57 protein-coding genes (2 of these 57 only partly in view) are annotated in these 55,999 nt (G+C 67.8%); 32 read left to right on the forward strand and 25 right to left on the reverse strand.

The annotated features are described in order from the left end of the window. On the forward strand, positions 1-753 hold the 3' portion of the coding sequence (locus ABIB25_RS14415; protein ID WP_354529152.1) for a sensor histidine kinase. 486 nt of this gene lie to the left of the window's left edge; the window shows 753 of its 1,239 coding nt (coding positions 487-1,239); its start codon lies off the left edge, out of view; its stop codon occupies positions 751-753. An 8-nt stretch (positions 754-761) separates the two neighbouring features. Here the strand turns inward: ABIB25_RS14415 and ABIB25_RS14420 are convergent, their stop codons facing one another. The 6 genes from ABIB25_RS14420 to ABIB25_RS14445 all read right to left on the reverse strand — a co-directional run bounded on the left by ABIB25_RS14420 (position 762) and on the right by ABIB25_RS14445 (position 5,764). Beyond that, positions 762-2,291, reverse strand: a complete 1,530-nt coding sequence (locus ABIB25_RS14420; RefSeq protein ID WP_354529153.1) for a flavin-containing monooxygenase — start codon at positions 2,289-2,291, stop codon at positions 762-764. Positions 2,292-2,324: 33 nt separating this feature from the next. Further along, positions 2,325-2,900, reverse strand: coding sequence for a TerD family protein (locus ABIB25_RS14425; RefSeq protein WP_354529154.1), 576 nt, complete (start codon positions 2,898-2,900; stop codon positions 2,325-2,327). A gap of 77 nt (positions 2,901-2,977) precedes the next feature. After that, entirely contained in the window at positions 2,978-3,133 is a 156-nt protein-coding gene (locus tag ABIB25_RS14430; RefSeq protein ID WP_354529155.1) for a hypothetical protein, read from the reverse strand. Between the two features lie 147 nt (positions 3,134-3,280). Further along, on the reverse strand, positions 3,281-4,444 hold the full coding sequence (locus ABIB25_RS14435; RefSeq protein ID WP_354529156.1) for a LamG-like jellyroll fold domain-containing protein: 1,164 nt from the start codon (positions 4,442-4,444) through the stop codon (positions 3,281-3,283). After that, entirely contained in the window at positions 4,437-5,015 is a 579-nt protein-coding gene (locus ABIB25_RS14440; protein WP_354529157.1) for a signal peptidase I, read from the reverse strand. Before ABIB25_RS14440 ends, ABIB25_RS14435 begins: the two co-directional genes overlap by 8 nt. A 26-nt stretch (positions 5,016-5,041) precedes the next feature. Next, positions 5,042-5,764: a hypothetical protein gene (locus ABIB25_RS14445; protein ID WP_354529158.1), complete on the reverse strand. Its 723-nt coding sequence runs from the start codon at positions 5,762-5,764 to the stop codon at positions 5,042-5,044. A 361-nt stretch (positions 5,765-6,125) separates the two neighbouring features. On the opposite strand from ABIB25_RS14445, the gene ABIB25_RS14450 reads away from it, so the two are divergent. After that, complete coding sequence (locus ABIB25_RS14450; RefSeq protein ID WP_354529159.1) at positions 6,126-6,419, forward strand: YrdB family protein; 294 nt, start codon at positions 6,126-6,128, stop codon at positions 6,417-6,419. Here the strand turns inward: ABIB25_RS14450 and ABIB25_RS14455 are convergent. After that, on the reverse strand, positions 6,409-7,437 hold the full coding sequence (locus ABIB25_RS14455; RefSeq protein ID WP_354529160.1) for an NADPH:quinone reductase: 1,029 nt from the start codon (positions 7,435-7,437) through the stop codon (positions 6,409-6,411). The genes ABIB25_RS14450 and ABIB25_RS14455 overlap by 11 nt on opposite strands. Before the next feature lie 32 nt (positions 7,438-7,469). Next, complete coding sequence (locus ABIB25_RS14460) at positions 7,470-9,518, reverse strand: ATP-dependent helicase (RefSeq protein ID WP_354529161.1); 2,049 nt, start codon at positions 9,516-9,518, stop codon at positions 7,470-7,472. A gap of 109 nt (positions 9,519-9,627) precedes the next feature. Between ABIB25_RS14460 and ABIB25_RS14465 the strand changes: the two genes are divergently transcribed. The 9 genes from ABIB25_RS14465 to ABIB25_RS14505 all read left to right on the forward strand — a co-directional run bounded on the left by ABIB25_RS14465 (position 9,628) and on the right by ABIB25_RS14505 (position 18,856). Next, positions 9,628-11,004, forward strand: a complete 1,377-nt coding sequence (locus tag ABIB25_RS14465; RefSeq protein WP_354529162.1) for an aspartate aminotransferase family protein — start codon at positions 9,628-9,630, stop codon at positions 11,002-11,004. A gap of 116 nt (positions 11,005-11,120) precedes the next feature. Then, positions 11,121-11,969 carry a nitrilase-related carbon-nitrogen hydrolase gene (locus ABIB25_RS14470; protein WP_354529163.1) on the forward strand — a complete coding sequence of 283 codons (849 nt, stop codon included), beginning with the start codon at positions 11,121-11,123 and terminating at the stop codon, positions 11,967-11,969. Between the two features lie 31 nt (positions 11,970-12,000). Beyond that, positions 12,001-13,419 (forward strand): dihydropyrimidinase, encoded by a 1,419-nt coding sequence (gene hydA / locus ABIB25_RS14475; protein WP_354529164.1) that lies wholly within the window; start codon positions 12,001-12,003, stop codon positions 13,417-13,419. A 15-nt stretch (positions 13,420-13,434) separates the two neighbouring features. Further along, positions 13,435-14,469 (forward strand): TIGR03842 family LLM class F420-dependent oxidoreductase, encoded by a 1,035-nt coding sequence (locus ABIB25_RS14480; protein WP_354529165.1) that lies wholly within the window; start codon positions 13,435-13,437, stop codon positions 14,467-14,469. Continuing rightward, positions 14,466-15,332, forward strand: coding sequence for an ABC transporter permease (locus ABIB25_RS14485; RefSeq protein WP_354529166.1), 867 nt, complete (start codon positions 14,466-14,468; stop codon positions 15,330-15,332). The genes ABIB25_RS14480 and ABIB25_RS14485 overlap by 4 nt, the downstream gene beginning before the upstream one ends. Continuing rightward, positions 15,329-16,120 carry an ABC transporter ATP-binding protein gene (locus ABIB25_RS14490; protein ID WP_354529167.1) on the forward strand — a complete coding sequence of 264 codons (792 nt, stop codon included), beginning with the start codon at positions 15,329-15,331 and terminating at the stop codon, positions 16,118-16,120. The genes ABIB25_RS14485 and ABIB25_RS14490 overlap by 4 nt, the downstream gene beginning before the upstream one ends. Beyond that, a complete protein-coding gene (locus ABIB25_RS14495) occupies positions 16,117-16,941 on the forward strand; it encodes an ABC transporter permease (RefSeq protein ID WP_354529168.1) in 825 nt (274 codons plus the stop codon). Before ABIB25_RS14490 ends, ABIB25_RS14495 begins: the two co-directional genes overlap by 4 nt. A 73-nt stretch (positions 16,942-17,014) precedes the next feature. Further along, a complete protein-coding gene (locus tag ABIB25_RS14500) occupies positions 17,015-18,244 on the forward strand; it encodes an ABC transporter substrate-binding protein (RefSeq protein ID WP_354529169.1) in 1,230 nt (409 codons plus the stop codon). 48 nt (positions 18,245-18,292) lie between these two features. Next, positions 18,293-18,856, forward strand: a complete 564-nt coding sequence (locus tag ABIB25_RS14505) for a DUF998 domain-containing protein (protein WP_354529170.1) — start codon at positions 18,293-18,295, stop codon at positions 18,854-18,856. Here ABIB25_RS14505 and ABIB25_RS14510 read toward each other — a convergent pair. Together ABIB25_RS14510 and ABIB25_RS14515 are read right to left on the reverse strand one after the other, a co-directional pair. Beyond that, on the reverse strand, positions 18,840-20,561 hold the full coding sequence (locus tag ABIB25_RS14510; RefSeq protein WP_354529171.1) for a dihydroxy-acid dehydratase: 1,722 nt from the start codon (positions 20,559-20,561) through the stop codon (positions 18,840-18,842). The two genes, ABIB25_RS14505 and ABIB25_RS14510, sit on opposite strands and share 17 nt — an antisense overlap. After that, positions 20,558-22,000 (reverse strand): hypothetical protein, encoded by a 1,443-nt coding sequence (locus tag ABIB25_RS14515; RefSeq protein WP_354529172.1) that lies wholly within the window; start codon positions 21,998-22,000, stop codon positions 20,558-20,560. The genes ABIB25_RS14510 and ABIB25_RS14515 overlap by 4 nt, the downstream gene beginning before the upstream one ends. A 137-nt stretch (positions 22,001-22,137) precedes the next feature. On the opposite strand from ABIB25_RS14515, the gene ABIB25_RS14520 reads away from it, so the two are divergent. Genes ABIB25_RS14520 through ABIB25_RS14555 form a run of 8 tightly spaced genes read left to right on the forward strand, consistent with a single transcriptional unit; the run spans position 22,138 to position 29,588 of the window. After that, positions 22,138-22,668: a GNAT family N-acetyltransferase gene (locus tag ABIB25_RS14520; protein ID WP_354529173.1), complete on the forward strand. Its 531-nt coding sequence runs from the start codon at positions 22,138-22,140 to the stop codon at positions 22,666-22,668. Then, positions 22,665-23,807 carry a Gfo/Idh/MocA family protein gene (locus ABIB25_RS14525; RefSeq protein WP_354529174.1) on the forward strand — a complete coding sequence of 381 codons (1,143 nt, stop codon included), beginning with the start codon at positions 22,665-22,667 and terminating at the stop codon, positions 23,805-23,807. Before ABIB25_RS14520 ends, ABIB25_RS14525 begins: the two co-directional genes overlap by 4 nt. A gap of 39 nt (positions 23,808-23,846) precedes the next feature. Beyond that, on the forward strand, positions 23,847-25,208 hold the full coding sequence (locus tag ABIB25_RS14530; RefSeq protein ID WP_354529175.1) for an ABC transporter substrate-binding protein: 1,362 nt from the start codon (positions 23,847-23,849) through the stop codon (positions 25,206-25,208). A gap of 26 nt (positions 25,209-25,234) precedes the next feature. Then, positions 25,235-26,206 carry a carbohydrate ABC transporter permease gene (locus ABIB25_RS14535; protein ID WP_354529176.1) on the forward strand — a complete coding sequence of 324 codons (972 nt, stop codon included), beginning with the start codon at positions 25,235-25,237 and terminating at the stop codon, positions 26,204-26,206. Beyond that, positions 26,199-27,065 carry a carbohydrate ABC transporter permease gene (locus tag ABIB25_RS14540; protein ID WP_354529177.1) on the forward strand — a complete coding sequence of 289 codons (867 nt, stop codon included), beginning with the start codon at positions 26,199-26,201 and terminating at the stop codon, positions 27,063-27,065. Before ABIB25_RS14535 ends, ABIB25_RS14540 begins: the two co-directional genes overlap by 8 nt. Continuing rightward, complete coding sequence (locus ABIB25_RS14545) at positions 27,062-27,850, forward strand: IclR family transcriptional regulator (RefSeq protein WP_354529178.1); 789 nt, start codon at positions 27,062-27,064, stop codon at positions 27,848-27,850. The genes ABIB25_RS14540 and ABIB25_RS14545 overlap by 4 nt, the downstream gene beginning before the upstream one ends. Beyond that, positions 27,847-28,686 carry an SDR family NAD(P)-dependent oxidoreductase gene (locus ABIB25_RS14550; RefSeq protein ID WP_354529179.1) on the forward strand — a complete coding sequence of 280 codons (840 nt, stop codon included), beginning with the start codon at positions 27,847-27,849 and terminating at the stop codon, positions 28,684-28,686. Before ABIB25_RS14545 ends, ABIB25_RS14550 begins: the two co-directional genes overlap by 4 nt. A 2-nt stretch (positions 28,687-28,688) precedes the next feature. Then, positions 28,689-29,588: a hypothetical protein gene (locus ABIB25_RS14555; protein ID WP_354529180.1), complete on the forward strand. Its 900-nt coding sequence runs from the start codon at positions 28,689-28,691 to the stop codon at positions 29,586-29,588. Here ABIB25_RS14555 and ABIB25_RS14560 read toward each other — a convergent pair. The 5 genes from ABIB25_RS14560 to ABIB25_RS14580 all read right to left on the reverse strand — a co-directional run bounded on the left by ABIB25_RS14560 (position 29,552) and on the right by ABIB25_RS14580 (position 33,100). Then, positions 29,552-30,724, reverse strand: coding sequence for an AI-2E family transporter (locus ABIB25_RS14560; protein WP_354529181.1), 1,173 nt, complete (start codon positions 30,722-30,724; stop codon positions 29,552-29,554). The genes ABIB25_RS14555 and ABIB25_RS14560 overlap by 37 nt on opposite strands. A 123-nt stretch (positions 30,725-30,847) precedes the next feature. Beyond that, entirely contained in the window at positions 30,848-31,345 is a 498-nt protein-coding gene (locus ABIB25_RS14565; protein WP_354529182.1) for a hypothetical protein, read from the reverse strand. After that, on the reverse strand, positions 31,342-31,563 hold the full coding sequence (locus ABIB25_RS14570) for a hypothetical protein (protein WP_354529183.1): 222 nt from the start codon (positions 31,561-31,563) through the stop codon (positions 31,342-31,344). The genes ABIB25_RS14565 and ABIB25_RS14570 overlap by 4 nt, the downstream gene beginning before the upstream one ends. A gap of 131 nt (positions 31,564-31,694) precedes the next feature. Continuing rightward, the gene (locus tag ABIB25_RS14575) at positions 31,695-32,336 is read right to left on the reverse strand and encodes a DedA family protein (protein ID WP_354529184.1); all 642 of its coding nucleotides are present in this window, start codon (positions 32,334-32,336) and stop codon (positions 31,695-31,697) included. Continuing rightward, positions 32,333-33,100, reverse strand: a complete 768-nt coding sequence (locus ABIB25_RS14580) for an MBL fold metallo-hydrolase (RefSeq protein WP_354529185.1) — start codon at positions 33,098-33,100, stop codon at positions 32,333-32,335. Before ABIB25_RS14580 ends, ABIB25_RS14575 begins: the two co-directional genes overlap by 4 nt. On the opposite strand from ABIB25_RS14580, the gene ABIB25_RS14585 reads away from it, so the two are divergent. From ABIB25_RS14585 to ABIB25_RS14600, 4 genes are read left to right on the forward strand one after another with little or no spacing between them, the layout of a single operon-like run. Then, positions 33,074-34,675: a phospholipase D-like domain-containing protein gene (locus tag ABIB25_RS14585; protein ID WP_354529186.1), complete on the forward strand. Its 1,602-nt coding sequence runs from the start codon at positions 33,074-33,076 to the stop codon at positions 34,673-34,675. The genes ABIB25_RS14580 and ABIB25_RS14585 overlap by 27 nt on opposite strands. Then, complete coding sequence (locus ABIB25_RS14590) at positions 34,672-35,442, forward strand: HAD family hydrolase (protein WP_354529187.1); 771 nt, start codon at positions 34,672-34,674, stop codon at positions 35,440-35,442. Before ABIB25_RS14585 ends, ABIB25_RS14590 begins: the two co-directional genes overlap by 4 nt. Before the next feature lie 25 nt (positions 35,443-35,467). Continuing rightward, a complete protein-coding gene (locus tag ABIB25_RS14595) occupies positions 35,468-36,406 on the forward strand; it encodes an aminoglycoside phosphotransferase family protein (RefSeq protein WP_354529188.1) in 939 nt (312 codons plus the stop codon). A gap of 11 nt (positions 36,407-36,417) precedes the next feature. Continuing rightward, the gene (locus ABIB25_RS14600) at positions 36,418-36,672 is read left to right on the forward strand and encodes a hypothetical protein (protein WP_354529189.1); all 255 of its coding nucleotides are present in this window, start codon (positions 36,418-36,420) and stop codon (positions 36,670-36,672) included. Here ABIB25_RS14600 and ABIB25_RS14605 read toward each other — a convergent pair. Beyond that, positions 36,633-37,154, reverse strand: coding sequence for a GNAT family N-acetyltransferase (locus ABIB25_RS14605; RefSeq protein ID WP_354529190.1), 522 nt, complete (start codon positions 37,152-37,154; stop codon positions 36,633-36,635). The genes ABIB25_RS14600 and ABIB25_RS14605 overlap by 40 nt on opposite strands. Before the next feature lie 70 nt (positions 37,155-37,224). Here ABIB25_RS14605 and ABIB25_RS14610 point away from each other — a divergent pair, with 70 nt between their 5' ends. Next, a complete protein-coding gene (locus ABIB25_RS14610) occupies positions 37,225-38,160 on the forward strand; it encodes a LysR substrate-binding domain-containing protein (RefSeq protein ID WP_354529191.1) in 936 nt (311 codons plus the stop codon). Here ABIB25_RS14610 and ABIB25_RS14615 read toward each other — a convergent pair. Next, entirely contained in the window at positions 38,111-41,095 is a 2,985-nt protein-coding gene (locus ABIB25_RS14615; RefSeq protein ID WP_354529192.1) for a glycoside hydrolase family 2 protein, read from the reverse strand. The two genes, ABIB25_RS14610 and ABIB25_RS14615, sit on opposite strands and share 50 nt — an antisense overlap. A gap of 131 nt (positions 41,096-41,226) precedes the next feature. Between ABIB25_RS14615 and ABIB25_RS14620 the strand changes: the two genes are divergently transcribed. Next, positions 41,227-42,318: a DNA polymerase IV gene (locus tag ABIB25_RS14620; protein ID WP_354529193.1), complete on the forward strand. Its 1,092-nt coding sequence runs from the start codon at positions 41,227-41,229 to the stop codon at positions 42,316-42,318. Between the two features lie 6 nt (positions 42,319-42,324). Here ABIB25_RS14620 and ABIB25_RS14625 read toward each other — a convergent pair whose 3' ends face one another. The 4 genes from ABIB25_RS14625 to ABIB25_RS14640 form a co-directional block, all read right to left on the reverse strand. Beyond that, complete coding sequence (locus ABIB25_RS14625) at positions 42,325-43,974, reverse strand: amidase (RefSeq protein ID WP_354529194.1); 1,650 nt, start codon at positions 43,972-43,974, stop codon at positions 42,325-42,327. Between the two features lie 141 nt (positions 43,975-44,115). Next, positions 44,116-45,186: a LacI family DNA-binding transcriptional regulator gene (locus ABIB25_RS14630; RefSeq protein ID WP_354529195.1), complete on the reverse strand. Its 1,071-nt coding sequence runs from the start codon at positions 45,184-45,186 to the stop codon at positions 44,116-44,118. Then, a complete protein-coding gene (locus ABIB25_RS14635; protein ID WP_354529196.1) occupies positions 45,137-46,363 on the reverse strand; it encodes a Gfo/Idh/MocA family protein in 1,227 nt (408 codons plus the stop codon). Before ABIB25_RS14635 ends, ABIB25_RS14630 begins: the two co-directional genes overlap by 50 nt. A gap of 135 nt (positions 46,364-46,498) precedes the next feature. Then, positions 46,499-47,821: a hypothetical protein gene (locus ABIB25_RS14640; RefSeq protein ID WP_354529197.1), complete on the reverse strand. Its 1,323-nt coding sequence runs from the start codon at positions 47,819-47,821 to the stop codon at positions 46,499-46,501. A gap of 88 nt (positions 47,822-47,909) precedes the next feature. Between ABIB25_RS14640 and ABIB25_RS14645 the strand changes: the two genes are divergently transcribed. After that, the gene (locus tag ABIB25_RS14645; RefSeq protein ID WP_354529198.1) at positions 47,910-48,719 is read left to right on the forward strand and encodes a hypothetical protein; all 810 of its coding nucleotides are present in this window, start codon (positions 47,910-47,912) and stop codon (positions 48,717-48,719) included. Positions 48,720-48,793: 74 nt separating this feature from the next. Here the strand turns inward: ABIB25_RS14645 and ABIB25_RS14650 are convergent, their stop codons facing one another. Then, on the reverse strand, positions 48,794-49,603 hold the full coding sequence (locus ABIB25_RS14650; RefSeq protein WP_354529199.1) for a trypsin-like serine peptidase: 810 nt from the start codon (positions 49,601-49,603) through the stop codon (positions 48,794-48,796). 91 nt (positions 49,604-49,694) lie between these two features. Between ABIB25_RS14650 and ABIB25_RS14655 the strand changes: the two genes are divergently transcribed. Then, the gene (locus tag ABIB25_RS14655) at positions 49,695-50,519 is read left to right on the forward strand and encodes a TMEM175 family protein (protein ID WP_354529200.1); all 825 of its coding nucleotides are present in this window, start codon (positions 49,695-49,697) and stop codon (positions 50,517-50,519) included. 31 nt (positions 50,520-50,550) lie between these two features. Here the strand turns inward: ABIB25_RS14655 and ABIB25_RS14660 are convergent, their stop codons facing one another. From ABIB25_RS14660 to ABIB25_RS14670, 3 genes are read right to left on the reverse strand one after another with little or no spacing between them, the layout of a single operon-like run. Then, positions 50,551-50,994, reverse strand: coding sequence for a DUF3817 domain-containing protein (locus tag ABIB25_RS14660; protein ID WP_354529201.1), 444 nt, complete (start codon positions 50,992-50,994; stop codon positions 50,551-50,553). A gap of 19 nt (positions 50,995-51,013) precedes the next feature. Next, the gene (locus ABIB25_RS14665) at positions 51,014-51,934 is read right to left on the reverse strand and encodes an aldo/keto reductase (RefSeq protein WP_354529248.1); all 921 of its coding nucleotides are present in this window, start codon (positions 51,932-51,934) and stop codon (positions 51,014-51,016) included. A 36-nt stretch (positions 51,935-51,970) separates the two neighbouring features. Next, complete coding sequence (locus ABIB25_RS14670; protein ID WP_354529202.1) at positions 51,971-52,336, reverse strand: putative quinol monooxygenase; 366 nt, start codon at positions 52,334-52,336, stop codon at positions 51,971-51,973. Between ABIB25_RS14670 and ABIB25_RS14675 the strand changes: the two genes are divergently transcribed. From ABIB25_RS14675 to ABIB25_RS14695, 5 genes are all read left to right on the forward strand, one after another. Then, a complete protein-coding gene (locus ABIB25_RS14675; protein WP_354529203.1) occupies positions 52,335-53,048 on the forward strand; it encodes a VOC family protein in 714 nt (237 codons plus the stop codon). The genes ABIB25_RS14670 and ABIB25_RS14675 overlap by 2 nt on opposite strands. A gap of 313 nt (positions 53,049-53,361) precedes the next feature. After that, positions 53,362-53,523, forward strand: coding sequence for a pyruvate ferredoxin oxidoreductase (locus ABIB25_RS14680; RefSeq protein ID WP_354529204.1), 162 nt, complete (start codon positions 53,362-53,364; stop codon positions 53,521-53,523). A 137-nt stretch (positions 53,524-53,660) separates the two neighbouring features. Continuing rightward, positions 53,661-54,068, forward strand: coding sequence for a YciI family protein (locus ABIB25_RS14685; protein WP_354529205.1), 408 nt, complete (start codon positions 53,661-53,663; stop codon positions 54,066-54,068). Positions 54,069-54,176: 108 nt separating this feature from the next. Next, on the forward strand, positions 54,177-55,469 hold the full coding sequence (locus tag ABIB25_RS14690; RefSeq protein WP_354529206.1) for an RNA polymerase sigma factor: 1,293 nt from the start codon (positions 54,177-54,179) through the stop codon (positions 55,467-55,469). Positions 55,470-55,659: 190 nt separating this feature from the next. Continuing rightward, positions 55,660-55,999, forward strand: partial view of a class I SAM-dependent methyltransferase gene (locus ABIB25_RS14695; protein WP_354529207.1) — the 5' portion only. The gene runs 317 nt beyond the window's last position; 340 of the gene's 657 nt are visible here — the first part of the coding sequence; its start codon is at positions 55,660-55,662; its stop codon lies off the right edge, out of view.

The raw sequence follows: 55,999 nt of genomic DNA on the forward strand, positions 1-55,999 counted from the left end.
GCCGAGACCGCGGAGCTGCTCGGTCGAGGCGACGTCGGCGCGCGGGTGCAGCCTGCCGGCCCGCCCGAGGTCGCCTCCGTCGGTGCGGCACTGAATCGGCTCGGCGGGCGCATCGGTGATCTGCTGATCAGCGAACGGGAGTCGGTGGCCGACCTCCGACATCGCCTCCGGACCCCGGTGACGGCTCTCCGTCTCGACGTCGAAGGTCTCACCGACGATGACGCCCGCGGTCGGCTCGCCGCCGATGTGGACGCACTCGACCGCGCCGTCGACGAGGTCATCCGCTCGGCCCGGCGTGCCACCGATCCGGACGCGGCCACCTGTGATGCAGCGGCGGTGGTTCGCGACCGCATGGTCTTCTGGTCGGTGCTCGCCACCCATCAGCACCGGCCGGTGACGACGTCGGTCACCGCTTCCCCGGTGCCGGTCCGCGCGGCGGCGAGCGACCTCGCCGCCGCTCTGGACTCGTTGGTGGGCAACGTCTTCGCCCACACCGGTGATGACGTGGCCTTCGAGGTGAGGTGCTCGTCCGCGTCCGGTGGAGGAGCGGTCGTCGCGGTGCTGGACGCGGGACCGGGATTCGCGCCGGGGGCCGGACGACGGGGCGAATCGGGCGGCGGATCGACCGGTCTCGGCCTCGACATCGCCCGTCAGATCGCGGAGTCTTCGGGCGGATCGCTGACGGTCGCCAGGTCCGCGGACGGCCGCACAGCGGTGACGATCGAGCTCGGCCCGATGGTGACGGGTGGATGACCCGTTCGTCAGGAGCGCCTCCGCGGCTCGCTGCCGGTGCCTCCGCTGACCCTGGATCCGACCCCGATCGGCGGCTGAACGGACCGGAACTCCATCTGCTCCGTGATCGACCCGAAGCGCAGCGCCGGCAGGTCACGCAGGTAGTTCATCGTCACCCGCCAGGGGGCGACGGTCCCCTGCTGCGGGAAGTCCTTGACCGACCTCCGGACGTAACCGGCTGCGAAGTCCAGGAACTGGACCCCCGGCACCGAAGGGTCGGCCACCGGAACTGCTGCAGCGTAGTGCTTCTCCCGCATCAGGTTCAGCAGCCGACAGACGTACTCCGAGGTCAGGTCGACCTTCAGCGTCCAGGACGCGTTCGTGTAGCCGATCGCGAAGGCGAAGTTCGGCACCCCGGCGAGCATCATGCTCTTGTAGGCCATGCTCGCCGGCAGGTCGACGTCCTGCCCGTCCACCGACAACTGCATCCCGCCGAACGCCAGCAGATTGAGACCGGTTGCGGTCACGACGATGTCGGCCTCCAGCACATCCCCCGAGGCCAGCCGCACCCCGGTCGGGACGAACTCGGCGATCTGGTCGGTCACCATCGTCGCGGTGCCGTCGGACAGCGAGCGGAACAGATCGCCGTCCGGCACGACGCACAGCCGCTGGTCCCATGGGTTGTACCGGGGCGTGAAGTGGGTGGCGACGTCGAATCCCGGCGGCAGCTGACGCCTCACCCCGCGGAGCAGGAACTTCTTCGCCGCCTTCGGCCAGCGGCGGGTGATCCGGTAGCTCGCCATCGTGGTCAAGACGTTCTTCCAGCGGGACATCAGGAAGGCCGGACCGGCCGGCAGGATCCGCCGTGCCCGGTCGTTGAAGGCGTCCTCGGCGGGAAGCGAGATGACATAGGTCGGCGACCGCTGCACCAGGGTCACCCCGTCGGCCGTGCGCGCCATCGCGGGTACCAGCGTCATCGCGGTCGCACCACTGCCGATCACCACCACCTTCTTGCCCGCATGGTCCAGGTCCGCCGGCCACTCCTGGGGGTGGACCAACTGCCCGGTGAAGGAATCGACGCCCGGCCAGTCCGGCTGAAAACCCTTGTCGTAGCGGTAGTACCCGCTGCAGCAGTAGAGGAAGCGGCACGTCATCCGGACCGCGTCCTCGCCCTGCTGGATCTGCAGCGTCCACCGGGAATCCACGGAGGACCATTCCGCCCGAACCACCCGCCGCCCGAATTGGATCCGGCGGTCGATGCCCTGCTCACGGGCGGTGTCGCGAACGTAGCGCAGGATCGAGGGTCCGTCGGCGATCGCTGCGCTCCCGGCCCACGGCCGCAGTCGGTACCCGAGCGTGAGCATGTCGGAGTCGGAGCGGACCCCCGGATACCGGAAGAGGTCCCAGGTCCCGCCGATGCTGTCGCGGCCTTCGAGGATCGTGTACGTGAGATCGGGGCACTTGGTCTGGAGATGGTGCGCCGCACCGATTCCGGACAGACCGGCACCCACGATCACCACATCGACGTGCTCGGTGATCGTGGGGCTCGGATCAGGCATTCCACCACGGTACGTGCAGACGGATCACACTGATCAGACCGTGACGCCGTAATCCCTGGCGATCCCGGTGAGGCCGGAGGCGTAGCCCTGGCCGACGGCCCGGAACTTCCACTCGGCTCCGTTGCGGTAGATCTCGCCGAAGACCATGGCCGTCTCGCTCGAGGCGTCCTCGGTGAGGTCGTAGCGGGTGATCTCGGTGCCGTTCGCCTGGTTGACGATGCGGATGAACGCATTGCGGACCTGGCCGAAGCCCTGCTGGCGGACCTCCGCGTCGTAGACGCTGACCGGGAAGACGATCTTGTCGATCTCGGCTGGAACGGCGGCCAGGTTGACCTTGATCGACTCGTCGTCGCCGTCGCCCTCACCGGTGAGGTTGTCACCGGTGTGCTCGACGGAGCCGTCCGGGGAGGTTTTGTTGTTGAAGAAGACGAAGTGACTGTCCGACAACACCTTTCCGTCCGCCTTCAGCATGATCGCGGAGGCGTCGAGGTCGAAATCCGTGCCGGTGGTGGTGCGGGCGTCCCAGCCGAGTCCGACGAGGACCGCGGTGAGGCCCGGGGCCTCCTTGCTCAGTGAAACGTTACCGCCCTTGGTGAGGCTGACTCCCATGACATGCCCTTCTGTTTGTCCTGCTCTGGTTGATGTTTCGGGTTCGGTACCGGTGGGTCGCCTGCCCTGTGGAACAACTAGCGCCTGGGGCCCTTGCCGCTGATCTTGGCCATCAGCGAGGTGAGCTTCTCCCGGTTCTCCGGCTTGGCCGCAGCGGCCTTGGCCTTGTCGGCCAGGCGCCGGCCCTGCGGACTCTGCAGGAGGCTGGTGAGTTTGCTGGCGAGGGATGCCACGGTGTTCTCCTTCTTTCTTGGGCCGACTGTCTGGGCCGATGACTCCACTGTGCGCTGCCCGAGTACGGCAATGACAGGTCAGTATTCGGCGACCAATCCGAGAATGAATTGCTGATGTTCGGCAGCGCAAATGATAGAGACGCCGCCCTAGGTGTGGCTTCCCATCGCGAAATGGCCCTGGATCGTGGCCGCCGACAGGACGGTGTTCGGCGAGGCCGCACTGCCGTAGTAGATGGCCACCGACGCAAGAGAGCCGACCAGCGAGTACGGCGCAGCGGTGGCACCCAGGAGGCCGAGGACGGGCGATCCGACGTTGATCGTGCTCGTGTTCGGCTGCACCTGGAAGCACTGGATCCGCCACTTCGACGGACTGGAGGTGTCGTTGGAGGCCGCCGTCGTGGTCGTGGTGACTGCGAGGACGCCGTCGACCCACAGTGTCAGCACCGCCGGATACGTCGCTCCCGCCGACGGTGGTGCCGGGTTCGGCTGCACGGTGGCGACCAGGTGGTGCCAGGCGGAGTTGTTCACGGCGGTCGGCCCGGTCAGGTAGGTGGTGGCCGCGGCCAGCGTGCCGGCCAGCGAGACATTGGCCCCGGACACCGACGTGACGTTGGGGGTGCTCACCGCCAGCACCGGTCGACCACCACTGTTGAGATACAGCAACCGATCCGGCAGGGTGCCGGCGGTCTCACTGCCCGGCGAATACCCGATGACGGGGCCGCCCGCCGTCGTACCCGTGTTCACCCACGCCTCCAGGGTGATCGCCGGGGTCGCCTGCGCATTCCACGCCGCCGCAGAGGAGATGCCGTTGTTGGCAGTTCCGGTGCTCGGCGGGAACAGGCAGGTACCCCCGAAGTTGACCTTGGCGGCCGTCGCTGACGGGTGGATGCCGGGCGGCCCTGCCGATTGGAAGGTCACTGCGGGCGGTTGGGTGATACCACCGAGCAACCCATTGCAGCCGAGAGGAAGCAGCCCTCCTCCGTTCAACGTGCAACCACCTGGCGCCGTGTACTGGTAGCTGTGCGCATTGCCGGAGGCGTCGGTCGCCGCGGCAGTGGTGGCCGAGGACCCGGAAGGGCCGGCGTCCGTCAGGGGGAGGTAGAGCACGGGGCTGTCGGCGAGCACGACCTCCTGGTAGCTGCCGAACCGGAACGTGTTGCCGGTGTTGACGTTGGTCGCGGTGAAGACCGCACCGGTCGGCGTCAGGAGCAGTGCGGGCAGCACGCCGACCACCACGATCAGCAGCGATGCCCACCAGACGCCATGCGCCAAGCGGCGGTACCGGCCGGACCGACGGCGACGCTCAGACACGAGCTGTTCGCGCCCTGGCGTGGCGTGGCTGGTGCGGGATCAGCTCCGGGTCGGACCGCCAGGCGGCCACCGCCCCGGCCACCGACAGCCAGAACAGCAGGAACGGTACCCAGTGGTGCTGCTGCAACCAGATCATCGGCAGCCCGATCCAGCCCACCTTGATGCGTCCGAGACCCACGATGTCCGAAGGGACGGACGTGCGCGGGTCGTCGCTGACATTCGCGTCGCCCTTCGTGGTCACCGAGTCCCCGTGGATCGAGACCAACCGATGGGTGGTCAGCGCGCCCTCGAGAGCCGGGTTGTGGAAGGTGACGACCTGGCCATCGGTGTAGTCGCTGCGCCGCTGCACGATCACCACGTCGCCGATCATGATCTTCGGTTCCATCGAGCCGGACTTCACCACGTAGGCCGACCAACCGGGCAGTGCCGCGGGAAGCGTCGCGATCAGGGTGCCGCCGATCACCAGCGTCAACCAGAACCGTCCGAGGACGGAGCCGACGAATCGCAGCCACCACAGGAATCCGGTCGGCGGCGAGGACGCACCCTCGTCAGGATCGTCCTCGCCGTCCATCGTCAGATCCGGCTGTCGCCGGCGGATCAGGTGCCGACCGTCTGGCTCCAGTTGAAGGCCGCGCCCGCGCCGCCACCCTGCAGGGTGTTTCCGAGGCCCGAGTTCAGCGTCCACTGGATCAGGAAGAGTCCCCACTCACCGGTCGCCGTACCGGCCGTGGTCCAGCCGGTCGAGACCCCTGTGGTCGACAACCCCGACAGCACACCGCTTGCCACCGCGACCACGCCCGTGGGAGTGGCGGGAGTGGTCGCGCTGGCCGGTGCCGACAGCGGGGCCACCGACTTGATCCAGTTGTCGCAGGCCAGATGCGCCGCGGCGTCCGAGGCCGCAGCCGTCGGACCGTACTGGACATTGACGGTCAGGCTCCCTGTCAGATCCGGCGCCGGGGTGGTGACCAGATTGCTGACGTTGAACAAGACAGGCCCGGGCACGTTGCCGGTGGCCTTCACGGTGATGCACTTGGTCCCCGTCTGCCCCGGGATCAGGAAGTTCGTCTTCTGCGGTACGGAGATGTTGGAAGTGCCACCGGTCGCGAAGATCGCCGTCGTGCCGGCCTGGAAGGTGCCGACGTCGCCGTCGTTCGTCAGGGTCAGACTGGCTGCCGACCAGGTGTTCCCGGTGTTGCCGGTGGTCGCGGTGAACGCCGCGGTGGAGCCCTGCCAGACCATCACGCCCAACATCAACAACGCTGCCGGGATCACGCCGGCCCGAAGGACGTTCCGGGATCGGGACCGATGATGAATGGACATGGGAGTCTCCCTACCTGCGGCGGACGACCGCGAACGCGGCCCCCGTCCGACAGTGTGCTGTCCACGTCGCTCATCGTCACCCCAGCAGGTTTGGCACTCCACCCTGAGAGTGAAAATCGATTGCAGACAGTGAGATCGAGTATCCACCAAGGCGTGCGATCGGGTCATCGGATGAGGAACTCCCGAAACTTCGGGCACCGATTGCTACTTCGATTCCGCCCGGATCCTCGGTTGGCTCAGCCCGCGGTGGCTCCTCGCCCTTTCGGATGATTCTCACGGTCGGCAGTCACGATCTTGCGCACGGGCGCAACTAATGAGAGCATCGCTCTTGTATCGGACTGTTGCTCACCGGAAGGTTCTGATGTCGACCCTCAACTTCACTGATGTGCTCTATTTCGTCGCCGAGATCCTGGTCTACGTGGCGGTGGCGTGGTGGGGCTTCACCCGCGACGTCCCTGGCCCGCTCCGGTGGTGCCTCGCGCTCGGCCTGCTGGTGCTGTTCGCCGTCACCTGGGGGTTGCTCGCCTCACCGAGGGCGACCTTTCCCCTGCACGGGGTCGCTGACGCCGCCTTCCGGATTGCCTGGTTCGGCCTCGGCGCCGCCGCGGCGATCGTCGTCATCGTCCAGCGGTCGACGGCGGCGGTCAGTCACTGACGTCGATCAGGACCTTGCCGACGGCCGACTCCTGCACGGCCACATGGGCTTTCGCTGCATGCGCGAGCGAGAAGTGGTGCTGCGGCAGGCAGAGGCGGACGGCGTCGTCGGCCAGCGCGGCACTGACGGAGACCACCCCGCGTTCCTTCGCGTCGTGCGGTGCCCGGTAGATCAGGACGAATTGCCAGCGGGCATTCACCACCATGGACGGGCGCACCGGCAGCGACATCTCCGAGCCACCGTCCTCGGAGTACAGGGAGATTGCCCCGTTGTCCGCGATCACGGCCGCATCGATCGCCGCGTTCACCGCCGCGGACACCTCGACGATGGTCTCGACGCCCTTCGGCACGATCCGGCGGACCTGCGCTGCGACGTCGGTGTCGCGATAGTGGATGACGTGATCGGCGCCCGCCGCAGCGGCCAGCTGCGCCTTGTCGGGGGTGCTCACCGTGGTGATGACGGTCGCGCCGGCCCAGTGGGCGAGCTGGATCGCCGCGTTGCCGACGGCGCCGGCACCACCGGCCACGAGCACGTGACGGCCGGTCAGGGACCCTGGCGTCAGCAGGTTCGGGCCGTCCTCGTTGACGGTCAGGCAGCGGTGCGCCGTCAGGAACGGGATGCCGAGCCCGGCTCCCAGGTCGAAGGACGCGGTCGGGGGCAGTTCGACCGCCTGGGCCTCCGGTATCAGGGCGAAGTCCTGGGTGGTGCCCTCGCTCCGCTGCCAGGCGGCCTCCCAGATCCAGACGCGCAGCCCGATCCGACCGCTGTCGACGCCGGGACCCACCGCGTCGATGACGCCGGCACCGTCCTGTCCAGGTACCTGCGCCGGCTCGACCGCAGCCGACTGCGGGCCGCCGCGCCTCGACTTCCAATCGGTCGGATTGACGCCGGACCGGTGGATGCGCACCCGCACCTGGCCGGGACCCGGTTCCAGCAGCGGCTTCTCGATCAACGTGAGGACCTCGGGACCACCGGTGACGGAGTAGACGACAGCGCGGGGGTAGGTGGATGCAGTCATGCCCTGCACTATCCCAGGCCGACGAAACGCGCTCAGGCCCAGAGGTCGTCGAGAGCGGGCATGGCCACGGTTCCGGTTCGGGCCCCGGGCCGGCGACCGGCCGACGGTCGTTCCGGAACGATTTCGTGGACGTCGAGCACGGACAGGGCGGCGGCGTCGATGAATCGGCTGACCTGCGCGAAGCTGTGCTTGTCGTCGCGACCGAAGCGGTGGTGGGGCATCCGCAGCGGTGCGTACAACGAGAGCTCGTCGGCGGCCCTCGTCACCGCGACGTAGAACAGCCGCTGCTCCTCGAGCAGGCCGTCATTGCTCGTCAGGGCCATGTCGGAAGGGAACGCCCCGTCGGCCAGGTGCATCACGTGGACCACCGGCCACTCCAGGCCCTTCGCCGAGTGCACGGTGGAGAGCACCAGGTAATCGTCGTCCAGATGGGGCGGGCCGGCCAGGTCCGACGTCGACGCGGGCGGGTCCAGGGTCAGCTCGGCGACGAAGGCGGCGAGGTCAGGCGCCATCCCAGCCGCAGCGATCAGCCGCTCGAGGTCGCCGAGGCGGGCTACGGAGTCCGGGTAGCGGGTGGTCATCAGCGGGCGCAGGGCGCGCAGACAGGCCGCCGCCCGATCGGCGACGCTGGGCAGATCGCGGGCACGGGCCACCCCGTCGAGCGTCACGGTGAGGGCCAGCCGGCTCATCGCCGGGGCAGCGGCGACGGCCTCGGCCACCCAACCGCCCGAGAGCTCCCCCACCGCAACGACTTCCAGCAGATCACGGGCCCGGGCCGGGCCGATACCGTCGTGCAGGCGCAGCAGCCGGTACCAGGCGACCTCGTCGACCCGGTTGGCGGTCACTCGCAGGATCGCGACCAGATCCTTGACGTGGGCAGCCTCCAGGAACTTCAGCCCGCCGAACTTCACGAACGGGATCCGTCTGGCGGTCAGCTCGATCTCCAGCAGATCGCTGTGATGCCCGGTCCGCATGAGCACGGCCTGATCCCGCAGCGGGCGGCCGTCCGTCGCGGCCGTGAGTACGGCGTCGGCGATCGCCCTGGCCTCGGCGGGCGCGTCATGACACCGGACCAGCCTCGCCCGGTGCCCACCCTCACGCAGCGAATGCAACCGCAGGCTATGCCCGGACGTACTGGGCCGCACCGCATTCGCCAGATCGAGCAGTCGCTGACGGGAGCGGAAGTTGCGTTCCAGCCTGATCACCGTGACGTCGTCGAAGGCTGCGGTCAAGCCGATCAGGTGGTCGCTGTCGGAGCCGCGGAAGCCGTAGATGGCCTGCGCGTCGTCGCCCACCACGGTGAGCCCATGGCCCGTCGGACGGAGTCCGAGCACGATGTCCACCTGGGTCTGGTTGACGTCCTGGTACTCGTCGACCAGCACGTGGTCCCAGCGACCGGCGATCTCCGGCTGCAGCACCGGATCCGCCAGCAGGCTGCGCCAGGCCAGCAGGAGATCGTCGAAGTCCAACATCCCGCGCGCCCGCTTCCGGGCCACGTACGCGCGGAGCACATCGGTGATCTTCTCGGTGTGCGGGTCGAGCCACGGGAAATCGGTGGCGATCAACGCCCTGGCCGGGGTGCCGGTGGAGACCGATCGGGAGTACAGGTCGATCAGCGCCGCCGGGTTGGGCATCCGCGCGTCCTTCTCGGCGAGCCCGTGGTCGTGCCGGAGCAGGTCCATCGCGTCCACCGAGTCGGCGCGATCCAGCACCGAGACGTCCGCGGGCAGGCCGAGCACATCGCTGTAGCCGGTGACCATCTGGTGCGCCACCGCGTGAAAGGTGCCGCCCTGCAGCCGCCGCGCGGCCTCCCGCCGGGTGCACATGGCCGCGGCCCTGGTCAGCATGTCGTCTGCGGCCCGGCGGGTGAAGGTGAGCAGCAGGATCCGCTCCGGGGGCACACCACGATCGATGAGGTTCGCCACCCGGGCGGTCAGCGTGCGGGTCTTCCCGGTGCCGGCCCCGGCCAGGATGACCAACGGCGCGTCACCGTGGGTCGCCGCGGCGAGCTGTGGGTCGTCCAGGCCGGCGTCCCACCCTGCCTGATCCAACCCTGCCTGATCCGTCCCGGTCTCGAACATACGTTTGATGGTAGCCCCGCGGGTCTCCAAGGGGGCGCGGCAACGCATCTTTCCTCGTGTTGCCGGGCCCATCTTGTGCCAACCAGGGCTGGCTCGTAAGTTCAGGCGGGTGGAGAACCCGACTCAGACCCCAGACCCGGCACGTGGCGCAGAGATCAGGAAACTGGATCGCGAGCACGTCTTCCATTCCTGGTCCGCGCAGGCGTTGATCGACCCGATCCCGATCGCCGGCGCCCTCGGCAGTGAGTTCTGGGACTACGACGGCAACCGGTATCTGGACTTCTCCTCCCAGCTGGTCAACGTCAACATCGGCTACCAGCACCCGAAACTGATCGCGGCGATCACCGAGTACGCGTCCAAGTTGTGCACGATCGCGCCCACCTTCGCCAATGATGCGCGGAGCGAGGCAGCCGCGCTGATCGCCGGCAAGGCGCCCGGCGACCTGAACGCCGTCTTCTTCACCAACGGCGGCGCCGAGGCCAACGAGAACGCCATCCGGATGGCCAGACTGCACACCGGCCGGCAGAAGATCCTGACGATGTACCGCAGCTACCACGGCGCCACCGCCAACGCGATCGTTGCCACCGGCGATCCCCGCCGCTGGGCCAGCGAGGTCGGCGTGAGCGGGTTCGTGCACTTCTGGGGTCCTTACACCTATCGCTCGGCGTTCTACAGCGCCGACGAGCAGCAGGAGTGCGCCCGCGCGCTGGAGCACCTGGAGAGCGTGCTGACCGTCGAGGGTCCGGCCACCGTCGCGGCGATCCTGCTGGAGTCCGTGGTCGGCACCAACGGCATCCTGGTCCCGCCGGACGGCTACCTCGCCGGCGTCCGCGAGCTCTGCGACCGGTTCGGCATCCTGCTCATCGCCGACGAGGTGATGGCCGGGTTCGGGCGCTGCGGCGAGTGGTTCGCGATCGACCACTGGGGCGTCACCCCCGACCTCATCACCTTCGCCAAGGGCGTCAACAGCGGCTACCTCCCGTTGGGCGGCGTCGTCATCTCCGACCCCATCGCGGAAACGTTTGCGCACAAGGCGTTTCCCGGTGGGCTGACCTATTCCGGCCACCCGTTGGCCTGCGCCTCCGCGGTCGCCAGCATCAAGATCTTCGAGGAGGAGGGCATCGTCGAGAACGCCCGCCGGCTCGGCGCCGAGGTGGTCGGGCCGGAACTGGAGAAGCTCGCCGACCGGCACCCCAGCATCGGCGAGGTCCGCGGGCTCGGGATGTTCTGGGCCATCGAGTTGGTCAAGGACCGCGAGACCAGGGAGCCGCTGGTGCCCTACAACGCGACCGGGTCCGACGCGAAGCCGATGGCCGAGTTCACCGCTGCCTGCAAGCAGAGCGGACTGTGGCCGTTCGTGCACTTCAACCGGACCCACGTGGTGCCGCCCTGCACCATCACCGAGGTCGAACTGCGCCGCGGCCTGAGCCTGCTCGACGAGGCCCTCACGGTGGCCGACTCCCACTACACCGGGCCAGGCGCCTGACAGCCGGATCGACACCGCCGCGTCACACGGCCGTCATCTGGCCTCTGGACAATCACAGCTTCCCCACGACGTCAGACCATTCGCAGAATATCGGCACCAAGAGAGGCCCGCGGGAAATGACCGTCATCAAGGCAGCGCTCACCCAACTCGCCTGGACCGGCGACAAAGAGTCCATGATCGCGTTGCACGAGGAATACGCCCGCAAGGCGGCCGCGCAGGGCGCACAGATCATCTGCTTCCAGGAACTCTTCTACGGTCCGTATTTCGGGATCGTCCAGGACCAGAAGTACTACGAGTACACCGAAACGGTCCCCGGCCCCACCGTCGAAAGATTTCAGGCCGTGGCCAAGGAACTCGGCATCGTCATGGTCCTACCGGTGTACGAGGTGGCCAACGAGGGCGAGTACTACAACACCGCCGCCGTGGTGGACGCCGACGGGACCTACCTCGGCAAATACCGCAAGCACCACATCCCGAACCTCCCGCAGTTCTGGGAGAAGTTCTATTTCCGGCCGGGAAATCTCGGATATCCGGTTTTCCAGACCGCGGTCGGACGGGTCGGCGTGTACATCTGCTATGACCGTCATTTCCCCGAGGGCTGGCGTGAACTCGGCCTCAACAACGCCCAGATCGTCTTCAATCCCTCTGCGACCAAACCCGGTCTGTCCAACCGCCTCTGGGAACTGGAGCAGCCGGCTGCCGCAGCCAACAACCAGTACTTCATCGGTGCCAACAACCGCGTCGGCATGGAGACCGAGGAATTCGGCGAGGACGCCGTCCGGTTCTACGGCTCCAGCTACTTCGTCGGCCCCCGCGGCAACTACGTCGGTGAGATCGCCTCGCAGGGTGACAACGAGCTGATCGTCCGGGATCTCGATCTCGCCGAGCTGACGCAGGCCCGCAACGATTGGCAGTTCTACCGCGACCGCCGGCCGGAATCGTACACCAGGACCACCGCACCCTGATCTGCGCACCTTGATCCGTAGGAGAACACACATGACCACCCTGATCAGCGGCGGAACCGTCGTGAGTTCGACCGGAGCGAGCAAGCAGGACGTCCTGGTGGACGGCGACACCATCGTCGCGCTGCTGGCGCCCGGCTCGACCGCACTCGGCGTCGACCTGGCCTCCTCGGTCGACCAGGTCATCGACGCAGCCGGGAAGTACGTCATCCCCGGCGGTATCGATGCGCACACCCACATGGAGATGCCCTTCGGCGGCACCAACGCGTCGGACTCCTTCGAGACCGGCACCAGGGCAGCCGCCTGGGGCGGGACGACGACGATCGTCGACTTCATCGTGCAGTCGCACGGGATGCGGGTCCTGGACTCGGTCGCGTCCTGGCACCAGAAGGCGGCCGGCAACTGCGCGGTCGACTACGGGTTCCACCAGATCGTCGGGGACGTCAACGCCGAGTCGCTGGCGTCGATGGATGCGCTGATCGACGAGGGCATCACCAGTTTCAAGCTCTTCATGGCCTACCCGGGCGTCTTCCTGTCCAGCGACGGGCAGATCCTGCAGGCGATGCAGACGGCCGCCGGCAACGGCAGCCTGATCATGATGCACGCCGAGAACGGGAGTGCCATCGACGTTCTCGTGCAGCAGGCGCTGGCACGTGGCGAGACGGCGCCCTACTACCACGGCGTCACCCGGCCGTGGCAAGCCGAGCAGGAGGCCACCCACCGCGCCATCATGCTGGCCGACATCACCGGCGCCCCACTGTATGTCGTGCACGTCTCGGCCAAGCAGGCGTTGGCCCGGATCGCCGAGGCCCGCAACACCGGGCAGAACGTGTTCGCCGAGACCTGCCCCCAGTACCTGTATCTCTCGTTGGAGGAGAACCTCGGGGCACCGGGATTCGAAGGGGCGAAATGGGTCTGCTCCACGCCGTTGCGCTCCCGCGAGGAGGGGCACCAGGACGAGCTGTGGCGCTACATCCGCACCGGTGACGTCACCACCGTCTCCACCGACCACTGCCCCTTCTGCATGAAGGGCCAGAAGGACATGGGGATCGGCGACTTCTCCAAGATCCCCAACGGGATCGGGTCGGTGGAGCACCGGATGGACCTGCTCTACCAGGGCGTCGTCGACAGGAAGATCAGTCTGGAGCGGTGGATCGACGTCTGCTGCACCACGCCGGCCCGGATGTTCGGGATGTACCCGCGGAAGGGTGTCATCGCACCGGGTTCGGACGCCGACATCGTGATCTACGACCCGGCCGGGCACACCTCGATCGGTCTGGACAAGACCCACCACATGCGGATGGACTACTCCGCCTGGGAGGGTTACGAGATCGACGGCCATGTCGACACCGTGATCTCCCGCGGGCGGGTGATCGTCGATGGGGGCGAGTATCTCGGCAAGCCCGGTGACGGGCAGTTCATCAAGCGCGCCCTGTCCCAGAACCTCCTCTAGCAGTCAGGAACACGAATGGATTTCGGCGTCGTACTGCAGACCGACCCGCCCGCCGCCAGGGTCATCGAGCTGGCCCGCCGGGCCGAGTTGTACGGGTTCAGCCACGTCTGGACCTTCGACTCGCACCTGCTGTGGGAGGAACCGTTCGTCATCTACAGCCAGATCCTCTCCACCACCAGGAAAGTCATCGTCGGGCCGATGGTGACCAACCCGGCGACCAGGGACTGGACGGTCACCGCGTCGCTCTTCGCCACGCTGAACGAGATGTTCGGCAACCGGACGATCTGCGGCATCGGCCGCGGTGATTCCGCGGTCAGGGTGATCAACGGCAAGCCGGTCACGTTGGCCAACCTGCGCGAGGCGATCGAGGTGATCCGACCGCTCGCGAACGGCGGAACCGCCCAGTACAAGGGGAACTCGCTGCGATTCCCGTGGAGCGAGGGTTCGGAACTGCCGATCTGGATCGCCGCCTACGGACCGAGGGCGCTGGCGCTGACCGGTGAGATCGCCGACGGATTCATCCTGCAGCTCGCCGACCCGGACATCACCGCGTGGAGCATCGCCGCCGTCCGGAAGGCCGCGGGCGACGCCGGGCGGGACCCGACCTCGGTCAAGATCTGCGTCGCCGCCCCGGCCTACATCACCGACGGGACGCCGGAAGGGCAGCAGCACGGCCTCGACCAGTGCCGCTGGTTCGGGGGCATGGTCGGCAACCATGTCGCGGACATCGTGGCCCGGTACGGCACAGATGGTGGGGCGCAGGTTCCGAAAGCATTGACGGAGTACATCGCCGGACGCGAGGGCTACGACTACAACTCGCACGGCAAGGCCGGCAACGACCACACCTCGTTCGTCCCGGACTCGATCGTCGACCGCTTCTGCCTCGTCGGCCCGGTCGACGAGCAGGTCCGGCGCCTGAAGGAGCTGGAAGCGCTTGGCGTCGACCAGTTCTCGCTCTACCTGCAGCACGACGCGAAGGACGCCACGCTGGCCGCCTACGGCGAGAAGGTGATCCCGGCCGTCAAGGTGCGGGTCGCGGCCAAGACGTGAACGCACTCCGGCGCGCGGGCATGGTCCTGCTCGGGTTGGTGCTTCTCGGGGGTCTCTGGGAGCTCTACAAGGACACGGCGCCGTCGGACGGGGTGAGTTTCGGCAGTGTTCCGATCCTGCCGCGGACCGGGGATGCGTCGATGCCGCACCTGAGCTCGATCTGGCACGCCTTCGGGTCCCAGGAGGTGTCGTTGGCGGGCAGCAGCAGCGTGCTGGGCTCGATCGCCTCCGCCGGTTTCTACACGCTGAAGCTGGCGCTCGGCGGTTTCGTCGTCGGCCTCGTCATCGGGGTGCTGCTGGCCGTCCTGATGGATCGGTTGCGCTTCGCCGAGCGCGGCCTGCTGCCGTGGATCGTGCTGAGCCAGACGGTCCCGCTGATCGCCATCGCGCCGCTGATCTCCGGGTGGGGTGCCGGAGTACATTTCGGTGGATTCCAGTGGGAGCAATGGATGTCGGTCGCCGTGATCGCGGCCTACCTGTCGTTCTTCCCGATCTCGGTCGGGATGCTCCGCGGGTTGAAGTCGCCGACCGCCGTGCACGTGGAACTGTTCCGGTCGCTGTCGGCGGGCTGGTTCGCGACGCTGATCCGGCTCGAGCTGCCGGCCGCGGTGCCCTTCCTGATCCCGGCACTCCGCCTCGGCGCGGCCGCCTCGGTGGTCGGCGCCGTCGTCGCGGAGACCTCCATCGGCGTGCCGGACGGTATCGGCCGGGTCATCATCGACTACTCGCAGCAGGCCACCGGCGACCCGTCGCGGCTCTACGCGGCCGTGATCGGTGCCGCCCTTCTCGGGCTCGTCGCCGCGGCCCTGGTGTCGCTGCTCGATCTCGGCCTGCGCAGCTACCAGAGGGGACGGACCGCATGAGTATTGATTCGGCAGTCGGCATCACCGGGGTCGACAAGGTGTTCTCCGCCCGCAAGGGCGACGTGATCGCTTTGACCGGGATCCATCTCGAGGTGGCCAAGGGTGAGTTCGTCTCGCTGATCGGGCCGTCCGGCTGCGGGAAGTCGACCCTGTTGCGGGTGATCGCCGGGTTGATCCCGGCGACGTCGGGGCAGGTGACGGTCAACGGCAAATCCGCGGAGCAAGCCCGTCGCGACCAGGATTACGGCTTCGCCTTCCAGCAGGCCGGCCTGCTGGAGTGGCGTTCGGTGGCGGCGAACGTGGAACTGCCGCTGGTGGTCCACGGCGTATCGAGGGCGAAGCGGCGGGCCAGGGCCCGCGAGCTGCTGGACCTGGTAGGTCTGGCCGACTTCGCCGAGCACCGGCCGCAGGAACTGTCCGGCGGCATGCAGCAGCGGGTCGCCATCGCGAGGGCGCTCGCCGAGAGTCCCACCCTGCTGCTGATGGACGAGCCGTTCGGCGCGCTGGACGAGATGACCAGGGAGCGGATGCAGGGCGAGTTGGTGCGGATCGCGGCGGAGACCTCCGCGGCGGTCGTCTTCGTCACCCACTCCATCTCCGAGGCGGTCTTCCTGTCGCAGCGGGTGGTGGTGATGTCGCCGCGGCCCGGCCGGATCGCCGACGTCGTGCCGATCGGGCTCGGAGCACGCGATCTCGACACCAGGGAGGCGCCGGAGTTCTTCGCCGCGGTTACCCAGGTTCGGGAAGCGTTGCGCGGACGCGCCTCTGTCGGCGAGGGGATCTCGTGACGACGGGGCTGGACGCCGACCCGGTTGCAGCTGGTGCATCCCTGCTGCGCCGCAGCGGTTCTGCTCTCGGCGGCGCCTGGCCGCCGATCGTCGTCGGGGTGGTGGTGCTTGGCGTCTGGCAGTGGCTCGTGAAGGCGTTCGATGTCTCGTCCTTCGTCCTGCCGGCACCGTCCGATATCTGGAACGCGTTGACGGACAACACCTCGCGGATCTTCGACGCGGCCCTCGACACCGGCGGCAATGCGTTGGTCGGTCTGGTGCTGGGCACTGTCCTGGCGGTGATCGGCGCAGCGCTGGTCGCCCGGCTGCGGGTGGTCGACGAGCTGATCACCCCGTTGGCCGCCGCCGTGGCGACGATGCCGATCGTGGTGATGGCGCCCATCTTCAACACCATGTTCGACTCCACCTCCACGCTACCGAGGCGACTCGTGGTGATGGTGGCGACCTTCGTGCCGGTCTTCGTGAACACGGCCCGCGGCCTCAAGCAGATTTCGCCGGTGCACGCCGAGCTGATGAGCAGTTTTGCCGCAAGTGGTCTCGCGGTGCTGCGGCACGTCCGGATCCCGGGGGCGCTGCCGTACTTCTTCACCGGCATCCGGCTGGCCGCCTCGCTCAGCGTGATCTCGGCCGTGGTCGCCGAGTACTTCGGCGGTCTGCAGACGGGGCTGGGGCCGAAGATCACCTCGGCCGTCGCCGCCAGCAACTACGCCTCCGCCTGGTCGTACGTGGTGGGCGCGATCGCCCTCGGTCTGGTCTTCTACCTCGCCGCACTCCTGCTCGAGGCGCTCGCCATGCGTTCCCGGCAGGTTTCCGGACGCTGATGTCCGCCCGTTCTACCGTTCCGACCGCACCGAACCCTGATACGACGACCCGACAACGAAGGAGATCCACGACATGAATCGAAGGATTCGTACCGTCCTGGCGGTGGCCACCGCGGTGGCCACCGGCTTCACCCTCGCCGCCTGCGGCAGCAGCAGCACCACGGCCGCAGGGTCAACCACCCCGGGGTCCACCACCTCGGCGGCGGGAGCGCCATCGTCCGGGGCTGCGTCGTCCGGATCGGTGGCGAGCTCGAGCTCGGCCGCGGCCGGGCCGCTGGTCAAGGTGAAGATCCAGCTGCAGTGGTTCAACCAGGCCCAGTTCGCCGGCTACATCGTCGCGCTGAACAAGGGCTTCTACAAGGACGAGGGCCTGGACGTGACGCTGCTCGAGGGCGGCACCACCATCGTCCCGCAGACCGTGCTGGCCCAGGGTCAGGCCGACTACGCGATCGCCTGGGTGCCCAAGGCGCTGCAGTCCCGCGAACAGGGCGCGGCCATCACCGATGTCGCCCAGGTGTTCCAGCGCTCCGGCACGACCCAGGTCTCCTTCAAGGACAAGAACATCACCGGTCCGGCCGACCTGAAGGGCAAGAAGGTCGGCAACTGGGGCTTCGGCAACGAGTTCGAGCTCTTCGCCGGCATGACGAAGGCCGGGCTCGATCCGTCCAAGGACGTCACCCTGGTGCAGCAGCAGTTCGACATGAACGCACTGCTCAACGGCGACATCGACGCCGCCCAGGCGATGGTCTACAACGAGTACGCCCAGGTCCTGGAGGCCAAGGACCCCAAGACCGGGAAGCTCTACACCGCAGCGGACTTCAACGTCATGAAGTGGGCCGACCAGGGCACCTCGATGCTGCAGGACGCCATCTGGGCCGACACCAGGAAGCTGGCCGATCCCACGTACCAGGCGACCACCGTCAAGATGCTGACCGCGAGCTTCAAGGGCTGGATCTACTGCTCGGCCCACGCCGCGGAATGCCGCGACATCGTCGTCAAGTCCGGCTCCAAACTCGGTGCCAGCCACCAGCTCTGGCAGATGAACGAGATCAACAAGCTCATCTGGCCGTCGACCGCCGGCATCGGCATCGTCAACACCGCGGACTGGGACCGCACCGTCTCCATCGCCCAGACCACCAAGAACTCCGAGGGCAAGACCGTGCTGACCAAGGCCCCTGACAAGGACGCGTACACGAACACCTACGCGCAGAAGGCGATCGACGCCCTGAAGGCCCAGGGCCTCGACACCACCGGCGCCGGCTTCAAGCCGTTGACCGTCACGCTGAACGCGGGCGGCGCCTGAACCTGGTCGCCTGAATGACCGAATGATCTTCTCTGCTTGAGTGGACCCATGCGGACCTACGCGGTGGTGTCGGCGGCCGTGGCGCCGGTTGCCCTGATCGGCGGGTGGATCTGGGCTGCGGCCCGGCAGCCGCCCGGCTACGACCCGATCAGTCAGACGATCAGCGCGCTGGCGGCGCGGGACGCGACCGAACGCTGGATCATGACGGCCGGGCTCGCCCTGCTCGGCCTCTGCCACCTCGTCACCGCCGGCGGACTGACCGACGCCGGCCGATGGGGCCGCGCGCTCCTGGCCATCGGCGGTGCCGCCACCGTCGTGGTGGCCTGCCTGCCCCAACCCGCCAGCGGGCACGTCCAGGCGGCCGGCGTCGGATTCGTCGCGCTGACCCTGTGGCCGCTGGTGTCACGGGTACCGGGTCACGTCGTCAGGATTGCTGTCGTCGTCCTCTTCACTGCCGTGCTGATCTGGTTCGCGACCCAGCTCGGTGGAGGCTCGGCGCTGGGACTGTCCGAACGGATTCTTGCCGGTGCGCAGGCGCTCTGGCCGCTGGTCGTCACGCTGATGTTGCTGTTGGCCCGTCGAAGGCGGACGACCACTACGACCGGCCGATGACCGGTTCCACGAACCGGCGTTTGGCCGCGGTGTCGCCGACCAGGAAGTCCAGATCGCAGCCGGACGGCGCCTGCATCACATGGCGCTGGTAGAGCGCGGGCCATCCGCGGAGATGTTCGGAGACCGGTGGGACCCAGGCAGCGCGCCGGCGGGCCAACTCAGACGCCTCGACGTCCAGGTCCAACCGGCCGTCCTCGACGTCGACCACGATGGGGTCGCCGTCCCGGACCAGTGCGAGTGGACCACCGAGCGCGGCCTCCGGTGCGGCATGCAGAAACACGGTGCCGTAGCTGGTTCCGCTCATCCGTGCATCGGTGACCCGGACCATGTCGGTGACACCGCGCTCGGCCAGCCGTTGCGGGATCGGCACCATGCCCCACTCCGGCATACCCGGGACGCCGATCGGACCACACCCACGAAGGACGAGCACCGTGCCCTCGTCGACCTCCAGATCAGGATCGTCGAGCCGCGCCCGCATCTGCAGGTAGTCGGAGAAGACGAGTGCCGGTCCACGATGTCGCCACAATTGCGGGGACGAGGTAGCGGCCTTGAGCACTGCGCCATCGGGGGCGAGCGAACCGCGGACGCCGCGGATCGCCGGTCCGGGGAACACCGGGTCGTGCAGTGGCCTCACTGCGACCCCCCATGCGGCCGAGGCTCCGCCCAGCAGGGGACCGCCGGTCACCGTCACGACGGCGGGGTCGATCAGCTCCCCCAGCACGCCGACGATCGTTGGCAGGCCGCCCGCCTCGTCGAGTTCGGCCATCAGGTACTGGCCGGTCGGCTCCACATCGGTCAGCACCGGGACGGCAGAGCCGATGCGCTGCAACATGTCCTGACCGAAGGACAATCCGGCCCGGCCGGCGATCGCCGCCAGGTGCAGCACCGCATTGGTGGAGCCGGCGACGGCCTGCAGCACCACTGCGGCGTTGTGCAGGGCGGCCGGGGTGAGAATCCGCGAGGGCCGCAGATCCCACTCGACCAGTTCCACTGCCCGACGGCCGCTGGCCTCCGCGATCTGCACGGACCGGGTCGAACCCGCCTGCACCGTGCCGGCGGACGGCAGGCTGAATCCCAGTGCCTCCGCCATCAGTGCCATCGTCGACGCGGTGCCGAGCGTGTTGCAGGATCCGGTGCCGCACGCGTAGCAGTTCTCGAATTCGTTCCAGGTGGCGTTGTCGATCTCGCCGGCGCGCCGCCGATCGAGCATCCGCCAGAGGTCCGTACCGGTACCGATGCGCCTGCCCTGGAAGAACGGGGCCGGCCGATTGCCGCCGACGGCCAGGATCGTGGGCAGATCGGTGCTGATGGCGCCCATCAGCGCGCCGGGTGTGCTCTTGTCGCAGTTGGTCAGGAGCACCACACCGTCGATCGGGTTGGACCGCAACGTCTCCTCGACCTCGATGGACAGCAGGTTGCGATAGAGCATCGCACTGGGCTTCATCAGGTCCTCGCCGAGCGAGATGGTCGGGAAGATGACCGGAATACCGCCCGCCTCCGTCACTCCCCTCGCCGCCGCATCGGCCAGCGCCGCCAGTGGCAGATTGCAGGGGTTGAGATCACTGGCGCTGTGGGCGATTCCGATGATCGGTCGACTGTCCGAGGCGGAGACGTGCGCGCCCCCCATCCGCAGGGCGACCCGGTGCTCCAGTGCGGTTTCGTCGTCGCCTGCCGTCCATCCGGCGGAGCGCAGCGGGCGACTCACCCGACTCGACCGACCGACAGTTCGGTCACCAGTGCATCGGCTTCGTCGATCAGCGCCTCCAGAGCTCCGGGGCGGAGCACGGTCTGCCAGGTCTGGTATCGGTCGACGATGAACGCCTCCGTGGGCGGCAGATACACCCAGCCCGGCCCGTTGGTCAGGTTCATCACGATGACGATCTTGTCCGGATGCCGTGCCCGCAACTCGGTCTGCAGCCTGGAGTATGCCTCGCCCGGCTGGGCGACCACGTAGGCGTCGCCCAACCGCCAGACCCAGAGTGGATGGTGAACAGCGGTCGTGGGTGCCCGGCCGGAGACCCCATAGGTGGCCTGGAGGCGCTCGGAGCGCTGAAGACGCTCACGACGCGCACGGGGATCGATGTCCGCCCAACGGGTGTCGAGTTCGGCCAGGCTCGGCAGATCGCGCAACTGCACGTCGACCCTGACCTGCCGCAGCCCGAGCTCACCGGGCCAGGTCCCAGGGACCTCGTCCCACAGTGCCAGCGGCGCACCGGATTCCACCGTACGCACCAACTGCAGCACCGTGCCGGCCGGCGGTAGCGAACCCAGCACACCGAGCACGCTGTAGCCGAGGGCGTCACCGTAGGCGTCCGCCCGGCGGGGGTCGGCCAGATACTGCACCGGGCCGGACAGATCGCCACTGGCGCCCTGCAGGAACAGACACGGCGCACCGCCGGTGGCCCATTCGACCCGCTCGCGCAGACCACCGACGAAGTCCGGTGACAGCAGGCTGTTGTCGAAACCCAGCGTGGTCGGATGGCAGGCGTAGTTCACCACCGTTGCCCTGATCCTGCCGTCTTCACCGGTCAGCCGACCGACCAGCAGGGTCCGGTCGGCCGGCGTCTCCGGATCGAATCCAAGGGTCACCCGGCCATCGACGGACTGGTCCCGGTTGACCGCCAGCGGACTGCTGCCGTGGCCCCAGACGAGGATGCCGGGCGACAGATCGTCCATCGCCAGTCGGCAGGCGTCCACCGCTGCCGATCGGAGCTGCTCCAGGTAGGCCGGCACCAGCGCGCCGCCGGGCAGGTCGACGTCGTCCAGGCAGATGGAGGGCCCGGCGTGGGTGTGGACGAGATGGAGCAGCACCCGGTCCGCCGTCAGGCCGAAGGCCTCCAGCACGGCCCCGCGGACACCGGACTCGTCGCGGACACTGCGCCACCAGCCGAGATCTGCGGTGATCAACAACCGGAGGCCGGAACCATCCCGGCCGGAGATGGCCAGGGCGGTGAGGGTCAACGGCCGGTGCACGCCGGTGCTGAGGTCCACGTCGCCGTACCCCCAGTTGCGCATCCGGATCCCTACCGGTGGGGTGATGTCGACACGGCCGACGCCGAACGAAGTCTGCACTCCCGGGGGTCGCCAGAGCGACGTTCCGGAGAAGTGCAGCGCCTCCGACTCATTCGGCGCGCGGTGGGTCATGTCGTCACCCTAGGTGCCGGTCTCCGACGTGCAGAACGGTGTTCGTCACAGCCGAACCCACCCGCTCGAACCGAGGCTCCTGTTCGTCTGTGCCGAACACCGTTCCGTCGGACCGACGGGGTTCGTACTCTCAGCGGATGACGCAGCTGTTCATGACCCATCCCGGGCCGCTCCCGGCCGCCGCCGTTCCGGCGCCGGGCCTCCGGCCTGCGACGTCGGCGGATGCATCGGCGCTCGCCCGCCTCCTGAGCGTGGCGTTCGACGAGCAGTGGGATGAAGCACGCGTCCGACGCGAGCTGTTGGACGCCGTGGACGTCCCGGTCACCTGGATGCTGCCGTCCTCGGTCGAGGGCGAGGTATCGGCGACGGCGTCCGAGCGGATCATGCCGCAGGAGTATCCGGGAGCCGGCTACGTCCACTACGTCGCCGTGTCCGCGGCCGAGCAGGGCCGCGGACTCGGCACGATGATCACCGCCCGGTGCCTGGCCGGTTTTACCGACCGGGGCCTGACCACCGCAGTCCTGGAGACGGACGACTTCCGTCCCGGCGCCGTGGTCAGCTATCTACGACTGGGCTTCGTCCCGACCTACCGCGACGAAGCCGAGATGTTGTCGTGGTCAGCCCTTTTCCCGACCCTGCTGCCCTCCCGCCGAACGGTGCACGGATGACCGCGACCAGGGCCTCGTTGCGGGTCGGGATCGCCGGGGCGGTCAGGGGGACCGGCTTCCTGACCGTGATGCGGCACCACGCAGATCGGGCCACCCTGACCGCCGCCTACGACCCGGTGCCCGAGGCGCTGACGGCGTTCGGTCGCCGCAGCGGAGTGGAGAACCTCTGCACCTCCTTCGACGAACTGCTCGACAACGTCGACGTGGTGGTGCTGTCGTCGCCGCAGCAGCACCACACCCCGCAGGCAGTGGCGGCACTCGAGCGCGGCATCCACGTCCTCAGCGAGGTTCCGGCCGCAGTCAGTCCCGAACAGGCACAGCAGCTCGTCGGCGCCGTCCGCGCGAGCACCGCGAAGTACGCCATGGCCGAGAACTACTGCTACACCAGGCCCAACCTGATCGTCCGCGAGATGGTGCGGGCCGGTGCGTTCGGCGACCTGTACTACGGCGAGGGCGAATACCTGCACGAGATGAAGTCGTGGCACACCACACCGTCGGGCGAACGGACGTGGCGCTACCACTGGCAGGTCGGCCGGGACGGGAACCCCTACCCCACCCACAGTCTCGGCCCGCTGCTGCAATGGTTCGACGACCGCGTGGTGTCGGTCAGCTGCGCCGGCACCGGGCGCCACACCGACCCTGAGCACGAACTGCAGGACACCACCATCCTGCTGGCCAGGACCTCCCGGGGCCGCCTGCTGCGCCTGAGGTTCGATCTGCTGTCCAACCGTCCCGAGCTCTGGGACTACTACACGATCCAGGGCACCCAGGGGGCGTACGAGGCCGCCCGCACCTCGGCCGCTGCGCCGGTGGTCTACCTGCACGGGCGGTCACCGGCCGAGACCTGGGAGCCGCTGGAGAAATTCGCCTCCGATTTCCTGCCCGGCCGCTACGCCCGGCCGCCGATCGACGCCGGGCACTGGGGGTCGGACTTCTGGCCGTTCCGGGACTTCCTCGACTCCGTCCTGGATGATCGTCCGCTCGAGGTGGACATCTACTCCGCCCTGGACATGACCCTGCCGGGCCTGGCCGCCGAGACCTCGATCCACCAGAACGGCGCCTGGACCCACGTCCCCAATCCGCGCTTCTTCACCGCCGGGATCGGCATCGACCCGGGCCGTGAAGCCCCGTTGGCCTGATCCGCTCGTCCGTCCCACCCACCCGATCAAGGAGAAGCCATGAAGTCCTGGAAATCACGAGCGGTTGCGCTGTCCCTGGCGCCACTGCTCACCCTGGCGGCCTGCAGCAGCGGCAGCACCGCCAGTTCGCCGGCCACGACGTCGAGCACTCCGGCGGCGGCCGGTTCCGGCGGTTCGTCGAGCTCGTCGACGTCCTCCGCTCCGGCACTGTCGGGCTCGCTGACCATCTGGAACCGCGGCCCGATCGACGACACCACGGCGCTCAAGCCGCTGATCGACGGCTTCAAGAAGAAGTACCCGACCGTCAGCATCAATGCCGTGGCCCAGCCCGGCGACAACTACTTCGCAGTGCTCCAGGCCGCGGTGATCGGCTCGAAGGGGCCGGACATCGCCTCGATGTTCCCCGGTGGCTACCAGGTCCAGTTCCAGAGCAAGATGCTCGACCTGAACAAGTACATCCCGCAGTCCGAGCTGAAAGCCGTCGGTGCGCAGTACTACGCCCAGGACGGCGACCTGACCAAGGCAACGTACGGAGTCCCGGTGACCAGCAGCTTCTACGGGCTGTTCTACAACAGGAAGGTGCTCTCGGATCTCGGGGTCACCAGCTTCCCGACCACCTGGACCGAGCTGAACGCCGCGTGCACGAAGGTGAAGGCGGCCGGCAAGACCTGCATCGGCTACGGCAGCGATTCCGGATCGGGCGGATTCCCGTCCTTCCTGGACTGGTCGTACCTGGTCGGCGCGGCCTCCGACCTCAAGGGCTGGGACGCCATGCTGACCGGGACGCAGAGCTACGCGAACCCGGCCGTCACCGCGCAGGTCACCAAATGGGCCGCCCTTCGCACCAACAGTTACACCAACCAGGACGTACTCACCTGGCGTGGGGTGAAGGCCGGTTTCGCCGACGGATCCGTCGCCATGGTGATGGGCGGCAGCTGGGACACCCCGACCTACGAGAAGACTCTCGGCGCCAACCTCGGTGTGATGCCGGCCCCGTTCTCCGATACCCCGCAGAAGAAGCTCGTCCGCCTACCGGACAACGGCTACGACGTGCTGAAGTCGACCAAGAACCCTGACGCGGCCGCAGCTTTCGAGGCCTACATCATCTCCGCGGAGGGTCAGCAACTGGTGGCGGCCGCCGGCCAGGTACCCAGCCGGACGGGCATAGCCACCACCGACAAGGTCAACGCCGCCCTGCTGGAGACGGCCGCCTCCCCGGGCTGGACGGCCATCCCGATGTTCGACAACTTCACCGCACCGTCGGTCACCGATGCATTGACCAACGGACTGAACAGCGTGCTCGCCGGGAAGTCCAGCCCCAGCGATGTTCTCGACAAGATGGACTCGGCCACCAAGTCCCTGACCGCAGCCCAACGGGTCGACTACCACCTCGGTAGCTGATGCGGTTCGACACGAAGGAGACCTCGATGGCGACCGGATCAGCGATGTCCAAATCTGTCGAACTGCGCAACCGGCGGCCGAAACCCGAAAACAGGTTGCCCGGCAACCGGTTCGGGGGTACGCGCCTGGGTCTGCAGTCGCGGAGGTCGCTGTGGGGAATGTTGTTTGCGCTGCCCGCGCTGCTCCTGGTCGTCCTGCTGCTGGTGCTTCCGGCCCTGCAGGCCCTGTACTACAGCTTCACCAGTTGGGACGGTACCGATGCACAGTGGATCGGCCTGCAGAACTACACCAACGGCCTCTTCGCCAATCCGGACTTCCGGCGCATCCTGCTCAACAACGCCATCATCATCGCCAGCGTTCCGCTCGAAGTGGCAGTGGCACTGGCCGTCTCGTACCTGCTGATGATGCGTCGCCGCAGCCGGCCGTTCTTCCGGGCGGTGTTCTTCCTCCCCGTCGCGCTCTCCTGGGTCGTCATCGGGTTGACCTTCGGTTACCTGTTCTCCTCCCGCGGGGCGGTGAACACCCTGCTGGACAACATCGGCCTCTCGGCGCTGAGCAGCGACTGGCTCGCAGGCGACTGGACGTCGCTGGCCGCGTTGATCCTGGCGTTCAGCTGGAGCTACCTCGGGATCAACGTGGTCCTGCTGTCCACCGGACTCGCGACCGTCGACCCGTCGGTGATCGAGGCGGCGCGGCTGGACGGCGCCGGCGGCCTCGGCATGCTGCGGCTGGTCATCCTGCCGCAGATCCGCCGCTACGTGGAGCTGGCCCTGATCGTGACGATGTCCGCCGCCATCACCCAGATCTTCGGACTGATCTACACCATGACGGCCGGTGGCCCCGGTCGCTCGACCACCACCCTGGAGTACGCGCTGTACCAGACCTCCTTCGCCCAAGGCAATTTCGGGCAGGGTGCCGCCCTGGGCATCGTGCTGTTCGTGGTGTCGCTGGCCGTCACCGCCCTGCGGATCCGCTCGGGGGTTGCCGCGCGTGACTGACACCGTCTCGCTCGCGCCGCTGCGTTCCGCCGGACCGCCGGCCCGCGGGTCCACTGGACCCTGGCAGCGGATCTTCTCCGGGTTCGGGTTGGCGGTGCTGGTCCTCCTCGCCCTGGTCACGGTCGCACCGATCGCCTACATGCTGACGACGTCGCTGCACTCCACCGACACCGCCGGCAGCTCGTGGACCCTCGAGCAGTGGGGCGTGCTGTTCCAGCAGCCCGAACTGCTGCGCGCCATCGGCAATTCGGCCATGCTCTGCGTGCTGGCGATCATCGTGCAGAGCGTGGTCGGGGCCCTCGCCGGATTCGCGTTCGGCATTCTGCGGTTCCCCGGATCACAGGTGGTCCTGTCCCTGCTCATCGTGATGATGCTGATCCCGCTGCAGACCTACATCATCCCGGAGTTCGTCAACGTCGGTCGTCTTGGTCTGGTCGGCAACGTCCCGATGACTGCACTGATCTACGCCGGTACCCAGATGCCTTTTGCCGTCTTCATCCTCACCAACTTCTTCCGGTCACTTCCGGACGAACTGCTGGAGTCGGCAGTGATCGACGGGGCCTCCTACCCGCGGGCTTTCATCAGCGTGCTGCTGCCCCTGGCCCGTCCCGCGTTGATCACATTGGGCGTGCTCACCTTCATCGGCGTCTGGAACGATCTGCTCGTCGCATTGCTGTTCCTACCCGACGGGGACACCCACACCGTCGGGGTGCTGCTGGCCACCGTCAATTCGACGAGAACGTTCGACATCAACCAGGTGATGGCCACGTCGCTGGCCAGTGCGATTCCATGTTTCGCGGTCTTCCTGACCTTCCAGCGCTATCTGGTGACCGGACTGACGGCAGGGATAGGAAAATGACGACCAGCAGCGTGGACGAGCGGTATCGGGTGCGCAGCGTCGACCGTGCCTTCGAGGTGCTCGACGTGTTGGCCGAGGCCGGTACCGGGCTCGGCGTCTCGGCGATCGCGCGCAAGGTGAACGCCTCCAAGAGCGCCATGTTCGCCGTCCTGCAGACCCTCGAGGCGAGGAACCTCATTGCCTCCACGGGTGATCTGACCTCCAGGGTCTACACCCTCGGTTTGGGACTCGCCCGGCTGGGAGACCGCGCACTGCAGCAGGTCTCGCTACGCGATGTGGCCATGACCCACCTCGCGGAACTGGCTGCAGCGACCATGCTGAGCGCCAGGGTCTCGGTGGTGGACGGTGAGTCCGCGGTGGTGGTCGGCCAGGTGGACGGGCCGGCCGCGGTCCGGTTCAACCTCAACATGGGGGGCCGGGAACGCCTGCACTGCAGCGGAATGGGCAAAGCCATCCTGGCGAACCGCTCCGAGGACGCCGTTCGTCTCGACGCCGAACGACACGGGCTCGGAGCCCGGACCCGGCACACCATCACCGATCCCGACGCCCTGCTGGCCGACCTGGCCAAGGTCCGCAAACGCGGCTTCTCCATCGACGACGAGGAGGACGCCGAAGGCATCTGCTGCATCGGCGCTGCGCTCTTCGACCACCGCGACGAGTGCACCGGCGCCATCAGCGTCACCGGTCTGAAGCCGATGTTCGCACCCAGAGAAGTGCTACGCATCGGCAATCTGGTGGCCGGGACGGCAGTCCGGATCTCCCGCGACCTGGGTTCGACCCGATGACGACCAGAGTATTGATCACCGGAGCCTCCCGGGGGATCGGCCGCGGGATCGCCACGGCCTTCGCAGGTTCCGGTGCCGAAGTGGTGGTCATCGACCATCCCGACGCCGATCCGGGACCGCTGCGCAGGAGCCTGCCAGGTCACGAGATCAAGTGGTATCAACAGGATCTGGCGTTTACCCTGGAGCTTCCGGCGCTGGTGGACCGGATCTGGGACGAGAGCGGCCCGATCGACGTCCTCGTGAACAACGCCGGTGTCGCCGTGATGGGCCACTTCAACGAGATACCGCCCGCCGGCTGGCGGCAGCTGATGGCCGTCAACCTGGATGCCCCGTTCTTCCTGTCCCAGCGCCTTGCCGAGCACATGCTGGCACACGGCGGCGGTGGCCGGATCATCATGATCTCGTCCAAGAACGGACTGGTGGCCGAGCCGGGACTGGCCGCCTACAACGCATCCAAGGGCGGGCTGGAGTTGATGGCCCGCAGCCTTGCGGTCGAGCTCGGGTACGCCGGCATCACCGTCAACACGGTGTGTCCCGGCATGATCGATACCGACCTGGCGGAGGACTTCCCGTTGGACTGGAATGCTTTCCGCCGCTACTACGAGGAACACATCCCGTTGAACGGGACATTCGGCACTGTGGCGGATGTGGCCGCCGCGGTGCTCTACCTGGCCTCACCAGGCGCCCGGTACGTCACCGGGACCGCACTGGTCGTCGACGGCGGCGTCCTGGCGAACCAGGTGCCGCGAGCCCAGTTCATGAATCCCTACCGATCTTCGATCGGCAGTCCACCCACCGAGGAATCGGCCATGACCGCGGCCGGAGAGCAAGGTTGACGATGCACGGTTCGACACTTCTGGACGGTCTCGGCCTTCCGGGTCGTGACTCCTACGACCTTCCCACCTCGTCGTTGCGGTTCGACGACGGCGACGCCTGGCACATCGAGATCCCCTCCTGCGAAGGGCCACTGGCGCTCGCAGCGGTGATCGACGAGGCCAAGAACCGCAGCGTGCCGGTTCATCGGGTGAGCCAGGGCAGCGGCATCATGCTGCAGACGGACACCGAGATCAGCGACATGCTGGAGATGGGCGCCGAGCACCAGATCGAGATCTGCCTGTTCGTCGGCCCTCGGGCCTCGTGGGACACCGGCGTCCAGGCGAGTTCCACCGGCGGCCGGGCGGTGGCCGGTGCGCTGCGTGGGGCCGACCAGCTGGCCTACGGACTCTCGGACATCCTGCGCGGCGTCCAACTCGGCCTGCGGTCGGTGCTGATCGCCGACCTCGGACTGCTCGATGTCGTCGGCAAGCTCAAGAGATCCGGGGATCTGCCGGCGGACCTGATCGTGAAGGTCTCGGCGTCGCTGCCCGTGGCGAACCCGGCCACGGCCAGACTGATGGAGGACCTGGGCGCCACCACCCTCAACCTGCCGGTCGACCTGAGCCTGCCGATGCTCGCTGGAATCCGATCGGCGGTGGACCTCCCCCTCGACCTCTACATCGAGGCCTCGGACGATTTCGGTGGAGTGGTCCGCCACTACGAGATCCCTGCGGTGGTGCGGATCGCCGCTCCCGTGCACCTGAAGTTCGCGGTACGCAACGCTCCGAACATCTACCCGGCGGGCCAACACCTCACCGCCACGGTCGAGGCGATGGCCCGGGAACGGGTTCGGCGCGCGGAGATCGGACTGGCGCTGCTTGCTCGCTACGCCGACGAACCCGCAGCGTCGCTGGACGTCTGATTCGACGCCGCATCGGGCTGTTCGTCATCGGATTCGCGGCCGTCCATCCGGGCGGCCAGGTAGCGCCAGATCTCCGAGACGACGGCAACCACCGGGACGGCCAGAAATGCGCCGGTGATCCCGTAGAGCGTGCTGCCGATGGTGACGGCCAGCAGCACGACGGCGGCGTGCAGGTTCATGGTGCGGGACTGCAGCAGTGGCTGGAGGACGTTCCCCTCCAACTGCTGGACCACGATGATGATCATCAGCACGATCAGGGCGGTGGTGAGGCTCTTGGTCACCAGGGCGACCAGCACCGCGATCGCGCCGGCGACGAAGGCCCCGACGATCGGGATGAAGCCGCCGAAGAAGGTCAGCACGGCCAACGGGAGTGCCAACGGCACACCGAGGCCGAGCAGCCCGCCGCCGATCAGCACCGCGTCGATCAGGCTGACTAGCGCCTGGGTGCGGATGAAGGAACCGACCACTGCCCAGCAGCGCATCAGCACCTCCGACAACGGCCGGCCGGCCCGTTCGCCGACCGACTTCACCAACCACGGCAGGAAACGCGGGCCGTCCTTGAGGAAGAAGAACACCAGGATGAGTGCCGTGGCAACCGTGATCAGCAGCCCGATCGCGGAGGTGACACCGGCGAACACGCCGGCCGCGATACTCGAAGCGCTGGACTGCAGCTGCGTGGCGAGCGAGTCGACAGCGCCGGAGATCTGATCCGCATTCAGGTTGACGGGTGGTCCGCTGAGCCACTTCTGCACCTGGTCGAGGCCATCGGTCGCTCTGGTCGCGATCTCCGGAGCCTGGTCGATCACCGACGGGATGATCAGAGCGATGGCTGCGCCGACCACGAGGAGCGCCGCCAGTAGCACCACGGAGGCCGCGAGCGCGGGTGGCCACCGATGGTTGCGCAGCCACGCCGTCGTCGGCCACAGCACCGACGCGACGAACAGGGCCAGCACGATCGGGAGCAGGATCGACCAGAACCGCCCGAGCACGTACCCGACCACCCATGTCCCGGCGGCAACGACCACGAGACGGAGGGCCCACCGCGAGATCCACCGCAGACCACCGCCGATCTGCTCGCCGCGGTCAGTGCCTGCCGACGGTCGGCGCTGGTCGCGTTGTTCCCCCCGGGATGGCAATGGTGTTCCCTCTGGTCCGTGGCGCAGAGCATCCTGACGATCAGGCTGACGTGCTCAGGCTACGGAGAGCGGACACCGGGTCAAGTCCCGGGCAGGGATGACCGGCGCCAAAGCCGGGAAGTTCTACAGCGCAGAGCGCTGAGGTCGAGAGTCGCGGTTCCGCATCCGTCCGCGGGCGAACACCACTCCGGCGGCGGCGACAACAACGGCAGCGGCCGACGGCACGAGGAACCGGGACCGCCGGACCGCGGGCAGCGCGAACGAACTCACCGCGCGGAGGCTCCTCACCTTGATGAGACTGCTACCCGTGACGGCACGACCCCACCGGGAGTGCGCCCCCGCACCCAGATGCACAAGATCACCGTCGGGGCCTGCCACGTGGAACTCGAGGCCCTGCGCCCCGAGCGCATTGGCCAGCCGCCCGATAGCCCGTACCCCTTGCACTGCACCAAGTCCGGCAGGCAGGGGTGTATCGCGAAGCGAGGCGAGCAGCTGACCGGGATCCTGCGTCGTGAAGGTCAGCCGCTGCCCCTGACCCACCAGCGAGGCGCGCTGACCGTCGACGTCGATCCGAAGATCGGCCTCGATCCTCAGCTCTGCGCTCCGCGGTGAGGTCGTCATCCCTTCGACGCGTGCTCTGCGGTCGTGATGCGCAGGGTGCCGTCCAGCGACCAGACGGCGCGGGGCGAATCGGCACCGGTGCTGCGCGGAACGCCGACCTTCATGTCGACGAACTCGTAGTTGATGGCAGCGCCCTTGCCGGTGAGGAAGGTCCAGAGTTCCTTGCCGAGGTCGGCGAAGCTGGTGGTGGAGCCGGAAGTGGCGGTCGGTGCGGTCATGACACGTTCCCTTCGTATGGAAGGGCCGGCGGCGCTGAATCGCTCCGCTTGGTCCCTGCCCATCCATACCCGCCCAGGCGGGCCGGAAACGGTGTGGCGACAACGGGATACCGGTGATCGCGCGATGGGCACTACTCAGCGGCGTCGACCGGAGCCGAAACCGACTGCTGGGACTTCGCGGTCGAGTGGTGACGCAGACGCTTCCAGAGTGCCGGCCCGACGCTGACCAACACCACCAGGGTGATGGCGAGCGCGATGCCCTTCCACTGCTCGTCGAAGATCGACCCGGAGAGGACACCGATCGCCGCGTAGATGACGGACCACGCGAGCGCCGCCACCGAGTCGCCGGCCAGGTACCAGCGCCAGGACAGCTTGAGGATCAGCGCGGCGGCCATGATCGGGATCCGGCCTCCGGGGATCAACCGCGACAGGATCAGCACCCGGATGCCGTGGTTGTCCAACTGCCGGTGGGACCGCTCCAGCAGATCCGGCCCCGCCCGTCGCCGCAGCCAGGCCAGCAGCCGGTCGCCGACCGGGAGGGAGCAGATGCTGAACAGCGCCATGTCGCCGAGCAGGGCGGCGATCGCGCCGACCGCCACCACCAGCAACGCCGTGATCGGGTGCTCGCTGTAGAGCGCCGACGCCGCGGCCGCACTGACGAGCGCCCCGGTCGGGATCACCGGCACGATCGCGCCGACGAGCACTCCCCCGAACAACGTCGCGTAGGTGACCGTCTGCACCGTGGTGTCCGCCGCGGTGGCGGCGATCGTCATGCGGGAATCCTGACGGTCTGACCGGGCACCAGGAGATGGGCGCGTACGGCAGGCGCCGACCGCCGGACCGCCGCGACGAAGTTTTCCCCGGGGCTGTTGAACTCCTCCGGCCGGACTCGGTCCATCCCGACAGGCCAGAGGGTTCCGAAGTGGATCGGCACCACATCGGCGGCGCCGAGCAGGTACGCGGCCTCGGCGGCCCGCGATGCATTCAGATGCCCCGGCCCGAGGCCCGGTCCCCAGCCGCCGACCGGCAGCAGCGCGAGGTCAATCTCGCCCACTTCCTCCGCCATCTCCGGGTAGAGGTCGGTGTCGCCGGCAAAATAGGTGCGCCGGTCGCCTTGGATGACGTACCCGAGAGGCGGGGCCGCGCCGCGCCTGGCGAGCACGTGCCGACGGGCATCATGACGGGCTGGCACTGCCCTGACCTGGACTCCCCCCACCTGAACCACTTCCCCGGACCGGATCTCGATGATGTTCTCGTGCCGGAGCCGGCGGAGCGCGCGGATGGCGCGGGTGGCACCGGTGGGCAGCACGATCGGAATCTGATGCGATATTTGTTGCAGCGACCGGAGATGGAGGTGATCGCCGTGCAGATGAGAGATGAGCACCAGGTCGGCCCTCGCCGCGTCGCGGGACGGAGTCGGACCCCGCCGACGGCGCAGGTGACCGACTGTCGAGGTCAGGACCGGATCGGTGAGAACGCGGATGCCGGAATCGGAGACGGTGACGGTGGCGTGCCCCCACCACGTGACGTCCGGCATGCCGCGAGCGTATCGGGTGGACGCCCCACGGATCTGGATGCGCTGGCCGCCCGGTATCTGGCTCCGCCCACCGAGGAGTGCCCCACCTTTCTCGGTGACAGCACCTGGGATGCCGTGATCGACGGCGTCGAGTACTTCACCGAACTGCACCTGGCCATCGCCGACGCCGGTCCGGGCGACAGCATTCTGCTGTCCGGCCTGCAGATGGAACCGGACATGGACCTGACCGGCCGCACACCCGGCGATCCTGGATACCGGCCGGTGGTCGACGTCCTGGCCGAGAAGGCCGCGCTCGGGGTGGACGTCCGGGTCCTGCTGTCCGGCGCGGTGATCAGCGGCTCGCTCCCGTGGCCCAAGATCGGACCGTTCCGCGCGAACAACCTTGCCGCACGGACCATGCGAGGCTGGCTGCCCTCGACCGACAACTGCTTCGGAGCGCCGCCTCTCCGGGACCGTGTCCTGCTCGACTGGTCCGGAACGGGGATCGGCACCAATCACCAGAAGGTCGCGGTGTTGCACATCGGCGGCGACCTCACCGCCTACGTCGGCGGGATCGATCTGGTGGCCAGCAGATTCGACGCGCAGCCGCACCACACCCTCCTGACGAGCGACCGGAAGCGCTGGGGCTGGCACGACGGCGCGGCCCGTCTGCAGGGCCCGGCGGCCGTCCGCGTGTGGGAGATCTACCGGTGGAGGTGGCAGGAGATCGTCACCCTGCCGCGGCGCTACTTCTACCTGCCACCCGCTTCGCTCGCGGTCCTCAACCCGCCGCTGCGACCCATGACCCTTCCCGCCGCGCCGGCCGACCTACCCACGCACCGCACGGATATCGCGGTCCAGGTGATGCGGTCGTACAGCCCGTGGAAGGTGTTCTACGTCCGGTCGCTGAAGCGGGTGCGGTGGGCGACCCTGCCCAGGGGCGGGGTCAAGGAGGTCTACGACACCCTGGCCACCGCGATCAGGGGGGCCAAGCGCTACATCTACCTCGAGGACCAGTACTTCTACGAGATGCCTGGCGGTAGCAGGCGTTTCGGTCTCTACAAGTTGCTCCGTGATGCCGCTGAACGAGGTGTGAAGCTCATCCTGGTCGGCTCCGGCCGCAAGGATCCGTCCGACGGCGGCGGGACGATCAAGCTGCAGCGCAAGGTGACCGGCGACCTGGAGCGCAAGATCCTGCGCCGTCTTCCGAAAGCCAAGCGCCGCAACCTGATCATGCACCGCGTCGAGGGTTTGACCGTGCACACCAAGCTCTTCCTCGTCGACGACGCCTTCGCGTGCATCGGATCGGCCAACTTCTTCAGCCGCTCGATGGTCGGCACCGACAGCGAGATGAGCTGCGCCATGGTCACCACCGGCACCGCGGTCCGCGACCTGCGGGTCCAGCTCTGGGCCGAGCACCTGCGCACACCGGTCGACGACCGCCTCCGGCCGTACCTGGAGAATCTCGATGTGGCCCTGGGCATCTGGCGCGAGGAGTGGTTGCCTGCCGACGCTTTCACCGACACCTGGGTGACACCCGGTGTGCCAGATGGCTTCGCTCCCCTGGAGCGCGTCCTGTTCGCGGTGAACCCATGACGGGCTCCGCCGCGTTCTTCGATCTCGACCACGTCCTGATCCCAGGCTCCTCCCTCTTCCTGATGGCCAGGGACCTGCGTTCGCACGACGTCTACCGGGCCGGCGATCTGATGCGCACCGGTGCCCGGAGAACCAGGATCCGGATGGCCCGTGAATCCGACCGGGACCTGGATGCCATGCGTCAGGAGGCACTGTCGTCCATCACGGGGCGCAGCCAGGTGGAGGTGAAGGCGTGGTGCCGACAACTGGCCGCCTACGAGATCCTGCCTCGGGTCTACCCCGACATGGCCAAGATGATCGCCGCGCACTGCGCTGCGGGTGATCACACCTACCTGGTGACGGCCGCCCCCCTGGAACTTGCCGAGCCGGTGGCGAGGTCGCTCGACATGACCAGGGCGCTGGGCAGTATCGCGGAAACCGACGTGGGTGGCCGGTACACCGGGAAGCTGGTCGGTGAACGCCTCCAGGGCGTCGCCAGGGGCGCCGCGATCGCCGCCATCGCCGACCGCGAGGACCTCGACCTCCGCCGGTGCCACGTCTACTCCAACACCATCGACGACAAGCAGTTGCTGACCGGCGTCGGCCACCCGCACGCCGTCAACCCCGATCTGAAGCTGTGGAAGGTCGCCGTCCGACGGGGCTGGGCGGTGCACGAACTCCGGCCGATCCGCCGTCAGATCCTGGTCGGCGCACCGCCTTTCGTGCCGATCAGCGCGCTGATCGGCCTCGGCTACGCGGCCGGCATCCTGCGGTCCCGGCGTCGGTAGTCTCTTGCGGGATGACCTCGACGACATGATCGGACCGATCGCGCTTCCGTCCGTGGTTCGGCAGCGCGCCGAGAGTCTCGGACCGGCCGGCATCGAGTGGCTGCGCGGCCTTCCGACGCAAGTGATCGACCTCGAGCGCCGATGGCAACTCACGGTCGGAGAGTTGCTGACCGGCGGCACCGCAGCGTACGTGGCGCGCGCGGTCACGGCCGCCGGCGATGACGTCGTGTTGAAGATCGCCGTGCCCGATCCGGAGTTCGCCAGGCAGGTGCGGACCCTCGAGAAGGCTGCCGGACGAGGTTATGTCGAGCTGCTGGAGGCGGACATCGGACGGGGTGCAGTCCTGATGGAGGCCCTCGGGCCCTCCCTGGACGATCTCGACTGGTCACCGGACCGGCAGATCGAGGCCATGTGCAATCTGCTGACCGAAGCATGGAAGGTCGCCCCCGACCGTGACGTCACCGACTCTGACGGGCCTTTCGACAAGGCCAGTTCACTGCACGCCTTCCTCTCGCGACTACGGGACGCCGTCGATGCGCCGTGCAATCCGGAGGTGATCCGCATGGCGTTGGAGTTCGCCGAACGCAGGGCAGGGGCCTTCGACTCCGCGCGTTGTGTGGTCGTGCACGGTGACCCAGCACCGACCAATACTCTGCGGGTGCTCTCGCCGAGAGTGGGCGCACCTGGCGGGGTCGTGTTCGTTGATCCCGATGGCTTTCTCGGCGACCCGGAGTACGACCTCGGCGTCATCCTGCGTGGTTGGTGCCCGCAGCTGCTTGCCGGTGACGCTCAGGCCGTGACACAGCACTACTGCGAAATACTGGCCGGACACTCCGGCCTCGACGCGCAGGCGATCTGGGAATGGGGCTTCGTGGAACGCGTCTCGACCGGTTTGTTCTGCCTCTCGCTGGGAGCCTCCGAACTTGGCCTCCCCTTCCTGGTGACTGCGGAGATGTTGATCTGAAGGGACCGAACGTGACCCACCCGCCGAGTGCCGACCAGATCTCGTCGCCACCCAGCCTGTCGACGGTTTTCCGGAGGCGGGCATGGTTGCAGTTGGCGATCCATCCTGTCGGCGGGGGTCCGCTGCTGGGTGATGTCGCGGTCAACCGTCTTGCCGACCAGCCGGACACGTTGGAGGGCGAATGGACGACGGTCGACGGCTTCGCCCTGTTGGCTTCCGAGTGCCGTCAGACCAGGGAGTACGCCATGAAGACGTCGGCGCGTTGATAGGGCAAGGGGCCCAGACTGTCCGGCGCCACGTGGACGAACCCGACGGACTCGTAGAGGTGGACCGCGTTCGGCAGCCTGGTGCTGCTGCCGAGGAAGAGTGAGGTGGCGCCCAGACCGCGGGCATGGTCGATTGCGGCCAGGATGATCACCCGTCCGATCCCCTGACCGCGGACGGTCGGGGACACCGCCATCTTGGAGAGCTCGTAGAGTCCGCCACCGGCCGGCACCAGTGCCACGCACCCGACGACATCCCCGGCGCTGCGGGCGATCAGCACCTGGCCGCCCTTGGCGACGATCTCACCCTCCGGATCCTGCAAGAGCACCCGGTCGGCCGGTTCCAGGGTGAACAGCGTGGTGATCCACTCCTCGTTGAGTTCCCGGAACGCCTCGGCGTCGGCGGGACCGGCCATCGGCCCAACGGTGATCGTTGCGGCGCGGGCAGTGTCGGGCCGGCGGGTGATGGTTTCCTCTGTGGTCATGCCCCCACCTTGCCCTTGCGTGATCCAGTCCGTCCAATAGCTCAATGAGGTAGATTGATAAGCTGGACCGATGAATGTCGAACTGCGACACCTGCGCTACTTCCTTGCGGTCGCCGACGAACTGCACTTCGGCCGGGCCGCCGAGGAGCTGCACATCGCGCAACCTGCGCTGTCACAACAGATCCAGAAGCTCGAGTCGATGCTGGGAACCGTGCTGCTCAGGCGGACCTCCCGGAGCGTCGCCCTGACGCCTGCCGGGGTGGTGTTCCGCGATCGAGCGCGTGCGATCCTCCGGCAGTCCGCACGTGATCTGGCGGAGGTGGTCCGCGTCGGCCGGGGTGAGCAGGGCCGGCTGGACGTCGGATTCGTCAGCTCGGCCCTGCATCTCGGTCCGATCGAACACGTCGAGCGATTTCGGCGCCGTCATCGGGGTGTCGAGGTGGTGCTGCACGAGGGCTTCACCACCCAGTTGCTGGCCCGCGTGGTCCGCGGTGAGATCGACGTGGCCACCGTCCGTGATCCCGACCCGCTACCCGGCATCACCACGGTGGCACTGGTGACCGAACCGTTCGTCGCCATCGTCCCGGCCGACCATCGACTCGCCGCTCAGGACGTCGTCACCGGTGCACAGCTGGCCGGTGACAAATTCGTGTTCTACCCCCGCACCGCCGGCGAGCGGGCCCACCACCTCAACCTGCTGCCGGTCACCGAGACCGGCCGTCGACCCGACATCGTCCAGGAGGCCTCGAACTGGGCCACCATCATCTACCTGATCGGCGCCGGCCTCGGCGTCTCGATCGCACCCGCCAGCGCGACCGTCGCCGCGCCGGACAACGTCCGGGTGCTACGGCTCCACGGCACCGCGGCGGAAAGCACCCTCCACCTCGCCGGACGCACCGACGAGGCCAGCGCCGTCGTGCGCAACTTCCTCGACAGTCCCTGGCCAAGCACTACTCTCAGTGGGACGCGACCACCCGGCTCGGGACGTTCCAGCCGGACACGCTGACCACCGGAAGGGCGCGACCGAGGCTCGACGCGGCATAGGTGGCGGTCAGCGTCTGGCTCTCGCCCGGCCAGAGGGTGATGTCGTTGCTGCTCCAGGCGACCGGACGAACCTGGTTGTCACCGGCGACCGGACGGCCCTGCGCATCGCCACGGCGGACGTCTGCGCGGAGGAAGAAGGCGACCTTCCCGGCCTTCGCGGTGTTGGTGATCGTCACCGTCGTCCGACGACGAACCGAGCCGGCCGACGAGGTGTGCGACGTGACCCGCACCGAGGCGGGCGCCAGGGCCTGCAGCGCGGTGAGGTCGGCGTACTGCGTCATGGTCGCCTGTGGGTTGCCGGTGGTCTGGTCCCAGTCGACGACGTCGGCCTGAGTCGACTGCCAGTACACGTTGCGGTCGATCACCCTGCCGCCCCTGCTGACCTGGAGTTCTACGAAGTAGAGCGTCGCCTTCACCGGCGGCGTGGTGGTCCGAGGCACCCTGGGGGACAACACCTTGTTCCGCACCTGCTGGCTGGCCAGGTCGATGTGCCCGGCGCTCCGGTGATCGAGCAGCTTCCCGCCGACCGAGTACACCTTCGCGTCCACCGTCAGGCCGCGCAGCGTTTCGCCGGTGAGATTGTCGACGGTGACGGTGTTGTCATCCGTGGCGAACAATGCATGCACCGACGAGTTCGCCGCCTGGGCGCCGAAATAGCTGCCGGCCTCGTCGTAGTCGTAGTTGTACAGATCCCAGAGCAGCGTCGGCCAGCCCTTGTTGGCCATCCAGTAGATGGTCCCGGTGGACGGCGAGTCCGCGTTGGTGGAGTGGTCGATGAACGCCTCGAACTGGGACCGGACGTTCTCGTAGTTCTGGACCTGGGCCTCCTGCGTGAACTGCGCGAGGCTGTTCCAGGCGCCATATCGGGCCTTCAGTGCGCTGTCGAAATTGTAGAGCGTGCCGAAACTGTAACCGGTGGTGTCGGTCTCGGCGTTGGCGTGGTACTGGTTGGCGGCCGGCTGCTGCCAGAGCGCCTGCTGATCGGCGGGCGAGAGGAAACGGTTCATCGAATCGAGAGTCGGCACGGTGTGCCCCGCACTCTCCTCGCTGTCGAAACCCCACGACCCGCCCACGTTGGTCAGGCTGCCGTCATCGGCGTACTCCGAGTGCGAGGTGTCGTACCAGTAGCTCGGCGGCACCCAGTCGTAGGGACCCTCCTTCTCCCCCGAGAGTCCCAGCTGCGGCGACGACTTGTACTCCGCCGACGCGATGATCGGCACCTCCAGATCCTGCGCGCGGAAGGCAGCCAGCGAGACGGACTCCTGGGCATCGGTGGGATTGTTGTCGCTCCACTGGAACGTGAAGACGCTCGGGTGGTTGCGCAGCAGCTGCGCCACGGTCGCGGCCGAGAGTCCGAGCACGTCGAGTTCGTGAGGCGGGGTCACCTCGTCGTCGGGCAGTTCCCACGCATCGCAGCACTGATAACCCGAAGCGATGAGGATGCCGGCGCGGTCCATCTGCCGGTAGAAGTCGTCCGGCATGAAGTGCCCCTCGAGCCGCAGGGTGTTGAGCCCCATGCTCTTCAGCAGCACGACCTGGTTCGCCGTGTCCGCGGCGGAATAGTGCAGGAAAAGATTCTCGGAGAACCCACCTCCCCGGATGACGAACGGCCTGCCGTTGATCGAGTACTGCCGGACACCGCCCGGTGCGAGGGGCGAAGGCCCGACGAGCGTGCTGGTCACCGTTCTGATGCCGAACTGCGCGCTGGAGGCGTTGATCAGCGTGCCGTGCTGCTCGAGCGCGGTGACGAGCGTGTACAGCGGCTGCCTGCCCATCTGGAAGGGCCACCAGATCTGCGGGTGGTGCAGGGTCAGGGCGGGGAACGCCGCGGGGGTCAACCTCACCGCGACCGTCTTGTTCGCCTGCACCGTCACGGTTCTCGTCACGAAGACGGGGCTGCGACCGTCGGGGGGGATGACCAACGCCGACACGCTGCCGGTCTGCGCGGTGGCCGTGTGATTGGTGACCTCGGTCGCCACGCTCAGCGCCGCCGTCGACAGGTCGGCGGCATCCAGCTGGTTGACGTGGGCGTTCGTGAGCGACAGCGCCTGCGAGGTCTGCAACTGCACCGGGAACTGGATGCCGGTGTTCTGGTCGGGCGCCACCTGGGTCCAGTCGACGTTGTCGAGGGTGAACATCTTGTTCGGATTGTTGGGATGGACCTCCAGCGCCACCACATTGGCGCCGCCGTGCGTCAGCCGGCTGACATCGAAGCTGTAGCGGGTGTAGTTGCCCTGCACCGTCTTCTGCGTGGCCAGCTCGGTGCCGTTGACCCAGACGTCGGCCTGCCCGACCACTCCGTTGACGATCAACGTCGCCTGACGCCCGGCCGGCGGGGCGGTGAACGTGGTGCGCCACCACCACGGGACGGCGAACCGGGCCACCGTCTCCTTGCCGCTGGTCTGGGTGCCGAAGCACTTGCGCATGTTGTCGGAGTAGAAGACGTCGGGGCAGGCGCCGTTCTGCAGCAGTGCTTCGGTCTCGGTGCCGGGCGCGCCTCCGTCGTCCGGCTTCACCCGCAGCCAGTTCCTCGCCGGGTAGGTGCTCGTGGAGATGGCCGCACCACCCTGGGTCGCCGTCGCACTGCTGAGTACCTGCCACCCGGCGCTGCCCAGGGTCTTCAGTCCGTAGGACACCGGGCCGCCGCCGGCAGCCACCGCCCGCAGCGCGGTGGCCAACGCGGTGCTGGTCTCCGACCCCTCCACGACGCCCTTCGGGTTGCTCGCGGCGGCCGGCGCGGTCACGGCGGCGGGTCCCGCGGCGGGCGAACGGACGGCGGCCGGCGGATGGACGGCGGCCGGCGGATGGACGGCGGCCAGCCCGGAAACGGCGAGCGCGAGAGCGGCCAGCGACGGGAGGAGAACCCGGCGGCGAAGGACGGTTCTGCGAAGTGACACGGGAGACGACCTCTCTGAGGAAGTGCTGTGGAGATCGTGTGGCATCGCCGAACGTTAGTCAAGGCAACTGACGAATACATTTGCGCACCGATACCGCGCGGGCCATGGTGGCTTCCGGCAGAATCGAGAAGATGGCAGCCTGGGTGTTGCACGTCGATCTCGATCAGTTCATCGCGGCGGTCGAGGTGCTGCGACGACCGGAACTAGTGGGTCTGCCCGTGGTGGTCGGCGGTAGCGGCGATCCGACCCAGCGGTCCGTGGTGGCGACGGCGTCCTACGAGGCCAGGGCGTTCGGTGTCCGGTCCGGCATGCCGATGCGGGTCGCAGCCCGTAAGTGCCCCGACGCCGTGTTCCTGCCCGCCGACAACCCGGCCTACGAAGAGGCATCGGCCGGGGTGGTGGCCGTACTACGTGACTTCGCCGACATCCCGCTGACGCTGGAGATTCTCGGCTGGGACGAGGCCTTCGTGGGCGTCGACACCGATGATCCGCTGACCCTGGCCCGGCAGGCCCAGCAGGCGGTATTGGACGCGACGGGCCTGTGGGCCTCGGTGGGTATCGGCGACAACGTGCTGCGCGCCAAGATGGCGACCGACTTCGGCAAGCCCCGCGGCACCTTCACGCTGACGGAGAGCAACTGGTTCGAGCTGATCGGGGACCGCGGAACCGACGCGCTCTGGGGCATCGGGTCGAAGACGGCGAAACGGCTGACGCAGTTGGGGTTCCACACCGTGCGTGAGCTCGCCGCCGCCGACCCGCAGGCCCTGGGCGCCCAGGTCGGGCCGACCATGGGTCCACGGTGGGTGGGGCTGGCCCGCGGTGCGGCCCGCTCCCAGGTGATCGGCTCGCCGTACGTCGCGCGGGCGCGGAGCCGCGAGACCACCTTCCAGCAGGATCTGACGGACTGGGCGGAGGTACGGGCCGAGATCGACAAGCTGGTCCGTCAGCTCACTCTCGACGTCCGGGAGGAGGAACGCCCGGCCGTCCGGGTGGGGATCAAGGTCAGGTTCAAGCCCTTCGTCACCACTACTCGCAGCACCACGCTGGCCGCCCCGACGCAGGATCCCGACGTCCTGGTGGCGGCGGTCCTGGAGATTCTCGAGGGCCTTGACCACGACCGACCGATCCGACTCCTCGGCGTCCGGGCGGAGTTCGCCGCCGACGCCGAACGCCGGCTCAACCCCAGTCGGGGTCGAGCCGGCTTCGGTGGGGATGCTGTCTGAACCGCACTATTCAGTAGGCACGGTCTTCAGGAACTGCGGAGCCTGACGGATCTTGGTGGCCTGCTCCCACGAGTAGGTCAGGCTGATCAGCTCCGGCTCGTCCCACCGTCCGCCGAGGAACGAGACCCCGACCGGCAGATGGAAGGAGTAACCGGCGGGCACCGTGATGTTCGGGTAGCCGGCGATGGCGGCCGGGCTCGAGGAGCCCACCAGGAAGTGATCACCGTTGATGAGGTCGGTGGTCCAGGCGGGCGAATTGGTCGGCGCGATGATCGCATCCAGCTTGTACTTGGCCATGGTGTCGTCGATCGAGTGCTGGGCGACGGACCGGGCATTGTTGCGCGCCTTGATGTATGCCGGATCGGTCAGCGGTCCCTGTGCCTGTGCCTGCTCGAAGATCTCCTGACCGAAGTACTTGAGCTCCCTCGGGCTGGAGTTGTCGAAGTTGATCAGATCCTGCAACGTCTTCGGGTACTTCGCCGAGGTGTTCTTCTTCAGATACGCGGCAATCTCGGCCTTGAACTCATACTGAAGGGCAGTGTTCTCGTCCGCGTAGGCGGCCTCGATCGGCACGTTCGCGGGGTCGACGATCACGGCTCCGAGCGACTTCAGCTTCTTGATGGTCTTCTCCATGATGGCGTCGGTCTCCGGGCTCGATCCGAAGTTGCCTTCCCGCCAGACCCCGAGCCGCGCGCCCTTGAGCGACCCGGCCTTGAGGTACCTGGTGTAGTCGGCGGTCACCTTCCCGCGCTGGGCGGCCGTGGCGGAGTCGGTCGGATCCACCCCGGTCAGGGCACCGAGGAGCACGGCGGCATCGGTGACGTTGCGGGCCATCGGTCCCGCGGTGTCCTGCTGCGAGGAGATCGGCACGATCCCGGACCGGCTGGCCAGTCCGAGCGTCGGTTTGATACCGACCAACCCGTTCTGACCTGACGGGCAGACCACCGACCCGTCGGTCTCGGTGCCGATGGCCACGGTCGCCAGATCGGCCGAGGCAGCAACTCCGGAGCCGGCGCTCGAGCCGCAGGGGTTGCGGTCGAGCACGTACGCCATGTGGGTCTGGCCGCCGACACCGCTCCATCCGCTGGAGGATTGGGTCGAGCGGTAGTTGGCCCATTCGGAGAGGTTGGTCTTGCCCAGGATCAGCGCACCGGCCGCCTTGAGCTTCTTGATGATGAACGCGTCGGGCGGTGTGCTTCCGGCCAGAGCCAGTGAACCCGCGGTGGTGGGCATCCCGGTGGTGTCGATGTTGTCCTTCACCAGGATCGGGATGCCGAGGAGCGGCCGCCGGTCACCGTTGCGGCGTGCTCGGTCCGCAGAGGCGGCCTCCGCCAAGGCAGTGCGGCTGACCGTGATCACCGCGTGGAGTTTCGGGTTCAGCACAGCGATCCGGCGCTCGTAGAACCGGACGAGTTCGGTGCTCGACAGCCGCCCGCGATTCATCTGGGTCTGCAACTGGGGAATCGTGGAACTGTCCACGTCGATGCCGGACACCTTGGTGGACAGGATGTCCACGTGGTCCGGTTTCGCCGTGGACTGGACGGTTGCGCCCGCACTCGCTGTCGCGGTGGCGGGAACGAAGGCGACGGCGACAGTGGCCACCGTGATTGCGATTGCGGGGACCACGCGGCGGCGGGTCCAGTTGAGGGTTGCCATGCTGTCACTGTGCCCCACAGGCAAATCACCGAAAATGAACAGTTTGTGTCGCATCTTCACCAACAACGCAAAGGCACCGAATGGGCATGATCAACTGTCCGAAAAGTGCGTTCTTTCGGTATCGCATGGTCGGCCCGACGATCAGCGGGCACCGCAACCGCAGGACGCCCGGAGGATCAGTTCGGGCTGGTGCGTGACGTTCTCGTACTCGCCATCGGGCGCGAGGACCCGTGTGATGGCGTCGGCGGCCATCGTCCGCACCGGTTGCCGGACCACCGTCAGCGGTGGCCAGGTGTATTCCGATTCCTCCGTCCCGTCGAACGAGACGATGGCGACGTCCGCCGGCACCCGCAGGCCCCGTTCGTGCAGGCCGCGAAGCACCCCGATGGCTTGCAGGTCGGAGCTGACGAACACCGCCGACGGCGGGGACCCGCCGCCGAACAGACGTCGGGCGGCGTCCAGTCCGCCGGCGCGGGACCACGGCTCCCGGGCGATGGGACCGTCGGGCAGTCCCGCGTCCCTGGTGGCCTGGAGCCAGCCGCGCTCGCGCAGCTCGTCACCCGGCGCCCGCCCACCGCCGATGACCAGCGCGACACGTCGGTGGCCGTGGCCGATCAGGTGGGTCACCGCGTCGTAGGCCCCGGCGAACGCGTCGACCCCGACGCTGACGAACCCGGGCACCCCCTCGAACGTGCCGAGCAGGACGGTCGGCACGCCGGTGAGCGGAAGGTTCGCCAGATCCGGTCGGGACATGGCCGGCGTCAGGAGAAGTCCGTCGATCTGTCGCGCGGTCAGGTTGAGCACGTGACGCCGTTCGGTGTCGACATCGCCCTCGCTGTTGGTCAGCAGGACCGCGTGACCCCGGCCGGCGGCTGCGGATTCGATCGCCAGCGCCAGTTCCGCGAAGAGCGGGTTGCCGATCTCGGGCACCACCAACCCCAGCAGCTTGGTCGACCCGGTGCGTAGCGCCCGTGCGCTGGCGTTCGGCCGGTAGCCGAGCACGCGGATCGCGTCCAGCACCCGCGCGGCCGTCGCCGGCGCCACCGGCCGGGGGCCACCGTTGACGACGTAGCTGACCACTGCGCTGGATACCCCGGCGTAGCGGGCTACGTCGGACCGGGTGATCTGGCGTGAACCGGACGGCCCCATGCCGGCGGTCCGCTCAGCCTGCGGCGTGTGTCGCGGGCCGTGGAAGTTCCGAAGGCGCGTCACCGTGGTCCGGGATCGGCAGTCGCTCCCCGCGCTGCAGGGCGGACTGGTGAGCCACCACGCCGGGCAGCGTGTACCGGGCGGCGACCCAGGCGTTGACCGGGGGCATCGTGCCGTCGACGACGGCGCGGACGAAGTCGTCGACGAGGAAGTGGTGGCTGCCCTCGTGCCCACTCGGCATGCCCCGGTAGACCTCGGGCAACCGGTCGGCATCGTGCACGGGCGCGTAGCCGGACACGAACGACTCGCGCAGCTCGGGCGCGATGTGGGCCAGCGACGGGTCGTCCAGGGACATGCTCGGGACGGTGGTCAGTTCCGTCGTCACGTCGTGGACCTCGTGCTTGTCCTGCCACACGCTCACCGTCGCGAGTTGCTCGAAACTGGCCTCGGTGCCGAAGTAGCGGAACCGGGATTCCCGGATCTGCGAGGGATAGCCCACCCGGCGCATCTCGTTGATCCGCATGGCCCCGCCGTTGTCGAGCTCGAAAAGCGCGCTGGCGTTGGAGAAGTCGTTGCCGAACTGGCTGACGTCCTTGTCGAACACGCCGTCACCCCGCTCGTCGCGGATGCCGATGCAGCTGACGCTGACGGCATGACCTGGAATGGCGCCGAGCACGCCGCCGATGGAGTGGGTCGGGTAGTTCATCGGCGGGTAGCTGGCGGTCTTCTTCCAGTCGGCCCCACCGCTGTACTGGTACGCGGCGTAGAAGCCGAGGTCCATGTCGTGGACGTAGTCACCCTCGGCGTAGAAGATCCGCCCGAACGCACCGTCCTGCACCTTCTTCCGCGCGAAGACGGTGGCCGGGTTGTAGTAGCTGGTCTCGCCCATCATGTACGTCAGGCCGGTTTCCCTGACGGTGTCGATGATCTCGGCGATTTCCTGCTCGGAGATCGCCATCGGGACCGCGGAGTACACGTGCTTGCCGGCGCGAAGGGCCGCAACGACCAGCGGGCCGTGCGTCCAGCGCTGTGTGAACAGCGCGACCGCGTCGACGTCGGTTTCCAGCATGGCCTCGAAGGAGGCGACCGTCCCGGCCAGGTGTTCACGTTCGACCAGTTCGGCTGCGCGCTCCGGGAGGAGATCGGTGACCAGCACCCGGCTGACGTCCGGGTGCACGTTGAACAGGGTCGCGAACTGACCGGCGAACTGGCCGGCGCCGACGATTCCGAGGGAGATCATGCTGACCTTTCGAGAGACTTCTGGCCGGCAGCGACGCCGGCCGGGACGCGGTCAGTCTGCCAGAGGAATCTACTCGTGACAACTCGCGGATCAGTGCAGGTGCAGGGCCATCGGAATGGATGATGGCCGCAAACGCTACTCGTGTAGAGCGGCGTCGTCCGGCGCCTTCGAGGCAGGCCGACCGCGAGCGGCGAACAGGGTCAGGCCCAAGCCGAAGACCATCACCGTCCACCAGAGCCACGGTCCGGGCCAGGATGCTTGCGACACGACCGTGACCACGCCGGTGAGGACCGCGGTCACCAGGAGTCCGCCCCACCACCGGGCGGCCGCGACGAGGGCAACCGCGAGTACCGGCCAGGTGTAGAACGAGACCATCACCGATTCGAACAGGCAGCGGCCGGCGAGGGCCAGCGCCACCCACCACAGCACCTCCGCGAGCCGGGCCGGACGCCACCGCCCACTGCGCGACTGGCCGATGCCCCGCCATCGTCGTCCGATCACCACCCCGAGACCGCAGGCCAGCAGGATGGCGAGAATGCGTCCCGGCCCGGCGGACACCGCGCCGCCGCCCATCTCCGGGGCGAGGAGCGTCCAGGGGGTCGAGTGATTGGAACTCGACGTGGGAAAGTTAGGTTGATGGGCGACGGCCCGGACGGTGGCCTCCCAGTTCGCCAGTGCCGCGGCGCCCAGCAACCCAACTCCGGGAACAGCCGCCCGGACCAGAAATCCCACGATCCGACGCACACCTCGACCAGCAGGGAGCGCCGCCAGCACAATCGGAAGCCCCAGCAGGACAAGGGGTTGCACCGCAACGGCGACCCCGACCAGCCAGGCCGCCCGAGCCGGGCGCGCGTTCGCCATGGCCAGGATCGCATAGAGGAGGAAGGCGAGGGCGACGGCGTCCTCCGGATGCCCGAACCGCACCGAGACATTCCACAGTGCAACTACTCCCGCGGCCGCGAGAACCGCTCGCGACCGGCGGTCGGCACCCAGCCGCTCGGCGATCGCGTCCGCGGCGAACAGCGCGGAGCCGGAGATCGCGATCTGGTACGGCCCGGCCACCAACCAGGCCGACGGGAACGGGTTCTGCGCGGTCTGGAAGGCCAACCCCAACCCGGCTGCATCGATGACGGCCACCACCGGCACCAGGATCAGGGCGGCCCCTGGAAAGGTGACCAGGGCGGTGGGCTGCGTGTAGAGGCCGCCCAACTCCAGGTGCCGCAGGCGATCTGCGGCAACGAGCGTCCGCCACAGGTCATGCGGGAGGGCCCACCCCGCCTGGCCGATCAAGTGTGCACCCCAGGTGCTCGTCACCATGCCGAAGACGATCAGGACGGCGGTGGCGACGAGTGGTGACAGCCGGTTCCGCCCAGGGAATCCGGCCGGGCTCATTGCCGTCCTCGGCGGTGCGAGTGCGTCGACAGCAGCATGACGGCGCCGGGAGCGTGTTCTGGGCACCCCCCAAGCCTATGGCCGGCGTGAGCGGCGGCTGTGACGTGCTGGCCGCCAACCCCAATCCGCTGTCGTCACCGTAGGATCATCGGTGATGACGACTCCGGACCCCCATCCCGGCGGCCAGGAGGAATTCCGGCGGCGGAGAGCTGGAACAACACTCCCGCCGCTGGCCGACCAGATCGGTTTTCCTGCTTTCGTCGTGATGGCCTGCACGATCTCCGTCGGCGTCTGGGCCTGGATCAGCTACGGCCTGGCCGAACCGCATGACTTCCTGCGCTACACCATCATCGACCTCTCTGCGGTTGCCATCGCCACCGTCCTGCATACCGTGGCGCGATGGCGCCTGGCCCGCGCTCGGATCAAACGATCGGCGGCCGCCGGCTGGATCGTCTACGTCGGCCCACAGGTGCTCTGCGGCATCATCTTCCTGATCGTCACACCGGCATCGACCCCCACCGCCTCCTTCTCTGCCGACACCAACATCTACGGCCTGATCCTGGTGGAATCCGTGCTGCTACCGCTGGTCGCGGCTGCCCTGGTCGCCGTCGTCGTGGTGCTGATCGGTGTGCCGATCAGCTGGCTTCTTCGCGGTATGGGGATCCTGCCGATCCAGGGCGAGAGCAGCCAGACCGGCGCCTACATGTCCCGCGCCGAGTACCTGGCCGGTGCCGCTCTCCTCACCGCGGTCACCGGCTTTGGCGTCTCCATGTACTTCGTGTCCCCGAGGGCAGTTGGCGAAAACTCCCGCGGACGCATGGGTCAGCAGTTCGAGGCGCTCGTCACCCTGCGAGGCAATCTCTTCGCGTCGGTCTGCGTGGTCGTCTGCGTCGCGGTGATCATCGCAATGGTGATCGTCAGCGAACGGGCCCACCGGCGACGCATGGATGCGCCGCCCCACTGATACGGAGAGGGGATGAGTTGGCGATGGCCGGTGGTGGTCGCCCGTCGAGCCGGCCACCACCGCCGGCTGCGCAGTCAGCAACCGTCGCTTCCGGGGCGCCGCACGACGTCGGGGCTCCGGTTCCAGATCGCACGAAGCCAGAGCCCGATGACCGTTTCCCGGAACGCCGAGCTGTACGACGTGTATTCGACGCAGCCTCCCTGGTGCAGTCCCCCGATCACGCCCGCGACGGCGTTCAAACCGGGCCTGCTGGTGGGGACCAGCATCGGCGAGCCGCTGGTCCCGCCGACGTAACCGTGGCAATCGAACGCCGAGTAGCCAAGATACACATAGCTTTTCGTTCTGCAACTGATCGGCGCGTCGTTGATACCGGCCGCGTAGGCGGGCACGGTGATGGTGGTGCCGCTCCGCGGCGCAAGACTGAGCAGGTTGCCGCCGGTCACGGACTGCAGCGAGACGAGATGGCCGCCGCGGACCTGCGGGGCAATCCTTAGCACAGCAAAATCGTCCTGTGAATTCGCGGTCGCCGTCCATGACGAATCGACGAATGCATTGCTGACGGTCCATACCCCGTAGGGCGTGGCGCCGTTGAGATAGCCCGGCGCGAAGAGGACTCCGGCGCCGGTGCCGGAGATGCAGTGAGCTGCCGTCAGGATCAGGTTGCCGGCCGGGCTGCTCACCACCGTTGCGGTGCACCGATGCGCAGCCGTCGGACCTCCGAAGAACAATGGGCCGACGGTGGGAATGCTGCCGACGTGCCCGGCGACCGGGATGGCTGCCGGGGAAGCTGCTCCCGCCTGCGGAGCACCGGCCAGCACGACGGAGAGGGCAATTGCCAGAGCCAGCGCCCACGGCTTCGGTCTGCGCGAGCGAGGTGACGTCATCCCGCCAGCATCTCATCACCGGTAGTTACTGCGGAGAAGGACATCGTCACACCGCGGCAGGGACCCCCGCCCAGCGACGTAGGGTCGGCCCGTGGACGGAATCGTAGGACCGGACCGGCCCGACAATCCCGACGGTCAACTCAGGGCCGCCGAGAACGACCGGTCCGTCGGACGCATCTTCAGCTTGACCGACGCCGTTTTTGCGATTGCCATGACGTTGCTGGCCTTGGATCTGAAGGTGCCGGACGTCGGCGAGCAACCCACCGATTCGGCCCTCCGGCATGCCCTGGGGGCGCAGAGTTCGACCTACGTCGCCTTCCTGCTGAGCTTCTACGTGATCGCCACCTACTGGCGGCGCCATCACCGACTCATGCGGACCGTCCGGGCGTCGGACCGCGCACTCCTCCGCCGGACGATCCTGCTGTTGCTCGCGATCAGCGCGATGCCGTTCACTTCGGAGCTGCTCGGCAACTATTCGACCGCCATCGCAGTCACCGTCTACGCGCTGGTCAATGCGCTCGCCCTGGCCGCTCTTCTGCTCATCGACTACGAATTGGCTGCTCGCGGGCTCTCCACCGATGGCAAGGCCAGTGGCACTGCGCACGAGATGTGGTGCGATTTCGTGGCTTTCCTCCTCGCCGTCCCGGCGGCCTACCTCATTCCCGGGCACGGGTTGATCGCGCTGATCGGGCTGCTCGTCATCAGCGGTGCGGCCGGACGAATCATTGGCAGGCGACTCGCGAAACGACCCGCGGCGGCCGGGCCTGCACCTGCCGAGCCCATGGCAAGCCAGCCAACACCGGCGGTCAACCTGTTGCCTCACCAGGAGACCACTACCGCCGCGGGGCGAAATCGCAGCCGCCGCTTCGGATCTGGATCCGTTGGTATCGATCGACCTCGCCGGCACCGGAGCTGACCGGGCGTCAGGCCTCGTCAGGAGTGACCACTCAGTTGCCGGGACCGGCCACCAAGGCGACGACGGTCAGGGCGGCAACTGCGGCGAGGCCGACGAACAGACCCCGGACCGGGCGGCCGATCAGCCATCCGGCCACGCGTTCCGGCCAGGAGGCAGCCGGTTCGGTGCGCAGCCGCCAGATCGTGCCGAGTGCACCCTGCCGCTCCGCGCGTCGGTCGAACCAAAGGGTGAGGAACGGCGGGATCGACGAGAACAGGCCCAGCACCCCGCGTCCCACCGTCCACCGCTGATCGACCCACACCAGCACGGTCGTCGTGCAGTAGGCGAGAAACACCACGCCGTGCAGCATCCCGAAGACGGTGACTCCGAGGTCGGTCGTCTTCGTCACGTACTTCAGGAACATCCCGACGAGGAGCAGCCCCCAGGTGATGGCCTCGGCGACGGCGACACGTCGGAACAGCTGCAACGGGTTCATACGCCCAAGGTATCGGCCGTCAGGGCAGGATGTTGCCGGCAGCGAGGTAGATCTCGTACCACTCCTCGCGCGTGATGTGGACATCGCCGGCCGCCGCGCACTGGGTGAGTCGATCCAGGTTCATCGTGCCCGTCACCGGCTGCATCTTCGCTGGGTGTCGCAGCAGCCAGGCGATCGCCATGGTGGTCGACGAGACGTCGTATCGTGCCGAGATCTCGTCGAGCACGCGGTTGAGTTCGGGGAACTTCTCGTTGCCGAGGAAGACGCCCTCGAAGAACCCGTACTGAAATGGCGACCACGGCTGGATGGTGATGTCGTGGAGCCGGCAGTAGTCCAGGATGCTGCCGTCGCGGTCGACCGAGCTGTCCCCCAGCATGTTCACGTTGACCCCGGCGGTGATCATCGTCGTGTTGGTGATGCTGAGCTGGAGTTGGTTGGCCACCAACGGTTGTCGGACCCAGCGTCGGAGAAGTTCGATCTGCATGGGGTTCTGGTTGGAGACGCCGAAATGCTTGACCTTGCCGGTGTTCTCGAGCTCGTCGAACGCCTCGGCCACCTCCTCCGGCTCCACCAGCGCATCCGGCCGGTGCAGCAGCAGGGCGTCGAGGTGATCGGTGCGCAACCGGCTCAGGATGCCGTCGACCGACTCGAGGATGTGCTTCTTCGAGAAGTCGAACGCGACTCCCGGCCGGATACCGACCTTGGACTGCAGGATGATCGTGTCGCGCACGGCCGACGTCATGCCGATGGCGTCGGCGAAGATCTCCTCGCACCGGCCGTCGCCATAGACATCGGCGTGGTCGAAGAACGTCGCACCGATCTCCACCGCACCCTTGACGAACTTCTCCGCCATGTCGGCGTCCAGCGTATTGATGCGCATGCAGCCCACCGCCACGACGGGCACCTCGAGCTTGCTCGACCCCAATGTCATTGTTCTGATGCCTACCAGCTAACCAGGCCTGGGACGTCGCGAGTATCAGGCGTCGGTGTAGGCGGTCAGCACCGTCAGCACCGGAGCGCCGGTGAGGATCGAACCCAGGTTGCTCGCCCCGTCCCCGGCCCGCCAGGCGCGGTAGGCCGCGTCCGCCTCGGCCGAGGCCCAGATCTCGTGGACCACGATGTGCGCCGGGTCGGCGTTGTCGACCAGGACCTCGACACCCTCGCAGCCGGCGAACGCCCTGGTGTCGGCGAGGATCTCCCGGAGCAACTGGTGCGCACCCGGCAGCGATTCGGGCTTGAGACGCAGTTCGAGAAGCGCGATGACTGGCATGGCTGCACCATATCGGTCGGCGTAGGGGCCCGAGATGCCGCTGTCGGTGGTCGGATGCAGGATGAGGTCCATGACTCGGACCGGACGCTTGGAACTGGCCGCCTTCGACGCCCAGGACACCGAGACCCTCGCGAAGTTCTACGTCGACCTCACCGGTTGGGAGGTGGTGCGCAACGACGGTGGTTGGATCAACATCAAGACCGGGGACGGTCAGGAGATCGGGCTGCAGCCGTCGGGCGATCACGTCCCGCCGCAGTGGCCGGGGCAGGAGCACCCTCAGCAGTTCCACCTCGACCTGCTGATCGACGGCTTCCAGGCGGCGGCCGACCGGGCCGTCACCCTCGGGGCCACCCGCCTGGCCGAGGGTCCGACCTGGATCACCCTGGCTGATCCGGCCGGCCACCCGTTCGACATCTGCCAGCGTGAGGGGGTCGGACCGGTGATGGGTCTCTATGCCGTGACGATCGACGCGCCCGACGCCGCAGCCCTGGCCCACTTCTACGCCGACCTGCTCGACATGGAGGTCACTTATGAAGGTGCCGAAGGCGGACTCGTCTCCGGGGAGGGCAAGAATCTGATGTTCCAGCAGATCAGCGGCTACCACCGACCGCAATGGCCCGATCCGGCCCACCAACAGCAGGCGCACCTCGACATCCTGGCGGACGACCTGGATGCAGTCGAGGCGCGGGCGGTCGAACTGGGCGCGACAGTGCTCAAGGGCGGCGGTCAGCAGTTCCGCACGCTCGCGGATCCGGCCGGGCACCCCTTCGATCTGACCGTCTGACGACCTGACCGTCTGACGATGCGATTGTGGTGATATCGCCACATCGGTGCGCCGACAATCGATGTGGCTGTTCGACAACATGAACACCCACGAGGGAGCCGTGCGGACATCACCACATCGAGGGGAGGCCGAGGACATGGTGCAGGACTCGCCGATTCGCAGCGCCGCGGCCCTGGGTCGTGCACTGCGCTCGGCTCGAGGCGGTTCGCGCGGGCGAGATCACCGAAGTTCAGGCACTCGCCCAGCACGAACGTCTCACCGAACTGAAGATGCGGTTGCTGGGGACCGGACCTCGCGACGGACCGCCTGGAAGTTGGCCCGTGAGCACGGCGTCGACATCTACGACGCGGAGTACCTGGCCGTCACCAAACTCCAGGCCGATGCGCTCATCACGGTCGACCCCGACCTGGCGGCGAAGGCGCGGACCCTGGTTCCGCCGGCCCCACTGGAGGTACTCACCGAAGATCTGGACTGACCGGCAGAACTGAGCCTCGAGACAGTTCAGAAGTTCTTTTGCGAACGGTGTCGACCCGGCCGCCGGCCGTTCGACGCATGGTTGAACGTCCACGTTGAACACGGTTGACACCAGTCACCTCGAGCAAGGAGCACATCATGCGTTTCCTCGGATATACCCTCGGCGACGACTCCACCCCCTCCGCCCCGCCGACCCCGGAGATAATGGCCCAGATGGGCCAGTTCGTCGAGGGGATGACGGCGTCGGGCCACCTCATCGCCACCGGCGCCTTCGCCCCGATCGCCATGGGCACCGTCAAGGTCAGCCTCACCGGCGGCGAGTTCACCGTCACCGACGGACCTTTCACCGAGGCCAAGGAACTGATCGGTGGTTGGGCCCTCACCGAGTTCGACACCGTCGCGGAGGCCATCGAGAACACGAAGAAGTTCCTGACCATCGCCGGCGGCGGCGAATCCACCATCCGCCGGATCTTCGGGCCGGAGGACTTCCCGCCCGGATTCGATCCGACCGCCTTGGCCGCCAACGCGGCCGCCGACGGCCGGTAGCACGTCCGGCTCCGGTGGTGCCGCCCTGCCCGGCAGCACCACCGGAGCGCTTCCGCCGGCTCGACGAGCCCTTGCGTAGCCTCGCCGGCCGGTGATCTCATCACAGTTGTGACGGCGACACCCTCTGACGGACCGGCCCCGCACGGCGATCCTGCACGGGCAGTCGAAACGGTCTTCCGGGCCGAATATCCGCGCCTGGTGGCAACTCTGAGCCGGATGACCGGCGACATCGGACTGGCCGAAGAGCTCGCCCAGGACGCTCTGGTCGCCGCGGTCGAGCAGTGGCCCACCTCCGGAATCCCCGACAACCGAGGCGCCTGGCTGGTCGCGATCGGCAAGCGGCGCGCCGTCGATCTGTTCCGGCGCAACCAGAATCTGCATCGCAAGTACGCGGCAATCGGCCGCGACCTCGGGCAGGAAGAAGGGGCTGTGAGCGAAGATTTCGACACGGCCCTCGACAACGATCTCGGGGACAACCTGCTGCGGTTGATGTTCACCGCCTGCCACCCGGTGCTGGCGGTCGCGGCCAAGGTGGCCCTCACCCTCCGACTGCTCGGTGGCCTGACCACCGACGAGATCGCCCGGGCATTCCTGGTGCCAGAGGCCACCATTGCCCAACGAATCGTCCGGGCGAAGAAGGCGCTCACCAAGGCGAAAGTGCCGTTCGAGGTCCCACACGGACAGGACTTCCTCGATCGCCTTCCCGCTGTCCTGCAGGTGATCTACCTGGTCTACAACGAAGGCTATTCGGCGACCGCGCACGACGACTGGATGCGGCCCTCGCTGTGCGAGGACGCGCTGCGGCTCGGTCGCACCGTCGCCGGCCTCCTCCCGCGGGAGGCGGAAGTGCTGGGCCTGGTCGCGCTGATGGAGATCCAGTCATCCCGCGCGGAAGCCAGACTGGGCCCCAAGGGCGAACCCGTGCTGCTGCTCGACCAGGACCGTCAGCGCTGGGATACCGGGGCCATCGAACGAGGTCTCGACGCCCTCGAACGGGCCGAGACCCTCACCAGCACCAGGGGTCCCTACGTCCTCCAGGCTGCGATCACCGGATGTCACGCCCGCGCCAGGGCAGCGCAGGATACCGACTGGTACCGGATCGCAGAACTGTATGCGGAGCTGGCCGGGGTGGTTCCGTCGCCCGTCGTCGAGTTGAACCGGGCCGTTGCTCTCGGCATGGCCTACGGCCCGAACGCCGGGCTCGAACTGATTGATCATCTGGTGGATGTGCCTGCCCTGCAGGGCTATCACCTGTTGCCGAGCGTCCGCGGCGACCTGTTGTTCAAGCTCGGACGGTTCGACGAGGCGCGAGTCGAGTTCGAGCGAGCGGCGTCGCTCACGCGCAATGCCCGGGAACGGGAACTGTCACTGGAGCGCGCCCGGGCCTGCATTCTCACCTGACGGCGGCTCACCGGACGGAGCGCCAGGGTCAGCCGCCCGGCACCTTCTGCGCCACGGGGACCACGATCTTCCGGGCGGCTGTCGTCGCAGGCGTCGTCGCCGACCCCGGCTCACCGCCACGGGCACCCTGGTCGAGTAGGCCGCCATCCTCTTCGCAACCTGTGAGGATCTCGCCACTACCGTTGCTCTCATGGACGGTGAGAGTTGGCTGGTCGAGGCCAGAGAGTCGTACGACACCGTGGCCGCCAGCTACACCGACCTCGTGCGGTCGGCCGTCGCCGACCAACCGCTGGTACGCGCATCGTTGGCCTTCTTCGTCGGACTCGTCCGAGGCAGCATCGGGCCGGTCGTCGACATGGGCTGCGGCCCTGGACACTTCACCGCCCACCTGCAGGACCAGGGACTCGACGCCTTCGGTATCGACCTGTCGCCGGCGATGATCACCATTGCGCGGCGAGAGCATCCCGGTCTCCGTTTCGAGGTCGGGTCCATGACGGATCCGGATCTCCCCGACTCCAGTGTCGCCGGGG

The sequence above is a fragment of the Nakamurella sp. UYEF19 genome (assembly GCF_040546275.1).
Taxonomy (GTDB): domain Bacteria; phylum Actinomycetota; class Actinomycetes; order Mycobacteriales; family Nakamurellaceae; genus Nakamurella.

What these genes read in the sequence shown, in the direction of transcription:
- ABIB25_RS14420 (WP_354529153.1), bottom strand. Translation starts at nt 2,291, where the DNA reads ATGCCTGATCCGAGCCCCACGATCACCGAGCACGTCGATGTGGTGATC.
- ABIB25_RS14555 (WP_354529180.1), top strand. Translation starts at nt 28,689, where the DNA reads ATGCACGGTTCGACACTTCTGGACGGTCTCGGCCTTCCGGGTCGTGAC.
- ABIB25_RS14450 (WP_354529159.1), top strand. Translation starts at nt 6,126, where the DNA reads ATGTCGACCCTCAACTTCACTGATGTGCTCTATTTCGTCGCCGAGATC.
- ABIB25_RS14590 (WP_354529187.1), top strand. Translation starts at nt 34,672, where the DNA reads ATGACGGGCTCCGCCGCGTTCTTCGATCTCGACCACGTCCTGATCCCA.
- ABIB25_RS14595 (WP_354529188.1), top strand. Translation starts at nt 35,468, where the DNA reads ATGATCGGACCGATCGCGCTTCCGTCCGTGGTTCGGCAGCGCGCCGAG.
- ABIB25_RS14570 (WP_354529183.1), bottom strand. Translation starts at nt 31,563, where the DNA reads ATGACCGCACCGACCGCCACTTCCGGCTCCACCACCAGCTTCGCCGAC.
- ABIB25_RS14685 (WP_354529205.1), top strand. Translation starts at nt 53,661, where the DNA reads ATGCGTTTCCTCGGATATACCCTCGGCGACGACTCCACCCCCTCCGCC.
- ABIB25_RS14445 (WP_354529158.1), bottom strand. Translation starts at nt 5,764, where the DNA reads ATGTCCATTCATCATCGGTCCCGATCCCGGAACGTCCTTCGGGCCGGC.
- ABIB25_RS14635 (WP_354529196.1), bottom strand. Translation starts at nt 46,363, where the DNA reads ATGATCTCCCTCGGAATCGTCGGCGCCGGCCAGTTCGCCGGTCAGTTC.
- ABIB25_RS14580 (WP_354529185.1), bottom strand. Translation starts at nt 33,100, where the DNA reads ATGCCGGACGTCACGTGGTGGGGGCACGCCACCGTCACCGTCTCCGAT.
- hydA (WP_354529164.1), top strand. Translation starts at nt 12,001, where the DNA reads ATGACCACCCTGATCAGCGGCGGAACCGTCGTGAGTTCGACCGGAGCG.
- ABIB25_RS14480 (WP_354529165.1), top strand. Translation starts at nt 13,435, where the DNA reads ATGGATTTCGGCGTCGTACTGCAGACCGACCCGCCCGCCGCCAGGGTC.
- ABIB25_RS14575 (WP_354529184.1), bottom strand. Translation starts at nt 32,336, where the DNA reads ATGACGATCGCCGCCACCGCGGCGGACACCACGGTGCAGACGGTCACC.
- ABIB25_RS14625 (WP_354529194.1), bottom strand. Translation starts at nt 43,974, where the DNA reads ATGGCAACCCTCAACTGGACCCGCCGCCGCGTGGTCCCCGCAATCGCA.
- ABIB25_RS14525 (WP_354529174.1), top strand. Translation starts at nt 22,665, where the DNA reads ATGACCGCGACCAGGGCCTCGTTGCGGGTCGGGATCGCCGGGGCGGTC.
- ABIB25_RS14505 (WP_354529170.1), top strand. Translation starts at nt 18,293, where the DNA reads ATGCGGACCTACGCGGTGGTGTCGGCGGCCGTGGCGCCGGTTGCCCTG.
- ABIB25_RS14620 (WP_354529193.1), top strand. Translation starts at nt 41,227, where the DNA reads ATGGCAGCCTGGGTGTTGCACGTCGATCTCGATCAGTTCATCGCGGCG.
- ABIB25_RS14425 (WP_354529154.1), bottom strand. Translation starts at nt 2,900, where the DNA reads ATGGGAGTCAGCCTCACCAAGGGCGGTAACGTTTCACTGAGCAAGGAG.
- ABIB25_RS14550 (WP_354529179.1), top strand. Translation starts at nt 27,847, where the DNA reads ATGACGACCAGAGTATTGATCACCGGAGCCTCCCGGGGGATCGGCCGC.
- ABIB25_RS14650 (WP_354529199.1), bottom strand. Translation starts at nt 49,603, where the DNA reads ATGACGTCACCTCGCTCGCGCAGACCGAAGCCGTGGGCGCTGGCTCTG.
- ABIB25_RS14660 (WP_354529201.1), bottom strand. Translation starts at nt 50,994, where the DNA reads ATGAACCCGTTGCAGCTGTTCCGACGTGTCGCCGTCGCCGAGGCCATC.
- ABIB25_RS14455 (WP_354529160.1), bottom strand. Translation starts at nt 7,437, where the DNA reads ATGACTGCATCCACCTACCCCCGCGCTGTCGTCTACTCCGTCACCGGT.
- ABIB25_RS14515 (WP_354529172.1), bottom strand. Translation starts at nt 22,000, where the DNA reads ATGACCCACCGCGCGCCGAATGAGTCGGAGGCGCTGCACTTCTCCGGA.
- ABIB25_RS14470 (WP_354529163.1), top strand. Translation starts at nt 11,121, where the DNA reads ATGACCGTCATCAAGGCAGCGCTCACCCAACTCGCCTGGACCGGCGAC.
- ABIB25_RS14670 (WP_354529202.1), bottom strand. Translation starts at nt 52,336, where the DNA reads ATGGACCTCATCCTGCATCCGACCACCGACAGCGGCATCTCGGGCCCC.
- ABIB25_RS14530 (WP_354529175.1), top strand. Translation starts at nt 23,847, where the DNA reads ATGAAGTCCTGGAAATCACGAGCGGTTGCGCTGTCCCTGGCGCCACTG.
- ABIB25_RS14605 (WP_354529190.1), bottom strand. Translation starts at nt 37,154, where the DNA reads ATGACCACAGAGGAAACCATCACCCGCCGGCCCGACACTGCCCGCGCC.
- ABIB25_RS14500 (WP_354529169.1), top strand. Translation starts at nt 17,015, where the DNA reads ATGAATCGAAGGATTCGTACCGTCCTGGCGGTGGCCACCGCGGTGGCC.
- ABIB25_RS14565 (WP_354529182.1), bottom strand. Translation starts at nt 31,345, where the DNA reads ATGACGACCTCACCGCGGAGCGCAGAGCTGAGGATCGAGGCCGATCTT.
- ABIB25_RS14490 (WP_354529167.1), top strand. Translation starts at nt 15,329, where the DNA reads ATGAGTATTGATTCGGCAGTCGGCATCACCGGGGTCGACAAGGTGTTC.
- ABIB25_RS14535 (WP_354529176.1), top strand. Translation starts at nt 25,235, where the DNA reads ATGGCGACCGGATCAGCGATGTCCAAATCTGTCGAACTGCGCAACCGG.
- ABIB25_RS14440 (WP_354529157.1), bottom strand. Translation starts at nt 5,015, where the DNA reads ATGGACGGCGAGGACGATCCTGACGAGGGTGCGTCCTCGCCGCCGACC.
- ABIB25_RS14460 (WP_354529161.1), bottom strand. Translation starts at nt 9,518, where the DNA reads ATGTTCGAGACCGGGACGGATCAGGCAGGGTTGGATCAGGCAGGGTGG.
- ABIB25_RS14520 (WP_354529173.1), top strand. Translation starts at nt 22,138, where the DNA reads ATGACGCAGCTGTTCATGACCCATCCCGGGCCGCTCCCGGCCGCCGCC.
- ABIB25_RS14675 (WP_354529203.1), top strand. Translation starts at nt 52,335, where the DNA reads ATGACTCGGACCGGACGCTTGGAACTGGCCGCCTTCGACGCCCAGGAC.
- ABIB25_RS14545 (WP_354529178.1), top strand. Translation starts at nt 27,062, where the DNA reads ATGACGACCAGCAGCGTGGACGAGCGGTATCGGGTGCGCAGCGTCGAC.
- ABIB25_RS14645 (WP_354529198.1), top strand. Translation starts at nt 47,910, where the DNA reads ATGACGACTCCGGACCCCCATCCCGGCGGCCAGGAGGAATTCCGGCGG.
- ABIB25_RS14610 (WP_354529191.1), top strand. Translation starts at nt 37,225, where the DNA reads ATGAATGTCGAACTGCGACACCTGCGCTACTTCCTTGCGGTCGCCGAC.